The sequence below is a fragment of the Luteococcus sp. Sow4_B9 genome (assembly GCF_052116585.1).
Classification (GTDB): domain Bacteria; phylum Actinomycetota; class Actinomycetes; order Propionibacteriales; family Propionibacteriaceae; genus Luteococcus.
The window spans coordinates 1-56110 of the sequence record NZ_JBQKKT010000018.1; the positions used below are offsets into that span (position 1 = coordinate 1).

General features: G+C 67.1%; 55 protein-coding genes, 1 tRNA gene and 1 pseudogene (1 of these 57 cut by a window edge). 19 read left to right on the forward strand and 38 right to left on the reverse strand.

The window, feature by feature from the left end:
• Window positions 1-687: sodium:solute symporter family transporter (locus tag ACTQ49_RS10995; protein ID WP_441827884.1), on the forward strand; the 687-nt coding region annotated here is incomplete at its 5' end.
• A gap of 318 nt (window positions 688-1005) precedes the next feature.
• A complete protein-coding gene (locus ACTQ49_RS11000; RefSeq protein WP_441827885.1) occupies window positions 1006-1356 on the forward strand; it encodes a NifB/NifX family molybdenum-iron cluster-binding protein in 351 nt (116 codons plus the stop codon).
• Window positions 1357-1446: 90 nt separating this feature from the next.
• Here the strand turns inward: ACTQ49_RS11000 and ACTQ49_RS11005 are convergent, their stop codons facing one another.
• Entirely contained in the window at window positions 1447-2934 is a 1488-nt protein-coding gene (locus ACTQ49_RS11005) for an APC family permease (protein WP_441827886.1), read from the reverse strand.
• A gap of 87 nt (window positions 2935-3021) precedes the next feature.
• On the reverse strand, window positions 3022-4194 hold the full coding sequence (gene argE / locus ACTQ49_RS11010) for an acetylornithine deacetylase (RefSeq protein WP_441827887.1): 1173 nt from the start codon (window positions 4192-4194) through the stop codon (window positions 3022-3024).
• Window positions 4195-4424: 230 nt separating this feature from the next.
• Here argE and ACTQ49_RS11015 point away from each other — a divergent pair, with 230 nt between their 5' ends.
• From ACTQ49_RS11015 to ACTQ49_RS11035, 5 genes are all read left to right on the forward strand, one after another.
• Window positions 4425-5156: a hypothetical protein gene (locus ACTQ49_RS11015; RefSeq protein WP_441827888.1), complete on the forward strand. Its 732-nt coding sequence runs from the start codon at window positions 4425-4427 to the stop codon at window positions 5154-5156.
• Between the two features lie 34 nt (window positions 5157-5190).
• Entirely contained in the window at window positions 5191-5643 is a 453-nt protein-coding gene (locus ACTQ49_RS11020; protein WP_441827889.1) for a hypothetical protein, read from the forward strand.
• Between the two features lie 93 nt (window positions 5644-5736).
• Window positions 5737-6021 carry an aminoglycoside adenylyltransferase domain-containing protein gene (locus ACTQ49_RS11025; RefSeq protein ID WP_441827890.1) on the forward strand — a complete coding sequence of 95 codons (285 nt, stop codon included), beginning with the start codon at window positions 5737-5739 and terminating at the stop codon, window positions 6019-6021.
• Window positions 6014-6361, forward strand: coding sequence for a metallopeptidase family protein (locus ACTQ49_RS11030; protein ID WP_441827891.1), 348 nt, complete (start codon window positions 6014-6016; stop codon window positions 6359-6361). The genes ACTQ49_RS11025 and ACTQ49_RS11030 overlap by 8 nt, the downstream gene beginning before the upstream one ends.
• Before the next feature lie 40 nt (window positions 6362-6401).
• A complete protein-coding gene (locus ACTQ49_RS11035; protein ID WP_441827892.1) occupies window positions 6402-6956 on the forward strand; it encodes a hypothetical protein in 555 nt (184 codons plus the stop codon).
• Between the two features lie 22 nt (window positions 6957-6978).
• Here the strand turns inward: ACTQ49_RS11035 and ACTQ49_RS11040 are convergent, their stop codons facing one another.
• Window positions 6979-7476 (reverse strand): Rv0909 family putative TA system antitoxin, encoded by a 498-nt coding sequence (locus tag ACTQ49_RS11040; RefSeq protein ID WP_441827893.1) that lies wholly within the window; start codon window positions 7474-7476, stop codon window positions 6979-6981.
• A 252-nt stretch (window positions 7477-7728) separates the two neighbouring features.
• Here ACTQ49_RS11040 and ACTQ49_RS11045 point away from each other — a divergent pair, with 252 nt between their 5' ends.
• Entirely contained in the window at window positions 7729-9471 is a 1743-nt protein-coding gene (locus ACTQ49_RS11045; protein ID WP_441827894.1) for a glycoside hydrolase family 13 protein, read from the forward strand.
• 30 nt (window positions 9472-9501) lie between these two features.
• On the opposite strand, the gene ACTQ49_RS11050 is transcribed toward ACTQ49_RS11045, so the two are convergent.
• Complete coding sequence (locus ACTQ49_RS11050) at window positions 9502-9768, reverse strand: acylphosphatase (RefSeq protein ID WP_441827895.1); 267 nt, start codon at window positions 9766-9768, stop codon at window positions 9502-9504.
• A gap of 401 nt (window positions 9769-10169) precedes the next feature.
• On the opposite strand from ACTQ49_RS11050, the gene ACTQ49_RS11055 reads away from it, so the two are divergent.
• Both ACTQ49_RS11055 and ACTQ49_RS11060 read left to right on the forward strand, forming a co-directional pair.
• On the forward strand, window positions 10170-10415 hold the full coding sequence (locus tag ACTQ49_RS11055; RefSeq protein WP_441827896.1) for a ribbon-helix-helix protein, CopG family: 246 nt from the start codon (window positions 10170-10172) through the stop codon (window positions 10413-10415).
• On the forward strand, window positions 10412-10654 hold the full coding sequence (locus ACTQ49_RS11060) for a hypothetical protein (protein WP_441827897.1): 243 nt from the start codon (window positions 10412-10414) through the stop codon (window positions 10652-10654). The genes ACTQ49_RS11055 and ACTQ49_RS11060 overlap by 4 nt, the downstream gene beginning before the upstream one ends.
• A 23-nt stretch (window positions 10655-10677) precedes the next feature.
• On the opposite strand, the gene ACTQ49_RS11065 is transcribed toward ACTQ49_RS11060, so the two are convergent.
• From ACTQ49_RS11065 to ACTQ49_RS11085, 5 genes and pseudogenes are all read right to left on the reverse strand, one after another.
• Window positions 10678-11211: a GNAT family N-acetyltransferase gene (locus ACTQ49_RS11065; protein WP_441827898.1), complete on the reverse strand. Its 534-nt coding sequence runs from the start codon at window positions 11209-11211 to the stop codon at window positions 10678-10680.
• A gap of 64 nt (window positions 11212-11275) precedes the next feature.
• Entirely contained in the window at window positions 11276-12034 is a 759-nt protein-coding gene (locus tag ACTQ49_RS11070) for a pentapeptide repeat-containing protein (protein WP_441827899.1), read from the reverse strand.
• Between the two features lie 191 nt (window positions 12035-12225).
• The gene (locus tag ACTQ49_RS11075; RefSeq protein WP_441827938.1) at window positions 12226-12786 is read right to left on the reverse strand and encodes a hypothetical protein; all 561 of its coding nucleotides are present in this window, start codon (window positions 12784-12786) and stop codon (window positions 12226-12228) included.
• A gap of 33 nt (window positions 12787-12819) precedes the next feature.
• Window positions 12820-12939 (reverse strand): annotated as a pseudogene (locus tag ACTQ49_RS11080) (LD-carboxypeptidase); the annotation flags it as partial.
• A gap of 107 nt (window positions 12940-13046) precedes the next feature.
• The gene (locus ACTQ49_RS11085) at window positions 13047-13595 is read right to left on the reverse strand and encodes a YceI family protein (RefSeq protein WP_441827900.1); all 549 of its coding nucleotides are present in this window, start codon (window positions 13593-13595) and stop codon (window positions 13047-13049) included.
• 197 nt (window positions 13596-13792) lie between these two features.
• Here ACTQ49_RS11085 and ACTQ49_RS11090 point away from each other — a divergent pair, with 197 nt between their 5' ends.
• From ACTQ49_RS11090 to ACTQ49_RS11100, 3 genes are all read left to right on the forward strand, one after another.
• Window positions 13793-15271, forward strand: coding sequence for a S8 family peptidase (locus tag ACTQ49_RS11090; protein ID WP_441827901.1), 1479 nt, complete (start codon window positions 13793-13795; stop codon window positions 15269-15271).
• A 220-nt stretch (window positions 15272-15491) separates the two neighbouring features.
• Entirely contained in the window at window positions 15492-16775 is a 1284-nt protein-coding gene (locus ACTQ49_RS11095; protein WP_441827902.1) for a citrate synthase, read from the forward strand.
• 196 nt (window positions 16776-16971) lie between these two features.
• Complete coding sequence (locus ACTQ49_RS11100) at window positions 16972-17499, forward strand: MauE/DoxX family redox-associated membrane protein (RefSeq protein WP_441827903.1); 528 nt, start codon at window positions 16972-16974, stop codon at window positions 17497-17499.
• 61 nt (window positions 17500-17560) lie between these two features.
• On the opposite strand, the gene ACTQ49_RS11105 is transcribed toward ACTQ49_RS11100, so the two are convergent.
• The 5 genes from ACTQ49_RS11105 to ACTQ49_RS11125 all read right to left on the reverse strand — a co-directional run bounded on the left by ACTQ49_RS11105 (window position 17561) and on the right by ACTQ49_RS11125 (window position 20109).
• On the reverse strand, window positions 17561-18118 hold the full coding sequence (locus ACTQ49_RS11105; protein ID WP_441827904.1) for a hypothetical protein: 558 nt from the start codon (window positions 18116-18118) through the stop codon (window positions 17561-17563).
• 15 nt (window positions 18119-18133) lie between these two features.
• Window positions 18134-18325 (reverse strand): hypothetical protein, encoded by a 192-nt coding sequence (locus ACTQ49_RS11110; protein WP_441827905.1) that lies wholly within the window; start codon window positions 18323-18325, stop codon window positions 18134-18136.
• Window positions 18326-18333: 8 nt separating this feature from the next.
• The gene (locus tag ACTQ49_RS11115; RefSeq protein WP_441827906.1) at window positions 18334-18795 is read right to left on the reverse strand and encodes a hypothetical protein; all 462 of its coding nucleotides are present in this window, start codon (window positions 18793-18795) and stop codon (window positions 18334-18336) included.
• 80 nt (window positions 18796-18875) lie between these two features.
• Window positions 18876-19397, reverse strand: coding sequence for a hypothetical protein (locus ACTQ49_RS11120; RefSeq protein WP_441827907.1), 522 nt, complete (start codon window positions 19395-19397; stop codon window positions 18876-18878).
• Between the two features lie 4 nt (window positions 19398-19401).
• Window positions 19402-20109: a hypothetical protein gene (locus ACTQ49_RS11125; RefSeq protein ID WP_441827908.1), complete on the reverse strand. Its 708-nt coding sequence runs from the start codon at window positions 20107-20109 to the stop codon at window positions 19402-19404.
• Window positions 20110-20453: 344 nt separating this feature from the next.
• On the opposite strand from ACTQ49_RS11125, the gene ACTQ49_RS11130 reads away from it, so the two are divergent.
• A complete protein-coding gene (locus ACTQ49_RS11130; RefSeq protein WP_441827909.1) occupies window positions 20454-21029 on the forward strand; it encodes a hypothetical protein in 576 nt (191 codons plus the stop codon).
• 119 nt (window positions 21030-21148) lie between these two features.
• On the opposite strand, the gene ACTQ49_RS11135 is transcribed toward ACTQ49_RS11130, so the two are convergent.
• The 14 genes from ACTQ49_RS11135 to ACTQ49_RS11200 all read right to left on the reverse strand — a co-directional run bounded on the left by ACTQ49_RS11135 (window position 21149) and on the right by ACTQ49_RS11200 (window position 37306).
• A complete protein-coding gene (locus tag ACTQ49_RS11135; protein WP_441827910.1) occupies window positions 21149-22324 on the reverse strand; it encodes an acyl-CoA dehydrogenase family protein in 1176 nt (391 codons plus the stop codon).
• 253 nt (window positions 22325-22577) lie between these two features.
• Window positions 22578-22964 carry an acyl-CoA dehydrogenase family protein gene (locus ACTQ49_RS11140; RefSeq protein WP_441827939.1) on the reverse strand — a complete coding sequence of 129 codons (387 nt, stop codon included), beginning with the start codon at window positions 22962-22964 and terminating at the stop codon, window positions 22578-22580.
• Entirely contained in the window at window positions 22961-23572 is a 612-nt protein-coding gene (locus ACTQ49_RS11145; protein WP_441827911.1) for a 3-oxoacid CoA-transferase subunit B, read from the reverse strand. The genes ACTQ49_RS11140 and ACTQ49_RS11145 overlap by 4 nt, the downstream gene beginning before the upstream one ends.
• Window positions 23487-24449, reverse strand: a complete 963-nt coding sequence (locus ACTQ49_RS11150; protein ID WP_441827912.1) for a CoA transferase subunit A — start codon at window positions 24447-24449, stop codon at window positions 23487-23489. The genes ACTQ49_RS11145 and ACTQ49_RS11150 overlap by 86 nt, the downstream gene beginning before the upstream one ends.
• A gap of 221 nt (window positions 24450-24670) precedes the next feature.
• Complete coding sequence (locus tag ACTQ49_RS11155) at window positions 24671-25252, reverse strand: TetR/AcrR family transcriptional regulator (protein WP_441827913.1); 582 nt, start codon at window positions 25250-25252, stop codon at window positions 24671-24673.
• A 92-nt stretch (window positions 25253-25344) separates the two neighbouring features.
• Window positions 25345-27516, reverse strand: a complete 2172-nt coding sequence (locus ACTQ49_RS11160; RefSeq protein WP_441827914.1) for a 3-hydroxyacyl-CoA dehydrogenase NAD-binding domain-containing protein — start codon at window positions 27514-27516, stop codon at window positions 25345-25347.
• On the reverse strand, window positions 27513-28691 hold the full coding sequence (locus ACTQ49_RS11165) for an acetyl-CoA C-acyltransferase (RefSeq protein ID WP_441827915.1): 1179 nt from the start codon (window positions 28689-28691) through the stop codon (window positions 27513-27515). The genes ACTQ49_RS11160 and ACTQ49_RS11165 overlap by 4 nt, the downstream gene beginning before the upstream one ends.
• Before the next feature lie 227 nt (window positions 28692-28918).
• Window positions 28919-29362: an OsmC family protein gene (locus tag ACTQ49_RS11170; RefSeq protein WP_441827916.1), complete on the reverse strand. Its 444-nt coding sequence runs from the start codon at window positions 29360-29362 to the stop codon at window positions 28919-28921.
• A gap of 213 nt (window positions 29363-29575) precedes the next feature.
• The gene (locus ACTQ49_RS11175) at window positions 29576-31303 is read right to left on the reverse strand and encodes a fumarate hydratase (RefSeq protein WP_441827917.1); all 1728 of its coding nucleotides are present in this window, start codon (window positions 31301-31303) and stop codon (window positions 29576-29578) included.
• A gap of 78 nt (window positions 31304-31381) precedes the next feature.
• Entirely contained in the window at window positions 31382-32647 is a 1266-nt protein-coding gene (locus ACTQ49_RS11180; protein ID WP_441827918.1) for a hypothetical protein, read from the reverse strand.
• 123 nt (window positions 32648-32770) lie between these two features.
• Window positions 32771-33520, reverse strand: a complete 750-nt coding sequence (locus ACTQ49_RS11185) for a type 1 glutamine amidotransferase domain-containing protein (protein ID WP_441827919.1) — start codon at window positions 33518-33520, stop codon at window positions 32771-32773.
• Window positions 33521-33718: 198 nt separating this feature from the next.
• A complete protein-coding gene (locus ACTQ49_RS11190) occupies window positions 33719-34714 on the reverse strand; it encodes a hypothetical protein (protein ID WP_441827920.1) in 996 nt (331 codons plus the stop codon).
• A gap of 508 nt (window positions 34715-35222) precedes the next feature.
• Entirely contained in the window at window positions 35223-36644 is a 1422-nt protein-coding gene (locus ACTQ49_RS11195) for an ATP-binding protein (protein ID WP_441827921.1), read from the reverse strand.
• The gene (locus ACTQ49_RS11200) at window positions 36641-37306 is read right to left on the reverse strand and encodes a response regulator transcription factor (protein WP_441827922.1); all 666 of its coding nucleotides are present in this window, start codon (window positions 37304-37306) and stop codon (window positions 36641-36643) included. The genes ACTQ49_RS11195 and ACTQ49_RS11200 overlap by 4 nt, the downstream gene beginning before the upstream one ends.
• A gap of 266 nt (window positions 37307-37572) precedes the next feature.
• Between ACTQ49_RS11200 and ACTQ49_RS11205 the strand changes: the two genes are divergently transcribed.
• The 4 genes from ACTQ49_RS11205 to ACTQ49_RS11220 all read left to right on the forward strand — a co-directional run bounded on the left by ACTQ49_RS11205 (window position 37573) and on the right by ACTQ49_RS11220 (window position 42034).
• The gene (locus ACTQ49_RS11205; protein WP_441827923.1) at window positions 37573-38892 is read left to right on the forward strand and encodes a sensor histidine kinase; all 1320 of its coding nucleotides are present in this window, start codon (window positions 37573-37575) and stop codon (window positions 38890-38892) included.
• Between the two features lie 11 nt (window positions 38893-38903).
• Entirely contained in the window at window positions 38904-39611 is a 708-nt protein-coding gene (locus ACTQ49_RS11210) for a response regulator (RefSeq protein ID WP_441827940.1), read from the forward strand.
• Window positions 39612-39896: 285 nt separating this feature from the next.
• Window positions 39897-40778: an ABC transporter ATP-binding protein gene (locus tag ACTQ49_RS11215; protein ID WP_441827924.1), complete on the forward strand. Its 882-nt coding sequence runs from the start codon at window positions 39897-39899 to the stop codon at window positions 40776-40778.
• 110 nt (window positions 40779-40888) lie between these two features.
• On the forward strand, window positions 40889-42034 hold the full coding sequence (locus ACTQ49_RS11220) for an ABC transporter permease (RefSeq protein WP_441827925.1): 1146 nt from the start codon (window positions 40889-40891) through the stop codon (window positions 42032-42034).
• 82 nt (window positions 42035-42116) lie between these two features.
• Here ACTQ49_RS11220 and ACTQ49_RS11225 read toward each other — a convergent pair whose 3' ends face one another.
• The 9 genes from ACTQ49_RS11225 to dnaN form a co-directional block, all read right to left on the reverse strand.
• Complete coding sequence (locus ACTQ49_RS11225; protein WP_441827926.1) at window positions 42117-42836, reverse strand: VIT1/CCC1 transporter family protein; 720 nt, start codon at window positions 42834-42836, stop codon at window positions 42117-42119.
• Between the two features lie 181 nt (window positions 42837-43017).
• Window positions 43018-43091 (reverse strand) — tRNA-Ile (locus ACTQ49_RS11230).
• Window positions 43092-43156: 65 nt separating this feature from the next.
• On the reverse strand, window positions 43157-43783 hold the full coding sequence (locus ACTQ49_RS11235; RefSeq protein WP_441827927.1) for a DUF3566 domain-containing protein: 627 nt from the start codon (window positions 43781-43783) through the stop codon (window positions 43157-43159).
• Window positions 43776-46409 (reverse strand): DNA gyrase subunit A, encoded by a 2634-nt coding sequence (gene gyrA, locus ACTQ49_RS11240; protein WP_441827941.1) that lies wholly within the window; start codon window positions 46407-46409, stop codon window positions 43776-43778. Before gyrA ends, ACTQ49_RS11235 begins: the two co-directional genes overlap by 8 nt.
• Window positions 46410-46716: 307 nt before the next feature.
• Window positions 46717-48747: a DNA topoisomerase (ATP-hydrolyzing) subunit B gene (gene gyrB / locus ACTQ49_RS11245; RefSeq protein WP_441827942.1), complete on the reverse strand. Its 2031-nt coding sequence runs from the start codon at window positions 48745-48747 to the stop codon at window positions 46717-46719.
• A gap of 273 nt (window positions 48748-49020) precedes the next feature.
• Complete coding sequence (locus ACTQ49_RS11250; protein WP_441827928.1) at window positions 49021-49608, reverse strand: DUF721 domain-containing protein; 588 nt, start codon at window positions 49606-49608, stop codon at window positions 49021-49023.
• A complete protein-coding gene (recF, locus tag ACTQ49_RS11255; RefSeq protein WP_441827929.1) occupies window positions 49605-50894 on the reverse strand; it encodes a DNA replication/repair protein RecF in 1290 nt (429 codons plus the stop codon). Before recF ends, ACTQ49_RS11250 begins: the two co-directional genes overlap by 4 nt.
• 170 nt (window positions 50895-51064) lie before the next feature.
• A complete protein-coding gene (gene gnd, locus ACTQ49_RS11260) occupies window positions 51065-51991 on the reverse strand; it encodes a phosphogluconate dehydrogenase (NAD(+)-dependent, decarboxylating) (RefSeq protein ID WP_441827930.1) in 927 nt (308 codons plus the stop codon).
• A 223-nt stretch (window positions 51992-52214) separates the two neighbouring features.
• Window positions 52215-53375, reverse strand: a complete 1161-nt coding sequence (dnaN, locus tag ACTQ49_RS11265; protein WP_441827931.1) for a DNA polymerase III subunit beta — start codon at window positions 53373-53375, stop codon at window positions 52215-52217.
• Between the two features lie 654 nt (window positions 53376-54029).
• On the opposite strand from dnaN, the gene ACTQ49_RS11270 reads away from it, so the two are divergent.
• Complete coding sequence (locus tag ACTQ49_RS11270; protein WP_441827932.1) at window positions 54030-54662, forward strand: TetR/AcrR family transcriptional regulator; 633 nt, start codon at window positions 54030-54032, stop codon at window positions 54660-54662.
• A 79-nt stretch (window positions 54663-54741) separates the two neighbouring features.
• Here the strand turns inward: ACTQ49_RS11270 and dnaA are convergent, their stop codons facing one another.
• Window positions 54742-56110, reverse strand: partial view of a chromosomal replication initiator protein DnaA gene (gene dnaA / locus ACTQ49_RS11275; RefSeq protein ID WP_441827933.1) — the 3' portion only. It continues 62 nt past the right edge of the window; the window shows 1369 of its 1431 coding nt (coding positions 63-1431); the start codon falls outside the window, past its right edge — the gene reads right to left on this strand; it ends in the stop codon at window positions 54742-54744.

Sequence of the window (56110 nt, forward strand, 5' to 3'; positions counted from 1 at the left end):
GGGCGACGGATCGTTATCGGCTGTATGCTCTTCGCGGTGGGTGGTGCGGTGGCCCGGGCACTGGTGGGCGCCGCGTGGTACCAGAAGCAGGGGCTCACGCTGGAGAATCCGGAAACGGTCTACATCAAGATGGGCCAGATCCTCTTCCACCCCCTCGTCGCCGGTTTCATGCTGGCCGCGGTGCTCGCCGCCATCATGTCGACGGTCTCCAGCCAGCTGCTGGTCACGTCATCGGCCTTGGTGGAGGACATCTACAAGGCCCTCAACCGCGACGAGAAGCCCGACGCCCACTATGTGCTGATGGGCCGTCTGGCGGTGCTCGCCGTCGCGGTGCTGGCGGCCGTGATGGCGTGGACCCAGAACGACACGATCCTGGCGCTGGTGGCCTTCGCCTGGGCCGGTTTCGGCGCCTCCTTCGGCCCCGTGGTGCTGCTCAGCCTGTTCTGGCGCAAGCTCTCCGCCTGGGGCGCCCTGGCCTCGATGGCCACGGGTGCCCTGGTGGTTGCCTGGTTTGGCAATGTGGAAGGTGGCCCGGGCCGCATCTTCGACGTGTACGAGATCCTGCCCGGCTTCGCCGCGGCCCTGCTGGTGGGCTGGCTGGTGAGCCTTGCCACCTACCGCGAGGACCCCGAGGTCCAGGACGAGTTCAGCCAGACCCTGCACGCCGTCGCCCACGCCTACGACTGAGGTGGTTCCGGGCGGAGTGCTCAAGGCTCTCGCCCCACCCCGCGTGAGTTCCGGGCCCCCGCGTGGTTTCCAGCCCCTGACCCAACCCCGCGTGGGTTCTTGCGCCCCCGACCCCACCCCGCGTGGGTTCCAACACCCCGCGTGCGCTACACCACACGCGTAACCCACCAACCCACGCGGACTCCATCTGGGGGCCAGCGAGACCAGACCAGTGAGACCGGGGCCGCTGGGCACCCCTGAGCGCCCCTGAGCGCCCACCCCGCCGACCAGCTCCCTCCACCCAGGGGAGACAATGGGCCCATCACCAAGGAGGAGTCCATGATCGTCGCCACGCCCACCACCGCCGACGGGCAGACCGCAGCCGCTTGGGGCCGAGCCCACTGGATTGGCCTGGCCGATGTTCGTGCCGGCGCCGAAGGGCCAGAGGTGATTGCCTGGCAGATCCACGAGGTGGCCTGGGACGAGTCGCACGACGCCGGCACCCATGGTTCGCACCATGCCCGCATCGTCCGCTTTCTCAAGGAACACCAGGTCCAGGCGATCGTCGTCGACCACATGGGCGAAGGCATGCAGCGGGTGGTCCGCAACATGCAGATCCCACTTCTGCCTGCCACTCCCGGGGACGCGCAGGCCTCAATCGTCGACGCGGTGACGACGGCCGTCGGCTGACTGGCCGAGCAAGCCCACCCGGCCCACCACTGCGACGAGGGTGCCGATCCCGCACTGGGATCGGCACCCTCGTGGCGCACGGGGAAAGGATCAGGGCTTGTCGCGCCCGTCCTGCTTGCGCAGCACGTCCATCATCGGCGGCACCTCGCTGACGGGGTGTTCCACCTCCCACTCCACGTCGCCGAGGTGTTCGACGTCGCGGAAGCGGGTCTCCTGCTTGTAGACCATGCGGTTGATCAGGAAGGTGATGACACCCAGCACGATGCCCACCAGCAGCAGCCAGCCGGCGACCTTGTAGTCGCTGTTGGCACGGCCCGACAGCGGGCTCGCCAGGAAGGCGGCGCTGATGGCACCCAGCACGGCCATGATCGTCGGGGTGGTGAAGTGCTTGACGTCCTTGCGGTCCTTGCGCAGCACCAGCACGGCGATGTTCACCACGGTGAAGACGCACAGCAGCAGCAGTGCCGTGGTGCCGCCGAGGGCGGTCAGGTTGCTGAACCAGACCAGTCCCAGCGCGAGCAGCGTGGTGAAGACGATCGCGATATAGGGGGTGCGGCCGCGCTGGCTCACCTTGCCGAGCGAGCGGGGCAGGACGCCCTCGTGGGCGAGGCCGTAGAGCAGGCGGGAGGCCATCAGCATGTTCAGCAGGGCGGTGTTGGAGACGGCGAACATGGTGATCGCGGCAAAGACGCCGGTCGGGAAGTTGGGGGCGCCCACCTGCACCACCTGCAGCAGCGGGGTGGAGCCCTCGCCGAGCTTCTCGGGGGTCACCAGCGAGACCGACGTGATGGCCACGAGCACGTAGACGATGCCGGTCAGGCCCAGGCCCAGCAGCAGGATCTTGGGGAAGGTGTTGACCGGGTCCTTGGTCTCCTCGGCCATGTTCACGGAGTCCTCGAAGCCCACCATGGCGAAGAAGGCCAGGGCGGTGGCGGCCGTGACGGCTCCGAAGGCCGTCTTGCCCTCCGCGACGTTCACCTCGGTGAGGCGGCTGAAGTCGGCCTGGCCCTGGAACATCGCCCACAGGCCCACCAGGATCACGATCAGCAGACCGGACAACTCGATGCAGGTCAGCACCACGTTCAGCTTGACCGATTCACTCACGCCGCGCAGCGTCACCAGCATCAGCAGCAGGAGGAAGCCGCCGGCAATCAGCTTGAGTTCCATGCCGTGTTCGTCCACATTCCAGCCGAAGACGGCCACCAGGTTGCCGGCGAAGGCCTTGGAGGCGGAGGCCGACGAGGTGAGGCCGGAACACATCACGGTGAACGCGACGATGAAGGTGAAGAAGTGGCTCTTGAACGCACGCTGCGTGTACAGGGCCGCACCAGCTGCCTGCGGATACTTGGTGACCAGTTCGAGGTAGCTGAAGGCGGTCAGCAGCGCCACGATGAAGGCGCACAGGAAGGGCAGCCAGACGATGCCGCCCACCTGGGCGGCGACCTTGCCGGTGAGGGCGTAGACGCCGGTGCCCAGGATGTCGCCCATGATGAACAGGAGCAGCAGGCCGGGGCCCAGCACGCGCTTCAGGGAGGGCTCGGATCCTCGGCCTGGCGCATCGATCTCGGGTGAAGTCATGCGCTTACTTTCAGGCCAGCGGTCCCCAATGTCCACCCTGTTTGCATGATGGACGGCCGCAGTTCACCCCTTTGGGTGGGGTACCGATCAGAGGCTCAGGTGGTCAACCAGGGCTTCCATCCACGCATCGCACCGGGCCACCTGGCCCAGTTCGATGAACTCGTCGGCCTTGTGGGCCTGCTGGATGTCACCCGGGCCGCACACGACTGCGGGAATCCCGCCCCTGGAGAACTGGCCGGCCTCGGTGGCGTAGGCCTCCTTGTTCTCGCTGGCGATCCCGCCGAGCATCGTCGCCAGTTCGACGACGTACTCGTCGGCTGCCGTGTCCAGCCCCGGAGCCATGGCGTCGACGACCACCTCGACGTCGGCATCGGGATGTTCGGCCTGCATCCGGGAGCGCAGGTCGTCGCAGACCTCCCGCAGACGGCCCAACAGTTCATCGGGGTCATTGCCCGGCACCGTGCGGAATTCCAGGACCAGCTCGGCCCGTCCGGGGACGATGTTGCCGGCCGTGCCCCCGCTGAAGCGGTTCACCCCGCCGGTGGAGTGGCTGATCGGGTAGGCCTCGTCGAAGGGTCCGTTGGCCTTCCAGCCGTCGACGATCGTGCGCCACCAGGCCACGAGTTCCGCCGCGTACTCCACCGCATTGACACCGTGAGTGGTCAGCGACGAGTGGGACTCGACGCCGGTGAAGACAACGGTGGCGTAGCAGACGGACTTGTGGGCGCGAACCACCTTCATCAGGGTCGGCTCACCGATCACGGCAGCACGAGGGGCCAGACCGAGCTCGTGGATCTGCGCGACGATGTCGTCGCCACCCTTGCAGCCCACTTCCTCGTCGTAGCTGAGGGCGTAGTGCACCGGTTCCGCCAGGCGCGCTGCGGTCAGGGCGGGCAGGATGTGCAGGGCGGATCCCAGGAATCCCTTCATGTCCACAGCGCCGCGGGCGTACAGGCGGCCGTCGCGCACCTCGGGCTCGAAGGGATTGCTGGTCCACTGCTGACCGTCCACCGGCACCACGTCGGTGTGACCACTCAGCACGACGCCACCCGAGGTGCGCCCGTCGTCGGCCGGGACCGTTGCCACGAGGCCCTGCTTGAGACCGTCGGGCGAGTCGAACAGATGCGGCTCGATGCCGAACCTGCGGAACTCGTCGGCCACCAGGGCCACGAGTTCGCGGTTGCTGTCGCGGCTCGTGGTGTCAACCCGGCACAGTCGGGTGGTCCATTCGAGGCTGGCGGGGAGCTGGTCGTGGGTCATGGCTCCATTCTGTCCGGTCCGGCCAAGCGACGGCCGCCGCACGGAGCCCCACACACCGGTTCGAGGAAAACCCAAGATGAACTACCGACCAAGGCTCGACCATTCGTGGACATTTCTCTGGTCAGGGCGCGGCGGACCGTCTACATTGATGCTCGACGGCCCCTCCCCCAAGGCACCACCGTCGTTCCCCCATCACGAGTACTGCCACTGCAATCGTTGGGGTGACAACCATGGGGAACCAGCCACGAGTCCATGCCGAGAGCGGCCAAGAGGCCCCGGCCCTGCGCCGTCAGGCCATGCCGTCCGACTCGCCCGGCATGTTGACCAAGGTCCTGCGCTGGCTGAAGGAGAAGCCCGGCACCCCTCCCGCGTCATCGACGACCCAGCGGACCACCGACTCCCGAGACCACAGTGCGTGGCAGCGTCCGGTCGCGGTGCGTCGAACCACGGCTGCGACGCCGAAGCCGCAGCCACGTCCACTGGCAGGAGCCACCGGGGGCACACGTGCAGGAGCCACCAGCTCCCCGCGCACCCCCGCAGCCCCTGACCGGGTCCGCACCGTGGAGGCCGCCCGCACCGGCGCAGCCCTCGCCGCCGGCGGCGCCAGCCCCACCCGGACGCCCGAGTACCTGCTGGACGACGGCTTCCGACCCGAGGAGATCACCTGGCCCGGCGCAACGATCTGGCGTGACCGCTCCGAGAGCGACCGCATCTCGTCTCCCGTGGATCGTGGACAGGCCAGCCCGCGTCGCCCCGTCATCAGTGGCAACGAGCGCAATGGGCGTGCCCCGGAGCGGTCGGCGGCCCATGCGGCGCGCGTGGGTGCTACCTCCGCGCGGCAGGTCACGGGGGCTCGCCGACAGCCCGCGGAGCAGCCGCGGGTGACGGCCGCTCGGCCGCGTCGCGGAAGCTCGATCGAACACTTCCCGGCCGAGGTTGCCCGTCCCCGTCGCGCCATCTGAGACCTGACGAACCGCGGCCCGCTAGGGTCACGGCATGGATGTCCCGCTGCCCAGCCAGGTGCAGCAGATCTGTGCGTCCTTCACCCATGCGCTGAACCACAGCTCCGAGGACCTCCTGGAGGGGCTGTACCTGCGCGGTGGTCTCACCTGGGGCGAGTTCTTCCCCTCCTCGGACGTCGACTTCACGGCGGTTCTGTCCCGCAGGCCGGGACGACATGACCTGGAGGCGCTGGAGGCTGCGCACACGCAGATCTGGTTCGAGTTCCCGGACCATGACTTCGACGGGCACCACGTGCTCCTGGATGACCTGCGACGCCCACCGGCCGAGTGCCCGCCGGTGCCGTGCGCCCATGCGGGCAGCTTCCGGGTCTCCTCCCACCAGGACGTCAACCCCGTCTCGTGGGCAGAAGTCGCGCAACGGGGCATCCGGGTGGCCGGACGCGATCCGCGGGTGCTGGGGATCGACGATGATCCGCAACGGCTGTAGGAGTACACGACGCAGAACCTGGCCACGTACTGGGCACGCACGGCGCTGGAATTGCGGCTCGGCTGGCTGGTGGCGGGCCGCCGGGATGACCTGGTGGCGTGGTCGGTGCTGGGGGTGGCCCGGCTGCACCACCTGTTGGCGACGGGGCGGATGGCCTCCAAGAGCGAGGCCGGACGCTATGTGGCCAACCAGCTGGACGAGCAGTGGCGCCCCATTGGGCTGGAGGCGCTGCGGGCCCGGGAGCGCCCTGACGAACCCTCGCGCTACCGCTCCGCGAATCTTCGCGGGCGTGACGTGCGCGACTTCGTCGCCTGGTGTGTGGCCGACGGCGCCCGGTTGGCCGAGGAGACCCCGCGTTGGAAGGACCGTCATGGTTGAGATGGATGCCGATGAGTTCGAGGAACTCGCCGCCGAGGCCCTGGAGGAGATTCCCGACGAGCTGATGGCACTGCTCGACAATTGCCTGCTGATCGTCGAGGACCGCAATGAGGACGAACCCGAGATCCTGGGGCTCTACGAGGGTGTCCCCCTGACGGAACGCGATGGCGGCTACTCGGCGGTGCTGCCGGACCGGATCTTCGTCTACCGGCTGCCCACCCTGGAGATGTGCGAGAGCCGCGAGGAGGTGGCGGACGAGGTGCTCACCACCGTGGTGCACGAGCTGGCCCACTTCTTCGGCATCGACGATGACCGGCTGCACGCGCTGGGTTGGGACTGACCTGCTCCGCGACGGCGCCCCGTCCCGCCATACTGGCGGTATGGATGCACAACGACTCGCCGAGGTCACCGGCCGTTCGATCGACGAATGGGTCCAGCTGCTCGACGGGCTGGAATGCCGAGAGCTCGACCACACCGCCACGGCCCGCCTGGTTCCCGACCAGCTCCCGGACACGGTGGAGAACAAGGGCTGGTGGGCCCAGTCGGTCACCGTGGAGTACGAGAAGGCGATCGGTCGACGCGTCGTGGGCCAGACCTGTGAGGGCGACTTCCAGGTGTCGGTGAGCAAGACCTGGCACGGCACGCGCGAGGAGGCGCTGGACGCCTGGGTTCAGGTCACGAGCCCGATGGCCGAGTTCGGCGGCGTCGCGGTGGAGCAGGAGCCCACCCGCACGCAGACCGAGAAGTGGAGCCGCTGGCGCGCGCAGCTGGCCGACGGGAGCCGCGTGGTGGCCGAGGCCTACGACCGCCCGCGCCCGGACATGACGAAGCCCGCCAGAGCTGCCTTCGCCGTCACACACCAGAAGCTGGCATCGACGCACGAGGTGGAGCGCTGGCGGGCCGTCTGGAAGAGCCTGATCGGCCAGATGGGCTGATCATAAGCGCCAGATGGGGTGGTCAGAAGCGGTTGTCACCGTCCAGCTTGTCGGCGAACTTCTCGGCATTGCGCTCGAAGTCATCGGCGGCATTGTCCACCTTCACGCCGAAGGTGCGCTTGTCCTCCGCCTTGTCCAGGACGGTCGCGATGACCTCCTTGACCTTGGTGACCACGCCGGTGGCCTTGCCCTTGGTCTTGTCCTCGATCATCTGGGCGGCCTTCTCGACGGTGCTGTCGATCTTCTCGCGGTTCTTGTGCACGGCCTCGCCCGCCTTGCTGGCGGCATCGTCGGCAGCCTGCTTGGCCTTGGCTGCGGCCTCCTTGGCCTTCTCCTGCGCCTCGCTGGTGCTGGCCTTGGCCTTGTTGGCGCGCTCCTGCGCCGAAGCCTTGGCGGACTCGGCCTTCTCCTGGGCAGCGGCCTTGGCAGCATCGGCCTGCGCCTTGGCCTTCTCGGCAGCCTCGGCGGCCTTGGCCTTGGCGGCATCCGTGCGGTTGGCGTCGTGGTTGCTCTCGGTCATGGTCGACTCCTGCTCTGGTCCGTGATCGTGTGGCCGCGGTGGCCTACATTTCAACGGTAGGGGTGAGCGACGTCGAGGGCCAGAGTCTGCACGAAGCCCACAGCGAACAGGGCCCACATGGGGCGGGGCCCACAGCGAACAGGCCCACATGGGGCGGGGCCCACAGCGAACAGGGCCCACATGGGGCGGGAAGCCACCATGCGTGGTCCACCCGGCGCGGAGCCGGGCGCACGCCGCTGCCAGACTTGCCCCATGACGATTGCTGCCCCGCTTGACACGCCGCTGCACCGGCCACGCGACTGGTGGCGCGACGCCGTCGTGCTGCAGATCTACCCGCGCAGCTTCGCCGATTCCACTGGGGACGGGATCGGAGACCTGCCGGGCATCACCAGCAGGATCGGGCACCTGGCACAGCTGGGGGTCGACGCGGTCTGGTTGTCGCCCTTCTACCCCTCGCAGCTCGCTGACGGCGGCTACGACGTGGATGACCACCGCGCGGTGGATCCCAGACTCGGCACCCTCGAGGACTTCGACGAGATGGTTGCCACCCTGCACCGCCATGGCATCGGCGTGATCGTGGACCTGGTGCCCAACCACTCGTCGGACCGGCACCGCTGGTTCCGCGAGGCTCTGGCGGCCCCCAAGGGCTCACCGGCCCGGGAGCGCTACATCTTCCGCGACGGGACGGTTGGCGGCAGCGAGCCGCCCAATGACTGGCAGAGTCTGTTCGGCGGATCGGCCTGGCAGCCGGTGGGCGATGGGCAGTGGTACCTGCACCTGTTCGCCCCGGAACAGCCCGACCTGAACTGGCAGCATCCCGAGGTCCGGGCCGACTTCGAGCAGACCCTTCGCTTCTGGTCGGACCGGGGCGTGGACGGTTTTCGCGTCGACGTGGCGCACTCGCTGACCAAGGACCTCTCGCAACCGTGGGAGCCGTGGGCGACGGTGCAGGACTTCGTGCGGACCGATGGTTCCCATCCGTGGTTCGACCGGGACGAGCTGATGGAGGTCTACCGCAATTGGCGCACCATCTTCGATTCCTACGACCCGCCCCGGTTCGCCGTTGCGGAGGCGGCGGTGCATCCGTCGCGCCGCGGGCGCTATGCCCAGCCGGAGACGCTGGGCCAGGCCTTCAACTTCTCAATGCAGGAGTGTGACTGGCGCGCGGGCGACTTCCGGAGGGTGATCGACGATGCCCTGGCGGACATGGCGGCGACGGGCGCCAGCACCACCTGGCTGCTGGGCTGCCATGACACTCCGAGGGTGGCGAGCCGGTTCGGCCTGCCCCTGACCCCCGAGCCGCGGGTGCACGTGGATCCCGCCTTTCCCGGCGAACCTGCCTTCCGGCATGACAGCCAGTGGCTGGCCCGGCAGTGGCTGCTGGCCGACGGGAAGGAACCGCCGCTCGACGTCGAGCTGGGGGTGCGGCGAGCCCGCGCGGCGGTGCTGGTGGAACTGGCGCTGCCCGGGTGCACCTATGTCTATCAGGGCGACGAACTGGGCCTGCCCGAGGTGGCCGACCTGCCGCGCGAGGTGCTCACCGACCCGATGCTGGGCCGTTCCTCCAAGGAGAAGGGCCGCGACGGCTGCCGGGTGCCGCTGCCCTGGAACAGGGAGCGGACCGCACTGGGCGGCAGTTCCTTCGGTTTTGGCTCCGGCGGCGCCCACCTGCCACAGCCAGAGGTCTTCGGGGAACTCAGTGTGGAGGCGCAGCAGGAGGATCCGCGCTCCACCCTGAGCCTCTACCGCGAGGCACTGGCGCGACGTCGGGAGCTGCGGGAGATGGTGGCACAGGCACCGATGCGTTGGGTGGATTCCCAGCCCGACGTGCTGCACTTCGCCCGGGGGCCGTGGCACTGCGCGACGAACTTCGGGGAGGGGGAGATCCCGCTGCCGCAGCTGGGCGCCGAGCCGGCACGGATGGCGGTGGCCAGTTGGCCGGATGTGCGGCAGACGCTGCCGCCGGCAACCACCGTCTGGTTCCTGGACGAGTGAGACCAGGGGAACCCGATGGCCCCTCCCGCGTCAGCGGACCCGGAAGTCCTGCATCCCCTCGGGCCGGGCAGCCCGGGTCTGTACCTCGTCCACCGTGGCGAACCGCGGACCCTGCCGACACCAGTCCAGGAAGGACTCCACATCGGCTGCGGGCCCCTCGGCCCAGAACTCGACCTGGCCGCTGGGCAGGTTCCTGACCCACCCCGTCACGCCCAGACCTTCCGCCTCCTGAACGGCGCTCCAGCGGAAGCCGACGCCCTGCACCCGTCCATGGACGGTTCCTGTCACCGCGATCATCACTCCATCGTGCCCCATGCGAAGCTGTCCGGGAGGTGAAGGTTTCCTGTACTCCACTTTCAGGAAACCGTGTGGTGGCAGGAATGTCATCCAACCGACAATGAACGATCCATCTCCAGCCATCACTTGTCTGGTTGAATTGTCCCGTTGGGTGGATCCCCCGAGCACACCCAACATCGTCAGCCCCGTCGCAATCCCTGGACCCCCGACCAGCCGCGACGGGGCTGACTGCTCTCTCCGACGGAACCTCGCCACGCGAGAACATCCTTGGCACGCGAGGCACGGGCTGATGCCCGGTTCGCCGCCGGTCGCGGCGCGCGTGACATCACCATCATGTCGATGACGGGACGTTCGTCGTGAGGCACCATTGGCCGCACTGGGTTTTCGTTTACGATTTCCGCATGAGCGAGGACACGTTCGACGAGGCCAAGATCCAGGCGTGGGCAGACGAGGCGGAGGCCGGCTACGACGTCGGGGCCCTTCGCCACCGCGGACGGGGACGCCCGGGCCGAGGTGCCGAGCCGATGCAGGTGGTTGCCGTGCGGTTGAGCGCTGACGAGATCGCGGCCCTCGATGCCCTGGCAGCACGGGACCAGGTGAGCCGCTCGGAGGCGATCCGCCGGGTCTTGGCCCGGTCCGCGGCATGAAGGTCCATCCGAGCGCGCGAAAGCACGGCATCAGCGATGAGGACGCGATCCAGGCAGCCGACTGGCCGCAGTGGATCGAGCCCTTGGACGATGAAGACTGGCCGCACCGCGAATTGAGACTGGGGTTCGACAACCAGGGTCGGCTGCTGGAAACGGTCGTTCTCGTGTTCGAGAGCGGCAACGAGCTGGTCATCCATGCGATGCCAGCACGAAAGCAGTACTGGGAACTCTTGCCCTGAACATCCGAAACTGCCGCGAGTGGTCAGGCGGAAAAGCTGCTGATGGAGGCCGTCAGCATGTGTTGGGCGCTGCCGAACTCCGTGAACTCGGCGCTGCCCACAAACCCGAGACGTGCAGCCAGTGCCAAAGCCTTTTGGTTCGACGCTTGGGTGACCACCAGTAGAGGCTCGTCGCCCTGGACCTCCGCAGCGACTCGCGCCAACAGGTTCCGACAGGCCACTTCCGCAATCCCTTGTCCCCAAGCATCAGGCAGGAGGACATACGACAGCTCCAGCTCTCCACCTTCAGGGCGGACATGCCCGGGCCGATCTTGGTTACGTCGATCCACCATGACCGTGCCGAGCATCCGGTCACGGCGGGCATCGGCGATGATCTGGGCCCATCGGCGACGCCCGCACCGCGCCCCCGCGAGACTTGCCACAGCCAGTGGCCACGCGGTGGTCTTTGGCTTCGGTCCGCCCAGGTGCCTGCGGACGCGGTCATCGGTGAACAGCTGGACCATGCGAGCGACGTCGCCCACTCGACCGTTGCGCAACCGGATCTCCGGTGAAGTCATGGCTCGACCCTAGACAACCCAGCCCCCGAGGTAAGCACATCTGTCGCATCGGGATCCAGAAGTTCTACCGCGCTCGATTCCAGTGCGACGGCATGTGCAGCCCCGCCGGCAGACGCGTGCTCTCACTGCCCCGCGCTGCGTCGACCTGCTGCTGGGTCAGGAAGATCGCACCCCGCAGGTCCGCCCCTGACAGGTCGGCGTCACGTAGGTCGGCCCCCAGAAGGTCGGTGCGCTCGAAGGTTGCACCTCGTAGGTCGGCCGCGATCAGCAGGGCACTGCGCAGGCAGTGGCGGTCAAGACGTGCCTTGCGCAGGTTGCTGCCCATCAGCTGCGCGCGAGGCTGGAAGCGCCTGGACCGGGGTGTGGGGAGGCGGTGGGACTCACTGATCGCGACGAGCACAGGCCCCACTCGACTGCGTAGCCCGGCGATGTCTGCCGACGCGACCTGGTCAGCGGGGGCGGCGACGAGCTGCTGCAGCTCCACCACCAGGACATCGACGTCCTGGGCGAGTGGGCCATCTGCCAGCTCGCGGGCCTCAGTGAGCAGGCGCAGCATCTCCATGAGGTGGCGCATGCTGGCGAAAGCCGTGAACATCGCGCCGGCGGTCTCGGGTCCTTCGCGCCAGTCAGCGACACCACCGAATGTGACCTGAGTGATCTGTTGGCCTGCCCCGAAGCAGTCGAACACGGTGCAGGCCGGCCAGCCCTCCTCGCGCAGCCGCGGATGGATCTGGCACCGGTTGTCGCCCTGCAAGTGGTTGCAGGGCGTCCCTGCGGGGATGTCCGCACCGAACCCGCCGGCCTTGGTCCTGGTGAGGGCCACACAACACAGGCCGACACACTGCGAACAATCACCTACGAAGTCGACGGTTGTCCCCCCTTGATGGTGCCGGTTGTTGCGCATTCCCCGCTTCAGTCTCTCCCGCCCGGGCCGATGGTCCGGGGTAGCGCACGGCAATTGAACGTACACCCGCCGGTCGAGCGCAGATGGCTCGAGTCAGTCCGTAACCAGCGTCAGTGCGTGACCAGGGTCAGTTCCGAGCTGTACCCAGCCGTGAAGCGCATCATGCCCCCAACGGGGAAGGTGATGAGCGGGTTGGTGTGCCCGAAGTCGACATTGGCCAGCACCGGCTTGCCAGCCAACGACGGGATCGTGGCCACAATGGCCTCGAGGTCGTCGCGGCCCATGGCGCTGGCCTGTTGGAATCGCCCGATGACCAGCCCCTGGACCGTCTCGGCTCCGGGCTGCTGCATGAGCGAGTTGAGGTCGCGCCGGAACTCGGTGGCGTTGCTGATCTCGTCGTCCTCCACCATCAGGACCGCGTCCGGGAGCGAGGGCATCCACGCAGTGCCCTGCAGGAGGTTGAGGGTGCAGAGGTTCCCTCCGACGATGCGCCCGTGAGCCTCGCCGGGCTGCAGTGCCCACCAACCCTCGGCCGGGATCGTGGTGCGGTGGTCCTGGTCGAGGAACCATGCATCATCGGTGAACCAGCCGGTGGGCGTGATCTGCACCGGCTCGTCACCCATGGGCGCTTGGCAGAACCAGTCGCGGGTCTGTTCGCCCAGCTCGCGCATCCCGAAGGTGGACCAGTGCGGACCGTAGTACGTCACGAGTCCGGTCGTCGCCGTGATGGCGTTCTGCAGGGCGGTGATGTCGGAGAATCCACACAGGATCTTTGGATTCGCGGCGATGAGGTCGAAGTCGAGGTGTGGGAGCAGTTCGTTGCTGTTCGCGCCGCCGAACCCAACAGGCCCGGATCCATGCGGATCCGGGCCTGCTCTGCAGCGTCCTGCACTGCTTCATTCGGGGGGAGGAAGCGGGATGGAGAGGAGGATCAGGCCTGCTTGATGGCGGAGATCTCGAACTCGAGCACGATCTTCTCGCTCACCAGCACGCCGCCGGTGTCCAGGGCGGCATTCCAGGTGAGGCCGAAGTCGCGACGGTTGACCTCGGTCTTGCCCTCGAAGCCGATGCGCTCGTTGCCGAAGGGGTCGGTGGCCGCGCCGGTGAACTCGAAGGGCACGGTGACGCTCTTGGTGACGTCCTTGATGGTCAGGTCACCGGTGATCTCGACGGAGTCGGCGTCGGTGACCTCAACCTTGGTGGAGGTGAAGGTGATGGTGGGGAACTTCTCCGCGTCGAAGAAGTCGCCGCTGACCAGGTGGCCGTCACGGTCGCCATTGCGGGTGTCGATCGAGGCAACCTGCATGGTCACGTTCACGCTGCTGGCGTCGGGGTTCTGGCCGTCGACGGTCGCGAGACCCTCGAACTCCTTGACGCTGCCACGGACCTTGGTGATCATCGCGTGGCGGGCCACGAAGCCCACGGTGCTGTGGGTGGGATCGAGGGCGTAGGTGCCCTTGAGGCTCGTCATGTCGGTCATCTGGTTCTCCTCTGGAAGTCTTGGCTGGCCGGGCCTGCCGGTCAGGGGTGGTTGGGATGTCCAACAGGAGCAATCATGGCACATCATGATTGAAGTTTCAATATCTTTTCCTGAAGATCCGCCCTTGGCCTTGCCCATGCGGGCTTGGGTAGGCCCCACTGCATACAGTGAGCAGGGTCAGCCCCGAAAGGTCACCCATGCGCCTCCCCCAGCCGTCCGCTCCTCTCGCCCGCCTCGTCGCCCCCGCCCTCGCCCTGGCCTTGGTTGCCACCGGCCTGGTCCTGCTGCCCAGCCAGGCCGCCCCCGACGAGGAAACCGACCGTTGGATCGTGCGCTACGACAGCCCCCGATCCGCCCGCAGCATCCAGGCGGCGTCCACGCGGGGCGGCGGCCGGATCAAGCACCAGTTCTCCACGGCCTTCCCCGGAATGGCAGTGGAGATGACCCCCCGCAATGCCGCCGCGCTGCGTGGCATGAAGGGCGTCGTGAGCGTCACCCCGGACCACCGCATGCGCGCCGCCGACGTCCAGGACATCCCGCCCGCGGGCCTGGACCGAATCGACCAGGTGACTTCCCGGGGAACCCGGAGCTACACATCGACACGCAATGGATCGGGCGTGCGGGCCTATGTGGTGGATTCCGGCCTCAACCTGGGCCACACCGACTTCACTGGACGCATCATCGAGGGGCCCAATCTGGTCAACCAGGGTGACCGACCAACCGACTGCTCAGGTCACGGCACCCACGTCGCGGGAATCCTGGCGGGCACCCGCTTCGGCGTCGCCAAGCGCACCACGGTGACCCCCATCAAGGTGCTCGACTGCGACGGCGGCGGCTACGCGTCCGACACCATCGCCGCCCTCGAGTGGGTGGTGAAGGACCACGCCGCGGGACGCCCGGCGGTACTCAACCTGAGTCTGGCCGGCCCCGTCAGCCCCGAGCTCACCAGCGCGGTGAACTCCGTGATCGCCGACGGCGTCACCGTGGTGGCCGCCGCCGGCAATGCCGACCCCGGCAGCGCCCCCACCTCCGCCTGCAACTTCGGCCCCGCCAATGTGCCCGGCGTCCTGACCGTGGCCAACTCCACGACCTTCGACCAGCAGTCCCCCACCAGCAATTTCGGCAGCTGCGTTGACCTCTACGCCCCGGGCACCGGAATCCGCTCGGCGTGGATCGGCGGCGCCAGCGCCACCGCCACCGACGACGGCACCTCCATGGCCACCCCGCACGTGGCGGGCGCGGCCGCACTGCTGCTCCAGGCGCGCCCCACCTGGACCCCTGCGCAGGTGCACAGCCAGATCGTCAGCCAGTCGCTGGCCAATCGCATCAGCAACCCGTCGCCCGGCACACCCAACCGCCTGCTGCACACACTCAGCCCCATCACCCCTGGCCAGATCGAACACGTCGGGCGGCCCGGCATCAGCGGCACGCCCACCGTGGGGAGCCGCCTGAGCGCAACCCCCGGTACATGGGGCAATGGTCGCGTGACCCTGCGGGGCCAGTGGTACCGGGTGAGCAGCACGGGAACGCGTACCGCGATCACGGGGGCCACCGGCACCAGCCTGGTCCTCAGCACGGCGGACCGCGGCCAGCGAGTGCAGTACACGGTCACCGCAAGCAAGGTGAACTACGCGAACAAGCAGGCGTCTTCACCGCTGACCAGCGTCGTATCTTGACATCGAGAATATTTGCCGTTCAGCAAAACCCCTTGCCAAACAGAGATTTTCGCTCCAATGCGTGATCCTGGACGGTCCACCGGCGCAACCCACCCATTTCCTGTACTGTTCGGACGCGCTAATGTGAGCGCATCCGCTGGCAACGTCCGCCAGCGAGCTGTGTCACCACACTGACCACTCGACCGGAGCCTCCGGGACTCCGTTCAAGGAGGAACCGTCCATGACTGATCTTGCGACCTTCGCAATCGGCGACAAGAAGGTAGAGCTTCCCTATGTGGAGGCCACCCAGGGCAACAACGGCCACGACATCGTGAAGCTGCTGGCCCAGACCGGCGACACCACCTACGACCAGGGCTTCTCCAGCACGGCTTCGTGCAAGTCTGCCATCACCTTCATCGACGGCGATGCGGGCGTCCTGCAGTACCGCGGCTACCCGATTGAGCAGCTGGCCGAGAAGTCCTCCTTCCTGGAGACCGCCTACCTGGTGATCTACGGCGAACTCCCGACGGCCGAGCAGCTGGCCACCTTCGAGAGCCGCATCACCCAGAACATGATCATCGACGAGCGGATGCGCGACTTCTTCCGTTGCTTCCCGCGTCGTTCGCACCCGATGCCCGTCCTCGCCGCCGGCATCATGGGCCTGAGCACCTTCAACTCGGAGACCACCGGCCTGGATCCGGAGTCGGTCGAGGAGGCCACCATCCGCCTGATGGCCAAGGTCCCGACGCTCGCCGCCTACGGCTACAAGAACTCGATCGGCCGTCCCACCCTGTACCCGGACAGCTCGCTCAGCTACATCGAGAACTTCGAGCGCATGAGCTTCGGCAGCCCCAGCGAGCCCTACGAGATCGACGACGCCATCACCCGCGCCCTCGAGGTGCTGCTGATCCTGCACGTCGACCACGAGCAGAACTGCTCCACCTCCACCGTGCGCCTGGTCGGCTCCTCGCAGGCCAACATATACGCCTCGGTCGCCTCCGGTGTGAACGCCCTCTCCGGCCCCCTGCACGGCGGCGCCAACCAGGAAGTCCTGGAGATGCTGCAGCAGATCAAGGACTCCGGCATGAGCGTGCAGGAGTTCGTGAACAAGGTGAAGAACAAGGAGTCCGGCATCAAGCTGATGGGCTTCGGACACCGCATCTACAAGAACTACGATCCGCGTGCCAACATCATCAAGAAGCACGCCGACGAGGTGCTGAAGCTGAAGGAGGGTCGCCGCGACCTGCTGGACATCGCCCAGGAGCTCGAGCAGACCGCCCTCAACGACGACTACTTCCAGAGCCGCAAGCTCTACCCGAACGTCGACTTCTACTCGGGCCTGATCTACGAAGCCATGGGCTTCCCGGTGAACATGTTCACCGTGCTGTTCGCCATCGGCCGTCTGCCCGGATGGATCGCCCAGTGGCGCGAGCAGAACAGCGACAAGAGCACCAAGATCGGCCGCCCGCGCCAGATCTACGTCGGCCAGACCAAGCGCGACTACGTCGCCATGGACCAGCGCTGACCGTCAGCACGCTGAACACCACAGCGTCGCCCTCACCGCCCTGCGCGGTTCTGCTCGACGCACCGCGGGAAGGCCCCGTCGGCACCAGCCGGCGGGGCCTTCCCGTGTCCACATCCCCCCCGTGTCCAAATCCCCCTGGGGCCTAGTCCTCCTGCGGTTGAATCCACTTCGGGCCGCCGCACCGTAGTCTGACCCCATGTCGGTGACCGCTCTGCTTGCCTGGGGATGTGCCGTCGCCGGAGCCCTGATGTTGCTACCGGCCGGCATCGAGCACACCTGTGACCGACGCTGGCTGCGGGCCGTGCTGGCCGCCCAGTCCCTGCTCCCCGTGGGCCTGCGGCCGCTCGTGGTGGCCGCACTGGGCCCCTGTGAGCTGGCACTGGCCGGCATCGTGCTGGTCGGTCTGGGACTGGTGCCGTTCACCACCATCGGCATCTCTGCCCTGCTGCTGGCCGTGGCATCCCTGGCCGCGCTCTATCTGGTCTTCGCCGTCCACACGGCCGTGGTGATGCGCCGCAGTCCCGGAGCGCCCTGCGGCTGCGGCGGTGGCGACGAGCCGGCCAGCCTGCCCGTCGTGGTGCGCGGGCTGCTGATCGGGCTGGGGAGCGCCTGGTGCCTGCTCCAGCCGCCGCCCGCCTCGTGGGCGTGGCTTGCCCTGACGGCGATGGCCGGTGCCCTGCTGGGCGCAGTCGGTTGGCTCATGCCTCGACTGGCCCGGCAGTGACACCGGCCATCATCCTGCGGCCTCCTCCCAGCGGGAGGTGGCTCGATGCGCGACGGGTTGCTCAGCCCAGCGCCGCCATCCCGATCCAGATGGCGCTGGAGGCGAACATCAACAACAGGGCCGTCTGCAGCTTGCGCTGGTGGCGCCCCCAGGCGAAGTCCCATCCGCCGTCCGAGTCGTAGGAGAGGTTCATCAGGGTCATCAGGGATCTGCCCAGCCCGAATCCCACGCCGGCGAGCACGGCCGTCAGTGGGGTGGAGAACAGGGCGATCATGGGTACCAGGAGATACGGCAGGGAGCTGGTGACATAGGTGCGCACACCCGTGCCCATCTCGTAGCCGAACTCGAAGGGACCGAGAACCGGGCCGTGCCGGAAGACGCTCTCGGGCACCAGCCGGGCATTCTGTGGCATCGGGAACGAGACGACGCCCAGCTCACGCAGGGCCATCACCACGAACCAGACCGCCATCAGGCCCAGCCAGACAGGTACCGGGGCCACGATGCGCACCAGCGAACCGACCACCAGCAGCACCGCTGCCGAGAGGAGTCCGCCAGCCACCAGGCCAACGCAGAAGGAGTACTTGGAAATGCCTCGCCAGACCGACGAGCTCAGCACCATGGCCGAGTTGCGGGATCAAGTGCTCCCGCTGACTGCATAGCCAGCACAGGCAGCCATCGACAGCCAGGCCGAGGCGACCACCGCGGGAGTCGGGCCCAGGGTGAGCCCGGCAACCAATGTGGCCAGCACGACCGCGGCCATCAGCGCGACGCCCACCGCGGGGTGGAAGATACGCTTCGGCTGCTCGAGGACGATGGGAAGGGTCACGGCGCGGATCAGACCTTCGCGCGGCAGATCGCCAGGTAGGTGCGGGAGTAGTACCAGTAGCTAGGAATCGTGACGCGGCCGTCGGAGCACCGGTAGGTGACGCCGTTGACGGTCCAACGCCAGGCATTCTTCATGTTGGTGGTGCCGCACGTGGTGGAGATCGGACGGTAGGTCTGGCGGTAGCTGTCCGTGCCCGTGCGGTACCAGCCGCTGGCGTCGCAGAAGACACTGCCGATGAAGGTGCCGCCGAAGCAGGCGCCGGGCTCGTTGACGTAGATGCCGACGTTGTCCTTGTCCTCGGGATAGCCGTTCGGGTAGGCATCCTTGCAGTCATTGGCGTCGAAGCCGGTCAGCCCGGTGGGGCTGGTCTCGGCGGCGGCCCGCGAGGCGCCGGCCAGGTTCAGGGCACCGGTGCCGAGGGCGACGGCGGACAGGGTGACGCCCTTCAGAACGGTACGGCGACGCACCACCTGGTCGATCTCGGTCAGGGTGACGCCCTCACCGGACGTGGCGGGCGCGTCCAGATCGGGGATGGTGTTCAGGTCCAGGGTCAGGACTGCTCCTTGGCAATGTGAGCCGCGCCGAGCTTCCAGGCGGCCAGGGTCTGTTCGAGTTCATTGGATGTGGTGGGCATGGCCAGGTCCTCGACCCGCCCGTCGGGCTGGACGCAGAGGAGCACGGGCGGCGAGAGGTGTGCCACCTGCTTCCACGCGTCGTCGTCGGTGATGATCTGCAGACCCACCGGAAGGTGGCTCCAGGCATCACCGCCTTCATAGGTGAGCAGCGCGGGGCGCACGGCGAACTCGTCGGCGCGCTCGGCCAGCTCGTGGGCCAACATCTGGCACAGCGGACATCCGCTGGTGGCAGCCAGGACCAGTCGACGACCCTCGGTGGAGCCGAAGGCGGCGGGAAGTCGGATGTCGTCCGGGGCAACCGGCGTCACCTGCTGCCAACCCATGGTCTCGAGCTGGCCACGCAGCAACTTCACCTCACGCATCACCGCGGCGAGCGCGAAGAAGAGGAAGAGGATGACGCCCCAGGTCAGCACCCACAGTGCGGCTGTGGTGCTCATGGCGTCAGTCCTTCTGCCAGGCGAGCTCGATGCTGTCGAGCCACGGGGCCAGGTCGGCGTCCTTCTGGTCCTCCTGGACCGGGCCGGGCATGACCTCACCCAGAGCCGAACGGAAGCCGATGGTGTACGCGAAGTCGCGCGGGCGGCCCTTGCCGCGGCCGGGCAGCGGACGACGCCAGACCTCGCCACCACGGCCCTTCTTGGCGCCGCGGCCCTTGGGCTTGTTGGCCTTGGCGTGGGCCGGGCCGACGCAGTCGACGGAGTCCAGCGTGTCGTTGACCAGCATGACGTTCTCGTTCATCTGGGTCAGCAGGGTGGCATTGCTGGGGCGCACGACGAGACCCTCGGTCATGTCGGCGATCTCCAGCACGCTGAACAGGCCGGCGATGGTGTTCTCGCTGGGAGCCGGGCCGCTGAAGACGGTCATCAGCTCGTGGTAGTCGCCGATGAGGGTGGCGATGCTGGCGTCGCCCTCGGCCGAGGTGGCCAGGCGCACCTCATGGCGGCCGACCTTCAGCGCCTTGGCGGTGGTGGACTTCAGGATGTGACGGCAGGCGTCGTCGTGGAAACCGCGCGTGCCGATCTGGAAGGCACGGCCGTACTTGGAACCGGCGAAGCGGACCCCGGCCACCTCGCTGGACAGCTTCTTCTGGTCCCACTCGACGGTCAGGACGTGGCCGCTTGGCGCGCGGCGAACGAATGTGTTGGACAAGACTTCCCCCGATGGTTTTGGACTCAAGGGGGCCTTGTCTGCAGCGAGCAGGGTACCCCCGTACCTGATTCGTGCTGTGAGGAATATCGCAGGACTGGGGGAAGCTTTGTCACCCCCCCTGGGTGAACTCCCCGTGAATGCCAGCTGCGGATCTCCCAAAGTTGATCAGGAGGCCTTCAGTGAGGCGTCGAATTTGATCAGGACCCCGGGATCCGGCTGGCACCATCCTGACCAAGCGCCCCCGCAGGGGCGCGCTTCAGCCATCGGCGATCAGCCCCACCGGAGGGTTCTGCCGTGGGCGATCAGCCCTTCCCACTGCTGCAGCGTCTTCCAACACTGGAGTCATGAACCAGTTCACTGAGCAGGAGATCGACACCATCCGTCGCGGCGCCATGGGTGCCGTCGCCCTCGTCTCGCAGGCAGAGCCGGGCTTCTTCGCCACCTTCAAGGAGTCGATGGCGGCCTCCAAGGCCCTCGCCGACGCCCCCGAGGAGTTCAAGAAGCTGATGACCGGCGGCATGGTCATGCCCCCGAAGGCCAGCAGCAAGGAGGAGATGGCCACCAAGCTTCTCGACGAGCTGCGCCAGGCCGTCCAGGTGGCCGGCAAGGACGCCCCCACCCTGGAGGCCCTGCGCTCCTATGTCTCGGCCGCAAGCCAGGAGGTCGCCGGCGCCGCCAAGGGCGTCTCCGACGAGGAGCGCCGCGTGATCGAGCAGGTCAACGGAATCCTGGGCCAGACCCCCGGCACGCAGACCCCCGGCACGCAGACCCCCGGCACGGAGGCTGCCGCCACCGATGCCCCGGCCGCTCCTGCCCAGCAGCCTGCTCCGCAGACCGGTCAGGTCTCCGAGGCTCCCGCCAGCGGCACGCCCCAGGCCCAGCCCGGTGGCGCCGACGACCTGAAGTGGCCCACCGCCTGATCCACACCCCCGGCGATCCCGATCGCTGGATCCTCGACATGCAGGACGACCCCGACCAGATGGTCGGGGTCGTCCTGCATGTCGGGAGGATGCGTCCCGTCGGTCAGCCGTCGGGCCGATCAGCGGAAGGCACCGACGCCGGTGATCTTCTTGCCCAGGATCAGCGACTGCACGCTCTCCGTGCCCTCGAAGGTGTGCATGGACTCGATGTCGGCCATGTGACGCATGACGTGGTTCTCCAGCAGGATTCCTGAGCCGCCCAGCATGTCGCGTGCCTCGGCGGCGATCCGTCGGGCGGCGCGGGTGTTGTGCAGCTTGGCCATCGATCCGTGCTGTGGCACCACCTCTCCGGCGGCCTCCAGCTCGGCCAGACGACGGCAGTACATGGCCATCGCCGTGAGCTGGGCCAGCATGTCCACCAGGCGCTGCTGGATGAGCTGGAAGCTGATCAGCGGCTTGCCGAACTGCTGACGCTCTGTCGCGTGGGCCAGAGCCGCCTCATAACAGGCAATCGCGCTGCCGAGCGCCATCCAGGCGATGCCGGATCGGGTGCGCTGGAGCACCTGACTGGTGGCGCGGAAGGAGGTTGCCCCCGGCAGGCGGTTGGCCTCGGGGATGCGCATGTCGGTCATGGTGATCAGGGCCTGCGGGATGCAGCGCATGGAGACCTTGCCCATGATGGTCTCCGCCTCGTAGCCGGGAGTGTCCTGCGGCACGATGAAGCCACCCACCTCACCGTCGTCCATCCGGGCCCAGATCACGGTCACGTCGCCCACGGAGCCGTTGCCGATCCAGCGCTTCCGGCCGTTCAGCACCCACTCGTCACCCTCGCGACGGGCGGTGGTGGACAGCGCCACCGAGTCCGAGCCGTGGTCGGGCTCCGTCAGGCCGAAGGCGGCGAGCTTCTCGCACCGTGCGATGGGGCCGAGCCATTCGTCCTTCTGCTCCTGGGAGCCGTGCTGGTGGATCGATCGCAGCGCCAGTCCGCCCTGGACGGCGATCACGGTGCCCATCGAGGCGTCGGCCCGCGCCACCTCCATCATCACCAGCCCGGCCGCCAGGGGCGACATCTGCTGCTGACCGGGGACGTCGAGCCCGTCGCTGATCAGGTCGAGCTCACCCAGACGCTTGACCAGGTGCATGGGGTATTCGGCGCGTTCCCAATACTCGTTGATCTGCGGCGTCACCTCGGCACCGTAGGCGCGCGCCCGGTCCCAGATCTCGCGATCCTCGCCCTGGACGTCGCCAAAGACACGGAAGAAGTCGGTGCTGTCGCCGAACGCTGCTTCGTTCATCGTGGAGTCTCCTCACGCATGGGAATGACCCGATCGCTCCGAAGATCCCCAATGATCCAGACGACCTACGAATGGCCATTCGTTGTCTTGCTGCAAACACTGTCACGCGAATTGAATCGGCGTCAATGGACGAGTATCCAGCCCAAGAAGTCGAGCAGCACGATGCCACCGTCGGCGCATCAGACCACCGACGGTGACGGTCGTCGTCCGAGGCCAGGGGTCTTCCCCCTGGCCTCGGACCTGCGGGGGGAACTCAGGCGAAGGCGCCCACACCGGTGATCTTCTTGCCCAGGATCAGCGACTGCATGGTGTCGGTGCCCTCGAAGGTGTGCACCGCCTCGATGTCGCTGCGGTGGCGCACCACATGGTTCTCCAGCAGGATGCCCGAACCGCCCAGCATGTCGCGGGCCTCCGAAGCCACCCGGCGAGCGGCGCGAGTGTTGTGCACCTTGGCCATGGAGACCTGCTGCTCGATCAGCTTCCCGGAGGCCTGCAGCTGTGCAAGGCGACGGCAGAACAGGGCCATCGCCGTGACCTCCTGCAGCATGTCCACCAGACGCTGCTGGATCAGCTGGAAGTTCACCAGCGCACGACCTGTCGGTTGACGTGCCGGCCGCCACGCAGGGATGGGAATCGTCAGGCTGTCAAACGGCTGGTGCCGAAGTCCGGCTCGGTGGCGGCGCGCACGCGCTCGAGGCTGACGCCCGGCGCCAGCTCCAGCAGCTCGAGCCCGTCCGGTGTCACCTCGAAGACGGCGAGATTGGTGATCACCAGGTCCACGGCGGACAGCGCCGTCAGCGGGAAGCTGCACTCCTTGAGGATGCGTGGGGCGTCGGTGTCCACGACGGTGGGCTCCATGATGGCGATGACCCGGCGGGCACCCTTGACCAGGTCCATCGCCCCGCCCATGCCATTGGACTTCATACCCGGGATGATCCAGTTGGCGATCTCGCCCTTCTCGCTCACCTGCAGGGCACCCAGCACGGCCGTGTCGATGTGCTTGCCGCGGATCATGTCGAAACTGCGCATGGAGTCAAAAGTGGAACCACCCTTGGCGATGGTGGTGGTGAACTTTCCGGCGTTGACGATGTCCGCATCCACCTCCTCCGGCAGCGGCGAGGGTCCGGTCTTCAGCAGACCGTTCTCCGAGTGAAAGATGACCTCAAGGTCCTTGGGCAGGTAGTCGGGAATCATGGTGGGCAGTCCGATGCCCAGGTTGACATAGGAACCGTCGGCCAGCTCCTGCACCGCGCGGGCTGCGATGCCGGCACGCGTCCACCCGGCGGGTTCCCCGTCGGCACCCAGCGCCAGGAGCGGCTCGGTGGGGGCCTCGTCGCCCTAGGGTGAGCGGGTGACGACGCGCTCCAGCACCTTCTCCCGCGCCTTCTTCGGGCTTGAGCGCCACGACGCGGTCCACGAAGATGCCCTGCAGCTGGATCTCTCCGGGCTCCAGCTCGCCCACCTCGACGAGCTCCTCCACCTCCGCCACGGTGACCTTGCCGCACATGCCGACCACCGGGTTGAAGTTCTCGGCCGTGTAGCGGAACTTCAGGTTGCCCTCACGGTCTCCCTTCCAGGCGTGGACCAGGGAGAAGTCGGTGACGATGGCCTCCTCCATCACGCACAGCTCCTCCTTGCCGTCCACCATGAAGGTGCGCGTCTCCTTGGGTTCGCTGACCAGGACGACATTGCCCTCACCGTCGTAGCGCATCGGCATCCCACCGTCGGAGACGGGCGTGCCGGCGCCCGACGGGGTCCAGAAGGCGGGGATGCCCGCGCCACCGGCGCGCATCCGCTCCACCAGGGAACCCTGCGGGATCAGCTCCACCTCCATCTCGCCGGCTAGGTACTGGCGCTCGACGGACTTGGCGTAGCCCACGAATGATCCGCAGAAGCGCTTGACCAGTCCGGCCTTCACGGCACGGGACAGCCCCAGGGCAATCTGGTCCAGTTCCGTGCCCGGGTTGTTGGAATAGGCCGTGAGTCCCCCCACGCCCTTCTCGATGATTCCCTCGATGAGCGCCGCAGGTGCGCCGCAGGTGCCAAAGCCACCCACCGCCACGGACATTCCTTCTTCCAGCCCCTCGAGTGCTTCGGAAATTGATGAAACGACCTTGTCTACCATCTGTGATCCTTGTCCCGGTGCACTACTTGACGTCCGCGTCGACGCCTACGATTTCGCTTTACGAATGATTATTCGTTTTCGCGGCTTTCGTGGAAAAGCCAATGGGCCAGATCGAGTGTCAATGGAAAATTGTGATGGCTGTCACAGCGTTTTCGCGGTCGGCTGTCCGTCCGAAGGGCCACCCCACAGACCTCCGGCAACGGCCATCCAGAGCACAGCAGTCAGGGCTGGCCGACACCCAGCATGCGCAGCGCCTGATTCGCGTAGCGGTCGCTCAATTCGTCCAGCGTGTAGCGGCGGTCGGGCTGGAACCACACGGAGACCCCCGTCGCCATGTCGATCATGAAGTAGGCATTGATCTTCGGGTCGTCCGAGTGGAAGACGCCCCGTCCGATCCCGTCGTCGACGATCTGCACCCAGCGGCGAACGTAGTCGCGGCACGCCTGACGGGCCCGCCCGGCCCACGGCTCCTCCAGGCTCATCACCTCGCGATTGGAGACTCGCACGTCTGGGGCATGACGGGCGTGGATCTGGACGTGCACGTCCATCGCCACCCTGATCCGCTCCACCGGATCATCCAACCCGGCCAGCCGCTCGTCATGCTCCTGGATCAAGCGCTCCATGCCCAGCACGCAGATCTCGCCGAGGAGTTCCTGCTTGGACGAACAGTGGTTGTAGAGGCTCGAGGCCCGCATGCCGATCCGGCGGGCGATGTCCTCCATGCTCGTGCCCCAGTAGCCACGTTGGTCGAAGAGGGTCACGGCGGCCGCGATGATCTCGGCTCGACGACTGGTCACGACCATGGAAGACCTCCTGTGGGTGGTGGAGCCCGTGGAGGGGCTGCTGCATCCCCATCGGAGCAGTTTGCAGCAGTCCCTCCACGGAAACACGCCGGTCAGCGCACCGGTTGTGGATCACTTCTTGAGCGGCTTGCGGGTGCGCGCCATGTGCTCGGCCCGCGCCGCGCTCCCCGGATGGCACAGCGCCTCGAGCCCGTGGTCGGGCTCCAGCTGGCTGCCTGCCGGGTGATCGTGGCCGGCTCCGGTGCGGTGTAGCCCCCGGCCAGCGAGCGGGCCAGCTCCAGGGCGCTGGAGACGACATGGTCCAGCGAGAGGCAGATCTGGTCCGCCGGAGCGAGCAGCCCCCGGCCTTCCAATTCGAAGGCCCCCTGCACGTGCGCCGCGGCGGCGATCAGGTCGAAGGCCGAGCGCACCGGCTCGTCCAGACCGGCCTCCGTCATCAGCCGCACGGCATGGGTGGCACCACCCCAACAGGGATACAGGCCGACGTTCAGCTCCGGGAAGCCCAACGCGGCCTCGGCGTGGACGACCCTGGCAGCGCAGGCAAGCGCCAGCTCCGCACCACCACCCAGGGCAAGGCCCCGGAAGGCACCCACCACCGGGAAGGGGGCAAAGCGCAGACCGAGCATGGTGTCGGCCCCGCGCCGCAGGAAGGGGCGGGCGGCCTCTCGGTCCCCCTGCTGCGCCAGTCGGGTCAGGGTGGACAGGTCTGCTCCCGCGCTGAAAGCCTTCACATTGTCGGAGGCGATCAGCAGGGAGCTCAGACCCCACTCCTGCCACCGCTCGAGGATCTGCTCGACGGCCTCGAAGACACCATCGGTCAGGGAGTTCATCGGTGTGCGCAAGGTGAGCAGGCAGGTCCCCCGGTCGTCGATGCGATGGACCGCGGCATCGGTCGATTCGTGCAGCACCGTGCCCTGGCGCACCAGCTCGGCGACGGTGAGCACGCCCTCCCGGGCAGGCAGCTCGCGCAGGCTGCCGTCGCTGCCCAGCACGTGCTCCGCGTCGGGGAAGAAACCTCCCACCTCGACGGCCTTGGCGAGCAGCTCGGGAACCTGGGTGCCCTCGGCGGTCAGGCGCTCGACGATCCATTCCAGGCCCACCTGGTCGGCCAGGGCGAAGGGGCCCTTGGCCCAGCCATAGCCGAGCACCATGGCCTGGTCGATGTCGTCGACGGTCTCGGCGATCTCCTCGGCCACCTCGCAGCAGTAGAGCACCAGCTCGGAGAAGACCTTCCAGGCATAGCGTCCTGCGGGACTGTCGGTCTCCATCACCGCACGGGCGCCCTTGGCGGCCAGGGCGGCGTCATCGCCCACCTGCTTGGGCCGGTACTCGAAGTCGTCGGTGACCACCTCGTCGCGCCCGCGGTAGAAGCCCGACGGCCCACTGCGCCCGGTGAGTCCACGTTCCACCAGCCCCGTGAGCACCGGGTTCGCGGCGAAGGCGTAGCGGTGGCAACGATCCGTCTGCGGCAGGGTGGCGTGCAGGCTGTTGAGGATCGGCCCGAGCACCTGCAGGCCGATGTAGTCGAGCAGACCGAAGATGCCGGTGCGCGGCACCCCGAAGGGCTTGGAGAAGACCGCGTCGGCGAGCTCGGGGGCGATGCCCTGATCGAGCGCGAGCTGCGCCCCGGACTCCAGCCAGAAGTTGCCCACCCGGTTGGCGATGAAGCCGGGGGTGTCACGGCAGGTCAGCGCGACCTTGCCCAGCTGCTGCTCGATGACGGTGCGGATCCGCTGCATCACGTCGTCGCGGGTGCGCTCCCCCTGCACGACCTCCACCAGCCGCATCACCCGAGGCGGGTTGAAGAAGTGGGTGATCAGGAAGTACTCGGCCATCTCGTCCATCGTCGAGGCGAGCTCGGACAGCGGGATGGTGGAGGTGTTCGACGAGACGATCGAGTCGGCCCGGCGGTGGGCGGCGATCTTCGCGTAGATGTCGGCCTTGACGGCCGGGTCCTCGAAGACGGCCTCGACGATCCATTCGGCCTCGGCGAGGCGGGCGAGGTCGTCGTCGGTGTTCAGCGCCTCGACGCGCTGCGCGAAGTCGGCTTGCATGAAGCCGCGACGCTTGACCTGCAGCTCGATGCCCTTGCGGGCGCGGGCGGAGCGCGCCTCGTGGTCGTCACCCTCGGAGGGGACGTCGAAGAGCAGCACCTTGATGCCAGCATTGGCCATGTGGGCGGCGATGCCCGAGCCCATGGAGCCGGCTCCGATGACGGCGGCGGTGGTGACGGCTTGGTCGACCTGGGGAACGAGCTGGCTCATCGGACGGCCTCCAGCACCACGGCGATGCCCTGACCGCCACCGATGCACATGGTCACCAGGCCATAGCGGCCACCGTGCGCCTGCAGGTGGTACATCGTCTTGGTGGCGAGGATCGCGCCGGTCGCGCCCACCGGGTGCCCGAGGGCGATGGCACCGCCGTCGGGATTGGTCTTCTCGGGATCCAGGTGCAGGGCGTCCTGCACGGCCAGGGCCTGTGCGGCGAAGGCCTCATTGGACTCGATGACGTCCATGTCGTCCAGCGAGAGACCGGCCTTGGCCAGTGCCAGCGGAACGGCCTCGACGGGGCCGATGCCCATGATCTCCGGCGGCACTCCGGCGATGCCCCAGCCGGCCACGCGGGCCAGCGGGGTGAGCCCGTGCTTCTCGACGGCCTCGCCCGAGGCCATCACCAGCGCGGCGGAGGCGTCATTGATGCCCGAGGAGTTGCCGGCAGTGACGGTGCCGTCCTTCGCGAAGACGGGCTTGAGCTGCGCCAGCTTCTCCAGGCTGCTGGGGCGGGGATGCTCGTCCACCTCGAAGCTGACGGTCTCGCGCTTGGCCTTCACGTCGATGCCGACGATCTGCTCGGCGAAGCGCCCCTCGGCGATCGCGGCGGCGGCGCGCTGCTGGGACTGCAGGGCGAACTCGTCCTGGCGTTCACGCGAGATGCCGTACTTCTGGGCGACATTCTCGGCGGTGACACCCATCGCATAGCCGTTGAAGGGGCAGGAGAGCGCCCCCGTCAGCCAGTCGTAGACGACGCCGTCGCCCATCGGCCGGCCGGCACGCATGCCGGGCAGGGAGTAGGGGGCCTGGCTCATCATCTCCAGACCGCCGACCAGCGCCGTGCTGGCGTCGCCCGTGAGGATTGCCTGGGCTCCGGAGGCGATGGCCTGCAGGCCGGAGCCACACAGGCGGTTGACATTGGCGGCGGTGGACGAGACGCGCATTCCGGCGCCGAGCGCCACGACGCGCGACGAGTGGCAGTCCTTGCCGGTGGTGGGGAGGATCTGGGTGTAGTAGCAGGTGTCGATCACCTCGGGATCGATCTTGGCGCGTTCCACGGCTGCCGTGGCCACCGTCGTACCGAGCACCGTTGCCTCGGTCTTCGACAGTGAACCCTGGAAGCTGCCGATCGCAGATCGTGCTCCGGAGACGAGATAGATGTCGGTCACGGTTCTTTCCCGTCGGTGCAAAAGACCCGAATACGAATGATAATTCGTAAACTGTGGTCCTCACGGTAACCGGACCATTCTGGGACTCTCAATGAAACTCGATGATGCATTTCCATGACGAGCTCCCGACCCAACCCCCCACACCCTCGCGTGAGCACCAATGGCGCACCATGACATCGGGCTCACCCCTGCAGATGCAGGAATGAGCCCGGTTCGTTCGGTGTCGCTCAGGAGCGGGGCGCCACCTCATGGCTGGAGACGGCCGGGTTGGCCAGAGTGTCCTGCACCGGACAATGGGACTCGATGAAGTCGATGAAGGCCGCTATCTCCTCGTCCGTGTTGTCGGCGTCGATGTGGAAGACGCTGTGGATCCGCGAGAAGCCGATCTTCGCCTCAGGGTTCTTGCCCATGAAGCCGTCCGGGTCCAGGACTCCGGAGCACTCCACCCGGATGTCGTGCAGGTTGATCCGGTTCTTGCGAGCGAACGAACGAGCGACGATGCACTTGCACGCCCCCAGGGCACCCAGCAGGGCCTCGACGGGATTCATGCCCTGGTCAGTGCCACCCAGCATCGGGGGTTCATCGATGGTGATTGACATGCCTCGGGCGGTCACGGTGGTGACCAAGGTCTCGGGGGCGTGGGCGGTCGCAGTGAAGGTGGTGTCGGCCATGACTACTCCTCGTGAAATCGGATTGGTCCTGCCAACAGGCCTATCACTCGACACCGCGCCCACCCTCAGCGCCCCCGGCCTGAGCTGGGCCCCCGCAGCATCAGCGCTCGCGATGGGGTCGTGATCTGCAGCCACCAGTGCGCTGGAACGCAACCGGGCCCGGCATCCACGTGGTGGTTCCACGTGAAACCCGGGCCCGGATGGCGGAAGGGGCTACTTCTGACCCTCGGTGTCACCGGCGGAGTCGATGTCGGGACGAGTGGTGATGCTCATCACCAGCGGCTTGTTGACCTCGGCGAAGAAGTCATTGCCCTTGTCGTCGACGACGATGAAGGCCGGGAAGTCCTCCACCTCGATCTTCCAGACGGCCTCCATGCCGAGCTCGGGGTACTCCAGCACCTCGACCTTCTTGATGCAGTCCTGGGCCAGACGAGCGGCGGGACCACCGATCGAGCCCAGGTAGAAGCCCCCGTGCTCCTTGCACGCGTCGGTCACCTGCTGCGAACGGTTGCCCTTGGCCAGCATGACCTTCGAGCCACCGGCGGCCTGGAACTGGTCCACATAGGAGTCCATCCGGCCAGCGGTGGTGGGGCCGAAGGAACCCGATGCCATGCCGTCCGGGGTCTTGGCCGGGCCGGCGTAGTAGACCGGGTGGTCCTTCAGGTACTGCGGCATCTCCTCGCCGGCATCCAGACGCTCACGGATCTTGGCGTGGGCGATGTCGCGGGCCACGACCAGCGTGCCGGTCAGGGACAGGCGGGTCTTCACCGGGTGCTTGGTCAGCTCCGCGAGGATCTCGTCCATCGGCTTGGTCAGGTCGATCTTGACCGCGGCGCCCTTGCCGGTGCCGCTGATGCCGTCGCTCTCGGCGTCCAGATCGGCCGGAACGGTGTCGGGCATGTACTTGGCCGGCTCGAACTCCAGCTGCTCGATGAAGACGCCGTCCTTGGTGATCTTGGCCTTGCACTGGCGGTCTGCGGAGCAGGAGACGGCCAGGGCGACCGGCAGCGAGGCACCGTGGCGGGGCAGGCGGATGACGCGCACGTCGTGGCAGAAGTACTTGCCGCCGAACTGGGCGCCGATGCCGAGCTTGCGGGTCAGCTCCAGCACCTGCTCCTCGAGCTCGACGTCGCGGAAGCCGTGACCGGTGATGTCACCGTGCGTCGGCAGGGTGTCGAGGTACTTGGCCGACGCGTACTTGGCGGTGCGCAGGGCCCACTCGGCGGAGGTGCCGCCAATGGTGATGGCCAGGTGGTAGGGCGGGCACGCTGCGGTGCCCAGGCTGCGGATCTTCTCCTCGAGGAACTTCATCATCGAGTCGGGGTTCAGGATCGCCTTGGTCTCCTGGTACAGGTAGCTCTTGTTCGCCGAGCCACCGCCCTTGGCCATGAACAGGAACTGGTACTCGTCGATGTCGTGGCCGGTGCTGGCCTCGATGTCGATCTGCGCCGGCAGGTTCGAGCCGGTGTTCTTCTCCTCCCACATGGTGATGGGGGCGTTCTGCGAGTAGCGCAGGTTGAGCTTGGTGTAGGCGTTGTAGACGCCCAGCGCCAGCGCCTTCTCGTCGGGGCCCTCGGTCAGGACGTGCTGGCCGCGATGGCCGGAGACGATCGCGGTGCCGGTGTCCTGACACATCGGGAGTACACCGCCGGCGGCGATGTTGGCATTCTTCAGCAGGTCGAGCGCGACGAACTTGTCATTGGGGCTGGCCTCCGGATCGTCCATGATCTTCTTCAGCTGGGCCAGGTGGGCTGGGCGCAGGTAGTGCGCGATGTCGTGCATGGCGGTCTCGGCCAACAGGCTCAGCGCCTCCGGGGCGACCTCCAGGAACTTGCGTCCTCCGGGTCCCTCGACCTCCTTCACACCCTCGGTGGTCAGCAGGCGGTAGGGGGTCTCGTCCTTGCCGAGCGGCAGCATGTCCTCGTAGGCAAACTCAGCCATCTTCACTCCTTCGTTGGGCTGGCACCAGTCTGTCACGCCCGGGCTCCGACGGGGCGTCCGGGTGAACGGGAAGTGGCCTCATCGATAGGTCTCGGCCACCAGCTCCATCGCCTCCTGCAGTGCCGCCTCGGAAGGGCCGTCATGGACCCCCTCGAGGATCACCACTCGGCCCTGGTCGGGCGCGCACCAGCGGACGTGGAAACCGTCCGGGCGGGGCCAGAGGTGCCCCACACCCACTTCGCCATTGATCGGTGGCGGTTCGATCTGCGCGACCTCACCACCCACACCCGCCCCGGTGCCGTCCGGCTCGATTCCGGCCGCGCACTGCGCCTCCACCGCTTCGGCTGCCTCGCTGCGCGTCACCGTCAATCGGGCGGTGTCGCCGGCCTGGTGCAGGACGAGCGAGTCACGGCCAGGGCCCAGCTCCAGCACTTCCCACCCGCCCGGAAGGCGGTAGCTGCCAACACCCCCGGAGACGTCGAGTTGTGCCCCCGCCGGATCCGCCTGAGCCTGCCCACCATCCTGGGCCTGTTCAACCCGGACGGACCCCTCGTCGGAGACCCATGACAGGACGCCGCCGAAGACCCCCGGAATGAAGAGCAGCGCGGCGAACAGGCCGATGGCGCGCGAGCCCATGGAACTCCCCGTCTTCAGGCTGTTGGATGACGGTGATGAGGCATTCCCGGCACGGCCCTTGAAGGTGATGCTCCGACGTCCAGCCACCGCCTCCCACATGGCCTGCACCTCACCCTGGGGTGTGGCCGGCCCGGAGCTCGCATCACGAATCTGCGGCACCTGCGCCGGTGGGCGCCAACCACCCGCCTCGTCATCCGCAGCCCACCACGGACGCTGGGCCGGTGCGGTCACGGACGCGTGCTGGGGCAGGGCTACGGACTGGGGCTGCCCCTGCGGGGGTGACATCGGCTGGGACTGGGTTTGGGCCGCCGCGAAGATCTCCCGCACCGACGGGTGGTCATCCACAGTCCCGCCGCCCACGGTTCCCGCCCTCGACTGGGTGGGCACCTGCGCCTGGGTGGCCGCCTGCGGCCGGGCTCCGGCGGGGCCCGGGGCAGGCCGCAGCACGCCGGCCTCGCCACGATTCTCGTCGGGCCGGGGCATCGCCGCACCCAAGGCGGATGTTCCCCGCAGGGCCGAGGAGTCCACCGTGCTCGTCGAGGCAGAGCTGACAAAGGTGCTCGGCTCGCTCCATGGGCGCTGACTCAGCGTCGCGCTCCATGGGCGATGACTCAGCGTCGCGCTGGGGGCAGTGAAGCTCCACCCGCCCAGCGCCGCGCCCGGCACGTCCTCATGGGACGAGTCCCCCGTACCCAGGTCGTCCGCCATGACGCCGCCTCCTGTCCAACCAGGTCCTGCTCACGCCATGATCCCATGCCCGCAGGACGATGCCCCCTCCGGGCACGGGGATCAGTGCTGTGGCGTGTGTCGGCCTGGCTCAGTGACGCGGAATCACTCGTCGTCTGCCTTCTCCGCATCCTTCTCGGCGCGCAGCTCCTGGGCGGCGGCTTCCTCCTCCGCCTTCTCCTCTCGCACCAGCGTGGTCAAGATCTTGACCACCTCCTTGGCGACGCCGGCAGCGGAGGCGGGATTCTGGCCGGTGACCAGGAGATCGTCGACCACGACATTCTCCTCCCAGTCCTCGGCGTCGACGAGCTTGGCTCCCTGCGCCTCCAGCTCACTGGACAGCAGGAAGGGCACCTGGTCCTCCTTGCCGAGCGCGCGCTCCTCGGAATCGGTGAAGGCCGCCACCTTCCGACCCTCCACGATGCGCAGGCCATTGGCCAGTTCGACGTCCAACAGACCCGACGGCCCGTGGCAGACAGCGGAGACAACGCCGCCGCCGTCAGCCAGTTCACGCACCACGCGGGCGAGGTGGGGGTTGCCACGGAAGTCGACCATGGTGCCGTGACCGCCCACCAGGTAGACGGCGTCATACTGGTCCACCTCGACGAACTCGAGCTTCGCGGTGTTGGCGAGCGAGGCCTGGACTGCGGCGTCCTCCTCGAAGAGCTCGGTCACCTCGGTGCGGTCGCCACCCGGGTCCACCGGGGGCCTTCCACCCTGTGGGGATGCGAAGTCGACCACATGCCCCGCGTCGCGGAAGACCTTCCAGGGATCGGCGGCCTCGCTGAGGGTGTAGCCGGTGGGCTCGCCGGCGAGCTCATCGGCGCTGGTCAGGACGAGAAGTACCTTCTTCATGCATCCACACAACCGGTTGACCCGCCGTCGCGTCCAGCATCTTCGCAGTCAGTGAACCTGCGCAGGGCGAACGTCAGGCCGTGCGGAGGAGCCCTTCATGGCACGGCCGGGCTGCTGAGCCCGGCACGACAAACGGGTCCTGACCCCGAAGGGTCAGGACCCGATCCTGTGGTTCCAGGCCAAGTCGGTCAGGACAACTCAGCGCTGGCCATTCTTCCGGCGTCCGGCGAAGGCCGCCAGGAAGGCGATGCCGCACACCCCGGCACCAGCGGCGTACGGGGAGAAGCCGTCGCCAAGGTCACCGGTGTGGGGAAGACCGGCGGGACGGTCGCCCTCTTCAGGGCTCTCGTCATCGGCCGGGGGCAGCGGCAGGTCCACAGGAGTCTCGTCGTCGACCGGGGTCGGGACGGGAACGACGACGACCTCGTCATCACCCTCGTCATCGGTCGGCGGGAGGGGGAGGTCGGAGGGAGCAGGAGCCGGGGTCTCGACCGGCTTGCTCGTCTCGGGGGCCGGGGTCTCGACCGGCTTGCTCGTCTCGGGGGCCGGGGTCTCGACCGGCTTGCTCGTCTCGGGGGCCGGGGTCTCGACCGGCTTGCTCACCTCGGGAGCCGGGGTCTCGACCGGCTTGCTCACCTCAGGAGCCGGGGTCTCGACCGGCTTGCTGGGCTGGGGCACGGGGGTCTCCGCGGGCTTGCTCGGCTCGGGAGCCGGGGTCTCACAGCCACCGCCGGAGTTGGGCTTGCCATCTTCGCAGGGCTTCGGGGTCTCGACGGGCTGCGTCGGCTCGGGGGTGGAGCATTCGGGGCCGTAGAGCATCTCGCTGCTCTGGTAGACCTGCGAGTCCTCGCCAACGTCAAGCGTGTCGCCCAGGGCGTCCAGCTGCTCCTGGGTGCCGCGGTAGATGTCGGCCTGGACCACGCGGCCGCACGGAATCTCGCCGCCCACGGGGAAACGAGTCTGGACGTACTCCCAGCCACGGTTGCCGTCGGCACCCTCGGGGAGCAGCCACCACATCTCAACGGTGATCTTCTTCTGGGAGTTCTCGGCGGCGGGCGAGGTGCTCACGCCAGGCGTGCCGGGCTGGGCCTCGTCGGCGACTGCGGTTCCAGCGCCGAACCAGCTGCTGCCAGCCAGGACGAGTGCGCCCAGGCACGATGCCGAACGAAGGGTGGTACGGGTGATGGATCGCATCTCTGCAGTCCCTTTCCTGACAAAGGCCACGAATTGCCGCACTCCCCCAGAGCGCAAGACTCCAATTCGCTACCGACAGGGAATGCACCGCGCCACAATGCAGCGTCCCCCGAGGCATTCCGTCGGATGGCTCCATACTTGCCCAAAAACCTTGCGTTGACTACCGCAAATTCAGCCCTTTCTGACAAGCATGTTTACTACATAACACGTAGTCAGAACGTTCCTGATGGCAACCTGAAACAACTTCGGAAAATATTTATGCCGCCATAATTAAAACAAGCGGATTTCATTCAAATTAATTCGACCGACCCACATAGAATCTGGTGAATCAAGGGGTACCAAGAGCGAAAATGACCCCCGCCTCCAGATGGAGGAACGAGGGCCACTCGGGCAGCCAGACCCCGGGGGAGGGGAACACGATGACCGCTTCTTGGGAAAGGAGGTCGCAGGTGTGTGGTCCGGCTGCGGAGCCGACACTAGTACAGGCCAGCCCGCAGAGGAAAACGCCTCAGACCGACACTTCGGCGCGCGCAGGAATCACCGGGGATGCCTTGCGTGCAAGGGGAAGCGTCATCTCGAAGCAGGCTCCGACGCGGCGCGGGCGGCCGTCTTCGTCCAGCGGGACGCTGTCCTCGATGCCGTCGCGATAGACCACGTCGCCACCATGCGCCCGGGCGTAACCACGAGCAATGGGAAGGCCGAGACCGGAGCCCTTGGTCGTTGTCGCCGTCGACGACAGACGCACCAGTCGGTCGAAGACGCGCTCCTGGTCTGCAGGCTCGATGCCCTGACCCGAGTCGATCACTCGCACCACCGCCATCTCCACGCCGCCCTGACCAGGACGCGTGGACAGGTCGATGACCACCCAGCCCTCCGGTGCAGCCGCGCGACCAGCATTGTCCACCAGATTGCGCAGCACGCTGGTGATGCCCTGGCGGTCGGCATTGACCAACAGATTGTTGCCCCGCACGATCATCTCGATGCGGGGATGCACGAGCTGCATGCGTCGTTGTTCGGCCAGGGCGAGGTCGCCCAGATCCAGCAGTTCGAGTCGAAGGGTTGGGCCGGCGTCCACGCGAGCGGCCTCCAGCAGACTGTTCACCAGATGGCCACCCCGGCTCGCCTCACGCCCCAACAGGAAGGCGAGCTGCTCACGTTCCTCGGTGGCGTCGGCCGGCAGCTGGATCAGGGACTCGGCAGCGGCCTGGATGCCGGCCATCGGAGTCTTGAGCTCGTGGGCGGCATCGGAGAGGAAGCCCTGCATCTGTTCCGCCGAGGCACGAGCCTGGGCCTCGGCGAGGCGCGCTCGGATCTCTGCTCCCTCAAGTTCATCGAGCATCTCGTCGATGGCGGCCGCAGTCCTGCCCACCTCGGTGGTCTCATGGGTGGCGCCCATGCGAATGCCGCGCTCACCCTCGGTGATCCGGTTGGCACGGTCCACCATCACCTCGAGCGGCTTGAGGGCGACGTCGGTGATCACCACCGTCAGCAGACTGGCACCGACGATCCCCAGCAGACCCACCAGGAGCAGCGATCCATCCAGGGAACGACGGGCATTGATGACGGGATCGATCGACTCCCAGACGGTGACCTCCGCCCCCTTGAGTTCACCGCTCGACTCGAGGACGTCCGATCGGGACCGTGACCGTTCCGGCGGTCGGGCATCACCCACGATGCGGTCATCGGCCAACTTCACCGAGACGTGCATGGAGCCGCGGCGCACCTGCTGGACCAGCTCCTCCGCCGAGGCCTGCTGTCGAGCCAGCGTCTGGGCATGCTCCGACCCCTGGTTGAGTCGCGTTTCCATGTCGTTGATCTGACGATTCATGAACACGGCGTCGGTGACGATACCGACACCGAGCATGGTGAGCGCCAGAACCACGAACATGGCCGCCAGCACTCGTGCCCGGATCGACCGGCGACCGATCACGTAGTACCCAACCGGTACCCTCGGCCCCTCACCGTGTGGATGACACGCGGTCCATGGGCCTCGAGACGACGCCTGAGGCTGGAGATGTGGACTTCGACGATGTTCTCGTCGTAGCCGTCATATCCCCAGACGGCAGTCAACAACTGGGTCTTGGACACCACGCGCTCAGGGTGCTTCGCCAGCTGACTCAACAGTCGTCGCTCGGTTTCGGTCAGGTCGATCGTGGTCCCGTTGCGACTGACGATGGCCGCGTCATCGGCGATGGTCAGATCACCGATGGTGACACTGCTGCCCATCGCCCCAGTACGGCGCAGGATGGCCTCGACACGGGCCATCAACTCCACCATGGCGAAAGGCTTTGCCAGATAGTCATCCGCGCCCTGGCTCAGGCCGCGGATCCTGTCTGTCATCTCGTCACGCGCGGTCAGCATCAGAACTCCTGCACGTGAGAGCTTGCGCACCACGCCCAACAGTTCGAATCCGTCCCGCCCCCCGGGAAGCATGACGTCGAGGATGACCAGATCGGGCTGGTTGGAGGTGATCGCACGCTCCAGCTCAGTTCCGTCCGGCAAGGCCTGTGCCAGGTGTCCCTGCGAGCGCAGGGCCGACACGACCGAGGCCCTGATGACCTCGGAGTCCTCAACAATCAATACCTTGCTCACGCTGACATTCTGCACGCTTGATCAGCAATGCGCGAGCCTCAAACACCCTTTTGGGCGACGAGTCCAAACATTGCCCGCCCAGTTCCGGGCACGGCAAACATCAAGCTCGTCGGATTGTCAAGCAACAAAACGATCGGCGCGAGATCTTTTTCACACAAGGGGTGTCCGACGCTCGGTGACCTGCCTGCGGCGCAAACATCGCTCCCCCGTCCGCTCTCCCCCTTGCGATGGAGGCACCCAGCACCACCGATGAATAGGCTCACGGCATGAACTGGTTGGACCTGCTTGGCGGAGCTGACGTCTGGGAGCGCGAGTCACCGCCCGTCGGCCGTCAGGACTGGGGGGTGACTGTCGGCGTACTGCTGGTGGTGGTCCTGTGCCTCGAACTCTCGCGAGCCTTCCTCCCGGTGGAAAACATGCGTCCGCTGTGGGCCCAGTACGCGATGGTGGCCCTCCAGACACTGCCCCTGGTGGCCCGACGCCGTTTTCCGCTGGCGGTCGCAGTGCTCGGATTCGTCGGCTTCTTCGTCGCCGCCACCTATGTTCCCGAACTCGGCTACCAGTCCGTGACGATGGCGATCACCTTCTTCGCGGTCTTCTCCGGGACGGCATGGGCCGGTGACCGGCGTCAGGCCGCGCTGGTCCTGGGCGCACTGGTGGGCCTGATGATGCTGTGGGTGGCGTGGGATGTCTCGCTGGGCAATGCGATCGACAACTTCCGGGAGATGCGGGCCCAAGGGGGTCTGGGGCACGGGATCCTCTCCCCGCTGGTCTCCTGGGTGCTCTACTCGGCCATCGTCAACCTGGTCTTCATCCTGGGGGCCATCGCCATGGGCCAGTCCGCCTGGCGCCAGGCGCGCGACCGGGCGCTGCTCGAGCAGGCCGTCCAGACCATCGAACGCCAGAGCCAGGAGTTGCAGCACCAAGCCGTGGTGGAGGAGAGACTGCGCATCGCCCGGGAGCTGCACGACGTCGTCGCGCACCACGTCTCCGTGATGGGGATCCAGGCGGCCGGGGCTCGCAGGCTCCTGCAACGCAATCCCGACGGGGCTGCCGAGGCGCTGGCCAATGTGGAGGAGTCCGCACGCCAGAGCGTGACGCAGATGCGCGGTCTGCTGGGAGCGCTGCGCGCCGTCGATCCCAGTGCGGGAGGCGATGACGAGGGCGGTCGGGAACCGCAGCCCACCCTCGCCGAACTCCCCACCCTTGTGGAGTCCTTCTCCCGCGACGGTCTGGCCGTGGACCTCACGATCGTCGAACCACGGCCCGGTTCCCTCGAAGCGCTGCCGCTGCCATTGCAGCTCTCGCTCTACCGGACGGTCCAGGAGGCCCTCACCAATGTGGTGCGACACTCCACGGCACGTGAGGCATCCGTCCAGCTCAGGCTGGAGGAGCGGCACGTCGAGGCAGAGGTCCTGGACGCGGGCCGGCCCCGCACGGGCACCAGCGGCAGCGGGCTCGGGCTGCTGGGCATGCGGGAACGCGTCACCTCACACGGTGGCAGCTCCGAGATCGGGCCCCGCGTCACCGGTGGCTACCGTGTGCGCGTGAGGTTTCCCCTGACGAGCCTCGGCAAGGAGACGTGATGACCAAGCCCATTCGGGTGCTGCTGGCGGATGACCAGGCGCTGGTGCGCAGTGGCTTCCAGATGATCCTCTCCGTGGAGGACGACATCGAGGTGGTTGGCACCGCATCCAATGGCCAGGAGGCCCTGGACAGGGCGCGGGAGCTGCGGCCGGACATCATCCTGATGGACGTCCAGATGCCCGTGCTCGACGGGATCGCCGCCACCCGGCTGGTGGTGGCCGAGGACCTGTCCCGTGTGGTGATCCTGACCACTTTCGACCGCGACGACTATCTCTTCGACGGACTCGCCGCCGGGGCCTCCGGTTTCCTGCTGAAGAACACCGACCCGGAACGACTCGTCGACGCGATCCGCGTGGTCTCCAACGGCCATGCCCTGCTGGCGCCCGACGTGACCACCCGGGTGATCCGACGGATGACGTCGACGCAGACCGTGGGCACGCAGACCACCAGTCCGCAGGCGACCGCCACACCGCCCGAACGGAACCCCACGCCGCCCCAGCTCCCCCATGGGATGGAACTCACCAGCCGCGAGACGGAGGTGCTGCAGCTGGTGGCCGAAGGACTCAGCAACCAGGAGATTGCCGAGAGGCTCTTCGTCGGCGAGGCCACGGTCAAGACGCACGTCTCGAATGTCTTGGCCAAGCTCGGAGTCCGAGACCGGGTGCAGGCCGTTGTCTGGGCCCATCGCGCGGGCATCGCGCTCACGGCCCACGACTGATCCTCCAGCACCCACAACCCCTGTGGAAAACCTTGTGGACATGGGGTCAAGCCTGTGGACAAGGCGCTGCCTGCAGGCGCCGAGCCTGTGACTCCGTCGCCCATCCCCCGCGCCGCGCACCAGCGACTCCGTCGCCCATCCCCCGCGCCGCGCACCAGCGACTCCGTCGCCCATCCCCCGCGCCGCGCACCAGCGACTCCGTCGCCGGGCGGATGTGGCGGCCCCACCCTTTTGGGAGGCTGGAGACACCAGCCGGACGAGCCGACTGGGACACCGGGAGGAAGCATGCTGGAAGTCCAGAACCTCACCCGTCGCTACGGAGAAAACTTGGCCGCGGATGACGTCTCCTTCACCGTCGGCGACGGTCAGATGATCGGTTTCGTCGGCGGCAACGGCGCCGGCAAGACCACCACGATGCGCATGGTCATGGGCCTGCTCGCCCCAGACAATGGGCGCGTCCTGTGGAACGGGTCACCCGTCACCTTCGACGAGCGCGCCCGCTTCGGCTACATGCCGGAGGAACGCGGCCTCTACCCCAAGCAGCCCATCCTCGACCAGCTGGTCTACCTGGCCAGACTCAAGGGCTTGGGCGCCAGCCAGGCCCGGTCCGAGGCGATCGAACTGCTGGAGCGTTTCGGGCTCGGCGAGCGCACCAAGGACAAGCTGGAGAAGCTCTCGCTGGGCAACCAGCAGCGCGTGCAGATCGCCGCCGCGGTGATGGCCAGCCCCACCTGCCTGATCCTCGACGAGCCATTCAGCGGCCTGGACCCGACCGCGATCGACCAGATGGCCGACCTCCTGCGCGAGCGCGCCTCCCAGGGCATCCCGGTGCTGTTCAGCAGCCACCAGTTGGACCTGATCGACCGGCTCTGTGACGGACTCGTGATCCTGGCCCGGGGCCGCGTGGTGGCCAGGGGCAGCAAGCAGGAGCTCGAATCCCGCGGCCGGATCCGCCACCGCCTCGTCGCCAGCACGGACACCGGCTGGGTCCGCGACCTGCCCGGCGTGGTTGCCATCGACGTCGACGGCTCCACCGCGCTGCTGGAACTCAGCGAGCCGGGTACCGAGCGCCTGCTGCTCACCGAGGCCCTGCAGCGCGGCGAAGTCCTGGAGTTCAGCCGCGTCCGCCCCACCCTGTCCGAGATCTACCGCGAGGTCGCAGCATGAACACCCACGACGCGTTCGACGCCCCTCGACAGACTCGGAGAGCAGCAGAGACCCGAGCGGCCGGAGCCTCGACCTCTGGCGGCAGGGCCCAGCAGCCGTGGATCACGGTGATGACCCGCGAGATCATGGTCAAGCTCACGGACCGGTCCTACATCATCGGCACCCTGGTGACTCTGGCGCTGGTGCTGGGCTCCATGGGCGCCGGAGCCTGGTTCGGTGAACGCTCAACCCAGTGGGATCTGGCGGTGGTCGGCCACCAGGCCGAATCCTTGGGCACCGCCATGAGCGCCCTGGTGGAAGGACAGGATCCTGACGACGAGCTGCGCCTGGTCACGGCCAGCAGTACGGCAGCAGCCCAGGACCTGGTGCGCAAGGGCGACGCCGATGCCCTGCTGCAGCAGGTGGACGGCACCTGGCACCTCACCTTCAAGGACTCCACCAACACGGGCCTGCTCACCACCGCGCAGCAAGCCGTCAGTGCCCAGGTGATGGCCGAGACGGCACATAAGGCAGGCACGACGCCGGACAAGCTGATGGCAGCCACCCAGGTGGGAACCGACCTGTTGGAGGGTGACACCACTCGCGCCCAGGCCGGCCAGGTGATGGCGCTGGTCTTCGCGGTGCTCTTCCTGATGTCCGCACTCACCTACGGCATGCAGATCGCCCAGTCCGTGATCGAGGAGAAGCAGTCGCGCATCGTGGAAATCCTGGTGGCGGCCATCCCGGTGAGGCACCTGCTGGCCGGCAAGGTACTGGGCAACACGATCATGGCCTTGCTGCAGATGGGACTGCTCGTCGGGACCGGCCTGCTGGGCGCCAGCTTCATTCCGACCCTGAGGGACTTCCTGCCCTCCATGACCCAGGCCGTCGGCTGGTACCTGGTGCTCTTCCTGGCCAGCTTCCTGGCCCTGGCGTGCATCTGGGCCGCCGCCGGTGCCATGGGCACCCGCAGCGAAGACCTGCAACACACCAGCTCCCCGATGATCTACCTGCTGATGGGCGTCTACTTCGCGGGATTCATGGCCACCGGTGCCTGGAAGGTGGCACTCAGCTATGTGCCCATCGTCTCCGGTGTCCTGATGCCGGCCCGCATCGTCGAGGGCAGCGCCCAGTGGTGGGATGGATTGATCGCCCTGGCCCTGAACCTGCTCTTCGCCGGCATCACCGTCTGGATCGGCGAGCGCATCTACCGCCGGGCGCTGCTCCAGACCCAGGGGCGCCTCAGCTACCGGGAGGCGCTCAAGCTCAGGGGGTGATTCCCCACCGCATCGCCGATGGCCCGAGACCTGCAGTGCGGTCTCGGGCCATCGGCATGCAGGACCGTCATGGAAGCGCGGGTCAGGCGAGCGTCGCCCCGAAGAGTCGCCCGATGCCAAAGGTGATGGCCATCGCCAGCAGGCCACCCAGCACGAGCCGGATCATGGCTGGCGCCACGGGCGCCTTCCCCAGACGGGCCGAGAGGGCACCGGTCATCATCAGCGCCACCACCACCAGCGTCATCACCACGGGGATGACCAGACCCTCGGGGGCCAGCAAGACCCCGAGCATCGGCACCAGGCCACCGGTGGTGAAGGCCAGACAGGAGGCCCAGGCGGCTTCGAAGGGACTGCTGGTGGCATCCGGGTCAATGCCCAGTTCCAGCTGGGCGTGCGCATCGAAGGCGTCGCCGGCATGGATCTCGTCGGCGGCCGTGCGCGCAGTCGCCGAGCTAACACCCAGGCCCTCGAGCATCGAGACCATCTCGTCGCGCTCCTGCTCAGGAAGCTCCCGGAGCTCGCGGCGTTCCATGGCCAGCATCGACTTCTCGGAATCGCTCTGGGCGCTGACGGAGACATACTCGCCCACCGCCATGCTCATCGCTCCCGACGAGATCCCGGCCACACCGGCCATCAGCAGGGTGCGCGACGAGGCGGAGGCTCCGGCGACGCCGATCAGCAGGCCGGCCATGGAGACGATGCCGTCATTGGCGCCCAGCACTGCCGCCCGCAGCCAGTTCAGGCGGTCGCCCACATTTCCCTCTGCGTGCAGCGTCGCCGTGTCCTTGCCCGATGTCGTCATGACACTTCCTCCCTGTTGTGGCATGACCATTCTGGGACGAACAAAACTCCTTGTCATCCAAGGAAAGGATGGGCTCAGCAAGGTTAGGCATGGCTTGGGGGCGCGGGCCGCGAGCGCCTTCGACGGCATCGTGGCCGAGGAAACAGAAAACCCCTTGGTGTACACCAAGGGGTTGATTCTGTGGGCCTAACTGGACTTGAACCAGTGACCTCTGCCTTATCAGGGCAGCGCTCTAACCGACTGAGCTATAGGCCCGCAGCTGCTCTCGCAACGAAGAGTTACTTTACAGCCCTTCGCGGCTAGAGCACAAATCGGGGTGTTCAGTCCTCGGCCAGCGTGACCTCGAGGCCCCCCAGGACCGTCGCAGCCAGGTTGTAGAGGAAGCTGAACAGCGTCGCCAGGGCAGTGAGCAGCACCACATTGAGCGACGAGATCAGCGCCGCGAAGCCCAACACCTTCGGGGTGTTGACGTAGTCCTCCAGACGGAAGGCCGTCTCGGAGCCGGGGCTGGCCACCAGGTCCGTCACCGCTGTGTTCACGGCCTCGAAGACGCCGGAGGCGTTGATGACGCCCCAGATCACCCAGGTGGAGATGAAGAAGATGATGCCTCCCGCAATGGTGAACAGGAAGGCGGTCTTCATCACGGACCACGGGTCCACGCGGGACAGTCGCAGGCGAGCGCGACGGGTCCGACGCGAACCCACCTGGCCGGCACCATCACTGGCCGTGGCCGCAGCCGCCGCAGCAGCAGTCTTGCTGCGCAGGTCGGTCACCTTGCCGCCCATCGACGACGAGGCGTCGCCCAGTTTCTTGCGGGCCTTGCTCCACGACGACTCGGCGGTGGCGCCTGCCCCAGAGGCTTCAACGACGGTCGCGTCGTCATGGGGCGCCTGGGCGGCCTGCGCCGCCTCGGCACCGATCTTGGCGGCCTTGCTCGGGTCACTCACCGGATTCCTCCTGGTCGTCGTCGGCCGCGTCAGCCGATTCCTGCTCGTCAACGGTAGCGGTCTCGTCCTCGCTCAGGGCAACCGACGCGGCGGTGGACTCGGCATCGGGCGCCTCGACGGCGGCCTCGTCCGCCTCTTCCTCGTGACTCTCCGGGTTGAGCGCGATCACCGCAACCTCATCCTCGCCACGCACACCGACGAACTTCACGCCCATGGTGTCGCGGCCCTTGGCGGGCACATCGGCCACGGCAGAGCGGGTGATCTGGCCCGAATTCTTGATGGCGATCACCTCGTCGTGCTCGCTGACCACCAGACCACCGACGAGGTCGCCGCGATCCTCGGCCAACTTCATGGCCTTGATGCCCAGACCACCGCGGCCCTGCTGACGGTACTCACTGACTGCGGTTCGCTTGGCGTAGCCCTCCGACGTCACGGTGAACACGAACCGGTCGTCCTCCGCCATCTCGGAGTCGATGACCGCCATGCTGAGCAGCGAGTCGTCGCCCCGGAACTTCATGCCCGTGACGCCACTGGTGGCGCGGCCCATCGGGCGCAGCTGGTCGTCGGCGGCGGAGAAGCGGATGGCCTGCCCCTTGCGGCTGACCAGCAGGACGTCGTCCTCCTCGCTCACCAGCTGGGCGCCGATCAGCTCGTCATCCTCGTCGCGGAAGTTGATGGCGATGACGCCGGCCTGCCGCGAGCTGTCGTACTGGCTCAGCGCGGTCTTCTTGACCAGGCCCTTCTTCGTGGCGAGCAGCAGGTAGTCCGCATCCTCATAGGTCCTCAGGGTCAGCACCTGGGCGATCCGCTCGTCGGGCAGGAAGCTCAGCAGTCCGGCGACGTGGCCACCCTTCGCGTCACGACCACCCTCGGGCAGCTGCCAGGCTTTGATGCGGTACACGCGGCCCATGGTGGTGAAGAAGAGCACCCAGTGGTGGGCCGTGGTGGTGAACAGGTGCTGCACCTCGTCATCGGCGCGCAGGTTCGCCCCCTTGACGCCCTTGCCGCCACGCTTCTGCACGCGATACAGGTCGCTCTTGGTGCGCTTGGCGTAGCCGCCGTGGGTGATGGTGACGACGATGTCCTCGTCGGGGATGAAGTCCTCGTCGGAAAAGTCACCGTCGGCGGCGACGATCTTGGTGCGACGGTCGTCACCGTACTTGTCGGTGATCTCCTGCAGCTCCTCGCCGATGATCTTTCGCTGGCGCATCTCGTTGGCCAGGATGTCCTTCAGGTCGGCGATCAGGCGCTCCAGCTCGGCCAACTGGTCGATGATCTTCTGACGCTCCAGGGCGGCCAGGCGACGCAGCTGCATGTCGAGAATGGCGGTCGCCTGCTCCTCGTCGATGTCGAGCAGCGCCATCAGACCCTCACGGGCCTCGTCGGTGGTGCGCGAGCGACGGATCAGGGCGATGACCTCGTCGAGCATGTCGAGGGCCTTCACCAGACCGCGGAAGATGTGCGCCTTCTTCTCGGCCTGCTTCAGCTGGTACTCGGTACGACGTCGGATGACCTCGATCTGGTGCGCCACCCAGTAGCTGATGAACTGGTCCAGGCGCAGGGTGCGCGGCACGTCGTCCACCAGGGCCAGCATGTTGCAGCCGAAGGTGTCCTGCAGCTGAGTGTGCTTGTACAGGTTGTTGAGCACGACGCGGGGCTGGGCATCGCGCTTGAGGATGATGACCAGACGCTGGCCGGCACGCGAGGAGGTCTCGTCGCGCATGTCCGCGATGCCGGTGATCTTGCCGGCGTTGACCAGCTCGGCGATCTTCTGCGCCAGGTTGTCGGGATTGCACATGTAGGGCAATTCCTTGGCCACCAGCATGGTGCGGCCGTTCTTGTCCTCCTCGATGTCCACCACGGCGCGCATGGTGACCGAGCCGCGGCCGGTGCGGTAGGCCTGCTCGATGCCGTCGCGGCCCACGATGGTGGCGCCCAGCGGGAAGTCGGGGCCCTTGATGAAGCCCATCGACGCCTCGAGCAGCTCCTCCTCGCTGGCCTCGGGGTGCTCCAGGGCCCACTGCACCGCCTGGGTGACCTCACGCAGGTTGTGGGTGGGGATGTTGGTGGCCATGCCGACGGCGATGCCCGTCGAGCCGTTGACCAGGAGATTGGGGAAGCGAGCGGGGAGCACGGTGGGCTCCATCTCGCGGTTGTCGTAGTTGGGGCGGAAGTCGACGGTCTCCTGGTCGATCTCGCGCACCATCTCCATCGCCATCGGCGCCATCTTGCACTCGGTGTAACGCATGGCTGCGGCGGGGTCATTGCCCGGCGATCCGAAGTTTCCCTGGCCGTTGATCAGCGGCGCACGCATCACCCACGGCTGGGCCAGACGGACCATGGTGTCGTAGATGGCCGAGTCACCGTGGGGGTGGTACTTGCCCATCACCTCGCCGACCACGCGGGAGCACTTGTTCCAGCCACGATCGGGGCGGTAGCCACCGTCGTACATGGCGTACAGGACGCGGCGGTGCACCGGCTTGAGGCCGTCACGGACATCGGGCAGGGCACGGCCGACGATGACGCTCATCGCGTAGTCCAGGTAGGACTTCTGGATCTCGTCGTTCAGGTCGATCGGCTGGGTACGCCCGTGATTCGGCGCGTCGATCTCCTCGATGGTGCTGATCTCGCCCTCGGCGGGCTTGTCGCCCTGCTCGCCGACGATCTCGTCCACCGGCGACAGGTCGTCGGAATTGGCCTGCTCGTCGCTGCCCTGCGGGCCCTGCGGGGTCTCACTCATCTGTGTTTTCCCTTGTCAGTTCGTAATTCGTGAAGTTCGTGGTGTGGTGGCCCCGGCCGCTGGCCACCGTGTCTGGAATCCGACCCCGAGACCCGTTCGATCCGGAGCGCAGGCCCGAAGCGAGCCTGCGAGCGGTCGGGCCGGTGCGCGCGACGGCGCCGGGGGTTCGAGGGGGTCGCCCCCCTCGCTCTGTTCAGATGTCCAAGAACCTCACGTCCTTGGCATTGCGCTGGATGAAACTGCGGCGCTGCTCCACGTCCTCGCCCATCAGGATCGAGAACATCTGGTCGGCCATCGCGGCGTCGGCCAGGGTGACCTGCAGCAGGATGCGGCCCTCGGGATCCATCGTGGTGTCCCACAGGTCCTGGGCGTCCATCTCGCCCAGACCCTTGTAGCGCTGGATCGGGTTCACGGTGGGCAGCTTCTTGCCCTTCTTGAGGCCCTCGTCGCGCAGGGCGTCACGCTCGGCATCGCTGTAGGCCAGCTCATGCGGGGCATTGGTCCAGCGCAGTCGGAAGAGCGGCGGCTGGGCCAGGTAGACCTTGCCCTGTTCGATCAGCTTGGGCATGAAGCGGAAGAGCAGGGTGAGCAGCAGGGTGCGGATGTGGGCGCCGTCGACGTCGGCGTCGGCCATCAGCACGATCTTGTGGTAGCGCAGCTTCTCGATGTCGAAGTCCTCGTGGACGCCGGTGCCCAACGCATTGATGATGGCCTCGACCTCCTTGTTCTGCAGGATTCGGTCGAGCCGAGCCTTCTCCACGTTCAGGATCTTGCCGCGGATCGGCAGGATCGCCTGGGTGCGCGGGTCACGGCCACCCTTGGCGGAGCCACCGGCGGAGTCACCCTCGACGATGAAGACCTCGCACTCCTCCGGCTTGTTGCTGGAGCAGTCGGCCAGCTTGCCGGGCAGTCCGCCGGAGCCCAGCAGACCCTTGCGGTTGCGGGCCATGTCGCGCGCCTTGCGGGCGGCGATGCGCGCCTGGGCGGCGGCCTGGCTCTTGCGGACGATGTCCTTGCCCTCGGCGGGATTGCGCTCGAACCAGTCACCCAGCTTGTCGTTGACCACGCGCTGCACGAAGCTGCGTGCCTCGGTATTGCCCAGCTTCGTCTTGGTCTGGCCCTCGAACTGGGGCTCGGACAGCATGATCGAGATGATGGCGGTCAGACCTTCGCGGATGTCGTCGCCGGAGACGCGGTCCTCGCGCTTCTTGATCATGCCCCAGGTCTCGCCCCACTTGTTGACCGTATTGGTCAGCGCGGCGCGGAAACCTTCCTCGTGCGTGCCACCCTCGATGGTGTTGATGGTGTTGGCGAAGGTGTGGACGCTGGAGGTGAAGGACGTGTTCCACTGCATGGCCACCTCGACGCCCATGCCGGCCTCCGGCAGGTGGGCCTCGACATTGATGACGCTGGGGTGGATCGGCTCGCGGGTGCCGTTGATGTACTTCACGTAGTCCACCAGGCCGTCGTCATAGCGGAAGCTGTCCTGGTTGGGCTTGCCGTCCTCGTCGACGTGGTCCGGACGCAGGTCCGTGATCTTGATCTCCAGGCCCTTGTTCAGGAAGGCCATCTCACGGAAGCGGGTGGCCAGGGTCTCGTAGGAGTAGTTGGTGGTCTCGAAGATGTCGGGGCTGGCCCAGAAGGTGACCTTCGTGCCGGTCTCGTCCGTCTCCTCGCACTGCTTCAGGTCGTACTCCGGCACGCCCAGGTGGAAGGTCTGCTCCCAGCGGTACCCGTCGCGCTTGACCTCGACGGTGAACTTGCTGGACAGGGCGTTCACCACCGACGAGCCGACGCCGTGCAAACCACCGGAGACCTTGTAGCCGCCATCGCCGAACTTGCCACCGGCGTGCAGCACGGTCAGGGCAACGGTGACGGCCGGCAGGCCATGGGTGGGGTGCATCTTGACCGGGAAGCCACGGCCGTGGTCGGTCACCGAGATGCCGCCCTCGGGCAGGATCTCCACCTCGATCGACGATCCATAGCCAGCGAGTGCCTCGTCGACGGAGTTGTCGACGATCTCGTAGACCAGATGGTGCAGGCCACGCTCACCCGTGGAGCCGATGTACATGCCGGGGCGCTTGCGGACGGCCTCAAGACCCTCCAGCACCTGAATCTGGCCGGCGTCGTAGCTACCCGCCGCGACGGAGGTGTCGCTCGAATCTTCGAGCCCCTCCAGGCGACCCACCTCTTCCTCAGGGGTCTGGTCCGCGTCGATGCCCACTCCGGGGTTTTCGCTCACCTTGGGTTGCTCCTGTTCGCATGACCGTCGCCCGTCCGCTGACACGGTCCGGGCGACACTTCTCCAACAGGGAAATTCTACCGCACGGACCGGAGAGCTTGTTCATTGGCGGGGCGTGGCGCGGCTGGAATGCCTCTGACCGGCTCGCAAAGGCCTGTCTGGGCGGCTGCCAGTAGGCCTACCTAGGTCCCCAGCGCACCCCGCGGCTCCCTGGGCCCCTGTGGCCAGATTTCTGGGCCGCCCCACCCGGTTCGCTCAGCCGTAGGTGTCGCGCGGGCCACGGCCGTCACGAACACTGCGCGGGCCGTGCTTCCAGCTGGGTGCCGTGGGGCCCAGGACCGTGATGCGGGTGACCGTTCCCTGGCCAAGCTGCCGGTTCAGTTCCGCGACCAGGCTGGGGGCCAGCATCCGCAGCTGGGTGGCCCACACCGTTGCGTCGCAACGCACCGTGAGCACCGTGTCCTTGTAGGACTCGGGGGTGGAGTGGGCGGCATTGGTGGGGCCCACCAGGCCATCCCAGCGGTCGAGGAGATGCCGCAGGCTCACCTCGCGTTGCCAACCGCGCTCCTCGATCACCCGCCCCAGGGCGGCACCGAGTGGCTGGGGGTCGCGAGCATCGGGACCCGCTCCGGAACGGATGGACCCATCGGTCCAGGAGCGACGCCGAGTGGTCTTCTTCTTCCGGACGCCCCGGGGCGGGGGCAGCAGCGACTTCGTTCCCTGCGCAACCTGGCTGGCCAGGTCCGTTCCCAAGGGGTCGTGTTGCGCCAGCACCTCGCGGTCGGCATCGCTGGCCGTGGACGCCGATTCCTCTGTCCATTCGGATTCCGGGAAGTCGGTCATGCGTCCTCCCCAAGAAGTCCACGACCGTCCACCGATCCATCCACAGACTTTTCCACAGTCTGTGGAGTGATCTCGGTCACATGTTCACTTTCCTTGTCACCAAGGGGTTCGCCGTCGATTCCAGCCGGCCTGACAGTGCCAGCACTCACCCTATAGCGCCGGCCGGTGGGCAAACCGTCGTCATCCAGGGTCAACAATTCGGGCACATCGGTGGGGACGGCCGCGGTGACCAACACCTGTTCGGCGCCACGCACATGCTCGGCGAGCCGCAGGCGACGGGTGGAGTCCAACTCGGCGAAGACGTCGTCCAGCACCAGCACCGGCTCGATCCCGTCGGCCCGCAACAGTTCGAAGGACCCGAGCCGCAGGGCCAGCGCGAGGCTCCAGCACTCGCCGTGGCTGGCATAGCCCTTGGCAGGCAGCTCGCCGATGAACAGGGTCAGGTCATCGCGGTGAGGGCCAACCAGGCTGACACCGCGGGCCAGCTCCTCGCGTCGACGCTCCTGCATGGCCTCCCGCATCCGGCGCTCCAACAGCTCACGGCCGGGCTCGTCGGCCACCCCGATGCTGGTGTCCAGCGACGTCTTGTACTCGGCCGCCGCAACATTGTTCGTCGGTGCGATCTCCTCGTAGGCACGGCTCACGTGCGGCATCAGATCCGTGATCGTGTCCATCCGGGCATGCAGCAGTTCGCTGCCGATCCGGGCCAGCTGTTCGTCCCAGACCTCCAGGGTGGCCATGGCGTACTCGTCAGGACGCTGCCCGGGCTTGGCCAGTTGCTTGAGCAGGGTGTTGCGCTGTTTGAGCGCCTTCTCGTAGTCGGCCTTCACGCCGGCCATCCGCGGCCAGCGGGTGATGACGATCTGGTCCAGGAAGCGACGCCGGTCGCTGGGATCGCCCTTGACGATGGCCAGGTCCTCCGGACTGAAGACCACGGTGCGCAGCACCCCGCAGATCTCGCGGGCACGCGGCAGGGCATTGCGATTGATTCGGGATCGATTGGCCTTGCCCGGGTTGACCTCGATCTCCAGCAGCAGCTGGCGGGGGTCGTCGCTGGCCGCCTGTACCCTGCCGCGGACGATCGCCTGGTTCGTCCCCGCCTTCACCAGGGGAGCCTCGCTGCTCACCCGGTGCGAGGACATGCTCGACAGGTACTCGACGGCCTCCACCAGATTCGTCTTTCCCTGGCCATTCTGACCGACGAAGATCGTCACGCCGGGCCCCAACTCCACGTCGGCCGACGCATAGCAGCGCCAGTCGGTGAGATTCAGGTGGTGGACGAACATGCCCCCCAATCTACTGGGCTGCCGATGACGCCGGGTCACCCGGCCTGACGGCCCGGTTCCACGTGAAACACCAAGCCAGACGACCGGAGGGAACCACCTCGCAGAGATGGTCCCCTCCAATGACCCCGACGGCACCACCCGTCAGGCGGACGGTCACGGGACCCAACGGCTCAGTGCCCCTTCGGGTTGCCGCCCTCTCCCGGGGTCATCGTCTTCTCGGGCTGCGCCGCGACGACGGCATGGCCGCCGAACTCATTGCGCATCGCCGCGATCATCTTCATGGCCGGCTTGTCCTCCTGCTGGCTCACGAAGCGGGCGAAGAGGCTCGCGGCGATCGTCGGCACCGGGACACCAAGATCAACCGCGGCATTCACGGTCCAGCGGCCCTCGCCGGAGTCCTCGGCGATGTCGTCGATCGCGTCGAGGTGCGGATCCTTGTGCAGCGCGTCGACGGTCAGGTCCAGCAGCCAGGAGCGGATGACCGTGCCTTCCTTCCAGCTCTCGAAGACCTTCGGGACGTCGGTGACCTCGTCGGCCTTCTCCAGCAGTTCCCAACCCTCCGCATAGGCCTGCATCAGGGCGTACTCGATGCCGTTGTGCACCATCTTGGCGAAGTGCCCGGCACCGTGGGCTCCGGAGTGCACGAAACCGTAGGGACCCTCGGGCTTGAGGGCGTCGAAGACGGGCTGGACCGTGGCGACGTCGGCGGCCTCGCCACCCACCATCAGGGCGTAGCCATATTCCAGGCCCCAGATGCCACCGGAGACACCGCAGTCCAGGAAGCCGATGCCCTTGGCCTTGAGCTGCTCGGCGTGACGCTTGTCATTGGTCCACTTGGAATTGCCGCCGTCGATGATGATGTCGCCGGGGCTGAGCATCTCCGCCAGCTGGGTGATGGTCTCGTCGACGAACTTGATGGGGAGCATGACCCAGACCACCTTGGGGCCCTCGGTCAGCTGGTCCACCATGTCCTGCAGGCTCGTGGAGTCGCTGATCTCCTGGTTGACGTCGTAGCCGATGACGGTGTGGCCGCCCTTGCGGATGCGCTCGCGCATGTTGCCGCCCATCTTGCCCAGGCCGACGAGTCCGATCTGCATGCTGCTTCCTTTCACGGGTCTGCACGGTGCCGCACCGCGCAGGCACCAGCCTAGGGAGATCGCGCACCCCGTGGGGAGAGCCCCCCTCGCCTTCCGCTCTGGGGGTCACGTGACCCATCCTGCGACATGGGACGGTTCCGTGCGCTGGACCGGACATGACAGGAGCTCCCGCAGATCTGCGGGAGCTCCTGTCGGTCTGGCCGGTTCTTCTGGCCTGGTCTGCTCAGTTGGGCAGACGCATCAGCATGATCACGTGCTTGTAGTCCGGCAACGGATCCGAGTCCAGATCCGAGAGACCGGTCACCAGGCAGGGCTTGCCCGGCGCGGTGAAGGAGAAGTGCACGTAGGGGGTGTCGACGGCGTTCAGCGCATCGGACAGGTAGTGCGGGTTGAAGCCGGCCGCGGTGATCGACATCTCACCGCCGGTGTGGTTCTCGACCACCGCCTCGATCGCCTCGGAGGCCTGGGCCTGGTCACCGGTGGCGGCCTCCAGCGAGACCTGACCGTCGCCGATGATCATCCGCAGAGGGGTGTTGCGCTCCGCAACCAGCGCCACGCGCTTCACGGAGCTGATCAGCTCGGCAGTGTTCACCCGCACGGAGACGGTGGCCTGCACATTCATCAGGTGGCGGACCTTGGGGAACTCCCCGTCGAGCAGACGGGTGGTGATCTGGCGTGTGCCGCCCTGACCCTCGCCCTCGAAGCCGATCAGGCCGTCGCCAGCCGAGGCATTCGAGAGGCTCATCGTGATGTTCTCGCCGGCACCCATGCTCTTGGCCGTCTCGCTCAGCACCTTGGCCGGAACCAGGGCGGCGCCGGAGGCCTGCGAATTACTGGGTCGCCAGGTCAGCTCCTTGAGCGCCATGCGGTAGCGGTCCGTGGCCAGCAGGGACAGGGTCTCGCCCTCGATCTCCACGCGGACACCGGTGAAGACCGGCAGCAGCTCGTCGCGGCCGGCGGCCACGACCACTTGACTGACGGCCTTGGCGAAGTCCTCGCTCTCCACCGTTCCGGTGGCAGCCGGCATCTCTGGCAGCGTGGGGTAGTCCGTGACGGGCAGCGTCTGCAGGGTGAAGCGGGCCGAACCGCAGACCAGCTCCATGCGCGACTCGTCGCTGGTGAGCTCCACCGGCTTGTTCGGCAGGCTGCGGGCGATGTCGGCGAGCAGGCGGCCGGAGACCAACGCCTCGCCCGGCTCCAGCACGTCGGCGACGACGTTGATCTGCGCCGACGTCTCGTAGTCGAAGCTGGACATGGTGATGCCCTCGTCGGTGGTCTTGATCAAGAGCCCAGCGAGGATCGGGACGCTGGGTCGGCTCGGCAGGCTGCGGGCGGCCCAGGCCACGGCCTCGGCCATCACATCGCGTTCCAGGCGAATCTTCACGACGTCCCCTTCGAGTGCAGGTAGTTGGATCTCCACCACCACCTGCTCCTGCGCTGCTCTTCGGGCACACAGTGGTCAGATGACGGCGTGGGCATCATATCCACTCACCCCTAGTGAATGACAGGTTGATCGTCAGCGCCCTCGGGTTCTGGTTGAGGGTCTTCGGTCTGGGCAGCGGTTGTCCACACAGTGGGGGCAGTCCGGCTTTGAAGACCCTTGAGATGTATGTCCTGTAGTCATCGTCATCACTTCTGTGGAACCTGTGGACAACTCGTGTCTGGGCTTGTCAGCCGCTGAATGAGCAAAATTCTTCCTTGTGGATGGCGTGGGCCCCGGTTGGGGATGGCTGTGCATGGCGCGAGGACGTGCAGATCGTCATCCACCGGATGGCCACATCGGCGAGCCGAGTTGTCCACAGTTGTCCACAGGCAACCTGTGGATTGTGCACAACGGTGTTCGTCCAGAAAACTTCCCCGTCTTCGCCCCGCATTCACCGATTCCACCGTTGAGGTGCGAGTCGGGTCGAAAGGTCTCAGGCGACCTGCAGACCATTGCCCGGCACTGTCAGTTGGGTCGGAAACCTCGTTGGTCGGATACTTGGGTGACGTGCGGGCCCCGACGAGGTGGCGCCCTCCGGACCAGGAGTTGACCGAGTTGAGCGGAAGCGAGCACCACGAGCCGAGTCCCAAGGGGGACCGGCGTCGAGCCCAGATCCTGGATGCCGCCGTGCAGCTGTTCGGCGAGGTGGGCTACCGCGGGACGTCACTGCGCGACATCGCGGCCAAGGTGGGCATCACCCACCCCGGACTGCTGTACCACTTCAAGTCCAAGGAAGACCTTCTGCTGGAGGTACTGGCCCGCCGCGACGAGGACGACGGCGCGCGCTTCCACACCAATGGCACCGAGCGCAGCGCCGTGGAGCAGCTGGCGGGGATGGTCTCGATCGTCGAGCACAACGCGTCCCGGCGCGGGATCGTGGAGCTCTTCAGCACCCTGTCCACCGAGGCGACCGATCCGGCTCACCCGGCGCACACGTATTTCACCCTGCGCTACGAGATGTTGGTGGACTCGCAGACCGTCATCTTCCAGAAGATCTCCGAACAAGGGCTGCTGCGTCCCGGGTTGACCCCGGAGATGGCGGCCCGCAGCCTGGTGGCGCTGATGGACGGCCTGCAGGTGCAATGGCTCTACGACGAGCGTGGTGTGGACATGGCACGCGACGTCCGTGGCTACCTGGATGCGATCCTCGTGCGTCCCCTGGCCGACCTGGTGGCCGAGCAGGCCTGAACCGGGGCAGGCCTGAACCCGAGGACGCCCGAACCCGGGCCGGACTGAACCCGAGCGGGGCTTCATCCCACCCAGGGCCTCACTGGCCCTTCTGCTTGATCCGGTTGGTCAGCTCGGTCACCTGGTTGAAGACGCTGCGACGTTCGCGCAGCAGCTCGCGGATCTTGCGATCGGCGTGCATCACCGTGGTGTGGTCCTTGCCACCGAAGAGCTGGCCGATCTTGGGCAGGCTCATGTCCGTCAGTTCGCGGCACAGGTACATGGCGATCTGGCGAGCGGTCACCAGCACATGGGTGCGGGAGGTGCCGGTCAGTTCCTCGAGCGTGATGCCGAAGTAGTCGGCCGTTTCCGACATGATCAGCTGCGGCGTGACCTCCGCCTCCTGGCCCTCCGGGATCAAGTCCTTCAGCACGATCTGCGCCAGGTCAAGATCCACCTCCTGCCGCTGGAGGCTGGCAAAGGCGGTGACCCGGATCAGCGCACCCTCGAGCTCACGGATATTGGTCTGGATCTTCGACGCGATGAACTCCAGCACGTCGGGGCCGGCCGTGAGGTTCTGGGTGGCGGCCATCCGCTTCAGGATGGCGATGCGGGTCTCCAGGTCCGGCGGCTGGATGTCGGTGATCAGACCCCACTCGAAGCGGCTGCGCAGGCGCGGTTCCAGGGCCTCCAGCAGCTTCGGGGGACGGTCCGAGGTCATCACGATCTGCTTCTGCGCATTGTGCAGTGTGTTGAAGGTGTGGAAGAACTCCTCCTGCGTCTGGATCTTGGACTCCAGGAACTGGATGTCGTCGATCAGCAGGACGTCGACGTCGCGATAGGTGCGGCGGAACTGGGCGGTGCGGTTGTCACTGATGGCATTGATGAAGTCATTGGTCAGCTCCTCGGTGCTGACGTACTTCACGCGAACGCGGTCGTAGTAGTGCCGCACATAGTGGCCGATGGCGTGCAGGAGGTGGGTCTTGCCCAGTCCCGACTCGCCGTAGATCATCAGCGGGTTGTAGCTCTTGCCCGGGGCCTCGGAGACTGCGGCCGCCGCGGCATGGGCGAAGCGATTGGAGGAGCCGATGACGAAGGTCTCGAAGGTGTACTTCGGGTTCAGCCGATCGGCGTCAGGGGTGTTGATGGCTGGGGTGGGACTGCTGGGACGCAGCCTCTCGGCGTCGGGCTTGGGGATGAACTGGGCCGGTTCGGGATCGAACTCCTCGGGATCCTCGTCGCGGTCCGGAACCTCCAGACTCAGCTCCAGGTCCGGCTCGACGGTGATCGCCAGGCGCATCTGGCGGTGGAAGAAGTCCGAGAGCGCTTCCTCGATCTGCACGCGCAGACGGGTCTCGATGCGCTCACGGGTGAACTCATTGGGAACCGCGATCATCACGGTGGACTCGTGCATGGTGAGGGGCTTGGTGTTCTTCAGCCATGCCTTGTTCGGGGCGTCTGCGCTGGTC

Bases quoted from the DNA above. Each gene is read 5' to 3' on its own strand.
- ACTQ49_RS11000 (WP_441827885.1), top strand. From the start codon at position 1,006: ATGATCGTCGCCACGCCCACCACCGCCGACGGGCAGACCGCAGCCGCT.
- ACTQ49_RS11005 (WP_441827886.1), bottom strand. From the start codon at position 2,934: ATGACTTCACCCGAGATCGATGCGCCAGGCCGAGGATCCGAGCCCTCC.
- argE (WP_441827887.1), bottom strand. From the start codon at position 4,194: ATGACCCACGACCAGCTCCCCGCCAGCCTCGAATGGACCACCCGACTG.
- ACTQ49_RS11015 (WP_441827888.1), top strand. From the start codon at position 4,425: ATGGGGAACCAGCCACGAGTCCATGCCGAGAGCGGCCAAGAGGCCCCG.
- ACTQ49_RS11020 (WP_441827889.1), top strand. From the start codon at position 5,191: ATGGATGTCCCGCTGCCCAGCCAGGTGCAGCAGATCTGTGCGTCCTTC.
- ACTQ49_RS11030 (WP_441827891.1), top strand. From the start codon at position 6,014: ATGGTTGAGATGGATGCCGATGAGTTCGAGGAACTCGCCGCCGAGGCC.
- ACTQ49_RS11035 (WP_441827892.1), top strand. From the start codon at position 6,402: ATGGATGCACAACGACTCGCCGAGGTCACCGGCCGTTCGATCGACGAA.
- ACTQ49_RS11040 (WP_441827893.1), bottom strand. From the start codon at position 7,476: ATGACCGAGAGCAACCACGACGCCAACCGCACGGATGCCGCCAAGGCC.
- ACTQ49_RS11045 (WP_441827894.1), top strand. From the start codon at position 7,729: ATGACGATTGCTGCCCCGCTTGACACGCCGCTGCACCGGCCACGCGAC.
- ACTQ49_RS11050 (WP_441827895.1), bottom strand. From the start codon at position 9,768: ATGATCGCGGTGACAGGAACCGTCCATGGACGGGTGCAGGGCGTCGGC.
- ACTQ49_RS11055 (WP_441827896.1), top strand. From the start codon at position 10,170: ATGAGCGAGGACACGTTCGACGAGGCCAAGATCCAGGCGTGGGCAGAC.
- ACTQ49_RS11060 (WP_441827897.1), top strand. From the start codon at position 10,412: ATGAAGGTCCATCCGAGCGCGCGAAAGCACGGCATCAGCGATGAGGAC.
- ACTQ49_RS11065 (WP_441827898.1), bottom strand. From the start codon at position 11,211: ATGACTTCACCGGAGATCCGGTTGCGCAACGGTCGAGTGGGCGACGTC.
- ACTQ49_RS11075 (WP_441827938.1), bottom strand. From the start codon at position 12,786: ATGCGCGAGCTGGGCGAACAGACCCGCGACTGGTTCTGCCAAGCGCCC.
- ACTQ49_RS11085 (WP_441827900.1), bottom strand. From the start codon at position 13,595: ATGACCGACATGACGAGCCTCAAGGGCACCTACGCCCTCGATCCCACC.
- ACTQ49_RS11090 (WP_441827901.1), top strand. From the start codon at position 13,793: ATGCGCCTCCCCCAGCCGTCCGCTCCTCTCGCCCGCCTCGTCGCCCCC.
- ACTQ49_RS11095 (WP_441827902.1), top strand. From the start codon at position 15,492: ATGACTGATCTTGCGACCTTCGCAATCGGCGACAAGAAGGTAGAGCTT.
- ACTQ49_RS11100 (WP_441827903.1), top strand. From the start codon at position 16,972: ATGTCGGTGACCGCTCTGCTTGCCTGGGGATGTGCCGTCGCCGGAGCC.
- ACTQ49_RS11105 (WP_441827904.1), bottom strand. From the start codon at position 18,118: ATGGTGCTGAGCTCGTCGGTCTGGCGAGGCATTTCCAAGTACTCCTTC.
- ACTQ49_RS11120 (WP_441827907.1), bottom strand. From the start codon at position 19,397: ATGAGCACCACAGCCGCACTGTGGGTGCTGACCTGGGGCGTCATCCTC.
- ACTQ49_RS11130 (WP_441827909.1), top strand. From the start codon at position 20,454: ATGAACCAGTTCACTGAGCAGGAGATCGACACCATCCGTCGCGGCGCC.
- ACTQ49_RS11135 (WP_441827910.1), bottom strand. From the start codon at position 22,324: ATGAACGAAGCAGCGTTCGGCGACAGCACCGACTTCTTCCGTGTCTTT.
- ACTQ49_RS11150 (WP_441827912.1), bottom strand. From the start codon at position 24,449: ATGGTAGACAAGGTCGTTTCATCAATTTCCGAAGCACTCGAGGGGCTG.
- ACTQ49_RS11155 (WP_441827913.1), bottom strand. From the start codon at position 25,252: ATGGTCGTGACCAGTCGTCGAGCCGAGATCATCGCGGCCGCCGTGACC.
- ACTQ49_RS11160 (WP_441827914.1), bottom strand. From the start codon at position 27,516: ATGAGCCAGCTCGTTCCCCAGGTCGACCAAGCCGTCACCACCGCCGCC.
- ACTQ49_RS11170 (WP_441827916.1), bottom strand. From the start codon at position 29,362: ATGGCCGACACCACCTTCACTGCGACCGCCCACGCCCCCGAGACCTTG.
- ACTQ49_RS11175 (WP_441827917.1), bottom strand. From the start codon at position 31,303: ATGGCTGAGTTTGCCTACGAGGACATGCTGCCGCTCGGCAAGGACGAG.
- ACTQ49_RS11180 (WP_441827918.1), bottom strand. From the start codon at position 32,647: ATGGCGGACGACCTGGGTACGGGGGACTCGTCCCATGAGGACGTGCCG.
- ACTQ49_RS11185 (WP_441827919.1), bottom strand. From the start codon at position 33,520: ATGAAGAAGGTACTTCTCGTCCTGACCAGCGCCGATGAGCTCGCCGGC.
- ACTQ49_RS11190 (WP_441827920.1), bottom strand. From the start codon at position 34,714: ATGCGATCCATCACCCGTACCACCCTTCGTTCGGCATCGTGCCTGGGC.
- ACTQ49_RS11205 (WP_441827923.1), top strand. From the start codon at position 37,573: ATGAACTGGTTGGACCTGCTTGGCGGAGCTGACGTCTGGGAGCGCGAG.
- ACTQ49_RS11215 (WP_441827924.1), top strand. From the start codon at position 39,897: ATGCTGGAAGTCCAGAACCTCACCCGTCGCTACGGAGAAAACTTGGCC.
- ACTQ49_RS11220 (WP_441827925.1), top strand. From the start codon at position 40,889: ATGACCCGCGAGATCATGGTCAAGCTCACGGACCGGTCCTACATCATC.
- ACTQ49_RS11225 (WP_441827926.1), bottom strand. From the start codon at position 42,836: ATGACGACATCGGGCAAGGACACGGCGACGCTGCACGCAGAGGGAAAT.
- ACTQ49_RS11250 (WP_441827928.1), bottom strand. From the start codon at position 49,608: ATGACCGACTTCCCGGAATCCGAATGGACAGAGGAATCGGCGTCCACG.
- recF (WP_441827929.1), bottom strand. From the start codon at position 50,894: ATGTTCGTCCACCACCTGAATCTCACCGACTGGCGCTGCTATGCGTCG.
- gnd (WP_441827930.1), bottom strand. From the start codon at position 51,991: ATGCAGATCGGACTCGTCGGCCTGGGCAAGATGGGCGGCAACATGCGC.